Annotated in this window: 72 protein-coding genes and 1 other RNA gene (1 of these 73 cut by a window edge); 15 read left to right on the forward strand and 58 right to left on the reverse strand. The window is 36.9% G+C overall.

The features are described 5' to 3' along the window. Nucleotides 1-18 precede the first annotated feature (18 nt). A complete protein-coding gene (iolC, locus tag ACVWM0_RS05680) occupies nt 19-981 on the reverse strand; it encodes a 5-dehydro-2-deoxygluconokinase (protein ID WP_476471679.1) in 963 nt (320 codons plus the stop codon). A 67-nt stretch (nt 982-1048) separates the two neighbouring features. Further along, on the reverse strand, nt 1049-2509 hold the full coding sequence (locus ACVWM0_RS05685) for a CoA-acylating methylmalonate-semialdehyde dehydrogenase (RefSeq protein ID WP_476471680.1): 1461 nt from the start codon (nt 2507-2509) through the stop codon (nt 1049-1051). A gap of 228 nt (nt 2510-2737) precedes the next feature. Here ACVWM0_RS05685 and ACVWM0_RS05690 point away from each other — a divergent pair, with 228 nt between their 5' ends. After that, nucleotides 2738-3490 carry a DeoR/GlpR family DNA-binding transcription regulator gene (locus ACVWM0_RS05690; RefSeq protein WP_476471681.1) on the forward strand — a complete coding sequence of 251 codons (753 nt, stop codon included), beginning with the start codon at nt 2738-2740 and terminating at the stop codon, nt 3488-3490. 94 nt (nt 3491-3584) lie between these two features. Here ACVWM0_RS05690 and typA read toward each other — a convergent pair whose 3' ends face one another. The 6 genes from typA to ACVWM0_RS05720 all read right to left on the reverse strand — a co-directional run bounded on the left by typA (nt 3585) and on the right by ACVWM0_RS05720 (nt 9208). Next, entirely contained in the window at nt 3585-5423 is a 1839-nt protein-coding gene (gene typA, locus ACVWM0_RS05695; RefSeq protein ID WP_476471682.1) for a translational GTPase TypA, read from the reverse strand. Nucleotides 5424-5542: 119 nt separating this feature from the next. After that, nucleotides 5543-6319 (reverse strand): inositol monophosphatase family protein, encoded by a 777-nt coding sequence (locus ACVWM0_RS05700; protein WP_476471683.1) that lies wholly within the window; start codon nt 6317-6319, stop codon nt 5543-5545. After that, nucleotides 6316-6603: a UPF0223 family protein gene (locus ACVWM0_RS05705; protein ID WP_476471684.1), complete on the reverse strand. Its 288-nt coding sequence runs from the start codon at nt 6601-6603 to the stop codon at nt 6316-6318. The genes ACVWM0_RS05700 and ACVWM0_RS05705 overlap by 4 nt, the downstream gene beginning before the upstream one ends. 79 nt (nt 6604-6682) lie before the next feature. Next, nucleotides 6683-8131, reverse strand: coding sequence for an ATP-binding protein (locus tag ACVWM0_RS05710; RefSeq protein ID WP_476471685.1), 1449 nt, complete (start codon nt 8129-8131; stop codon nt 6683-6685). Next, nucleotides 8131-8853: a winged helix-turn-helix domain-containing protein gene (locus ACVWM0_RS05715; RefSeq protein WP_476471686.1), complete on the reverse strand. Its 723-nt coding sequence runs from the start codon at nt 8851-8853 to the stop codon at nt 8131-8133. The genes ACVWM0_RS05710 and ACVWM0_RS05715 overlap by 1 nt, the downstream gene beginning before the upstream one ends. Nucleotides 8854-8872: 19 nt before the next feature. Beyond that, nucleotides 8873-9208: an SdpI family protein gene (locus tag ACVWM0_RS05720; RefSeq protein ID WP_476471687.1), complete on the reverse strand. Its 336-nt coding sequence runs from the start codon at nt 9206-9208 to the stop codon at nt 8873-8875. Nucleotides 9209-9438: 230 nt separating this feature from the next. Here ACVWM0_RS05720 and ACVWM0_RS05725 point away from each other — a divergent pair, with 230 nt between their 5' ends. After that, complete coding sequence (locus ACVWM0_RS05725) at nt 9439-9594, forward strand: hypothetical protein (RefSeq protein ID WP_476471688.1); 156 nt, start codon at nt 9439-9441, stop codon at nt 9592-9594. A 225-nt stretch (nt 9595-9819) separates the two neighbouring features. Here the strand turns inward: ACVWM0_RS05725 and ACVWM0_RS05730 are convergent, their stop codons facing one another. Continuing rightward, entirely contained in the window at nt 9820-10038 is a 219-nt protein-coding gene (locus ACVWM0_RS05730) for a hypothetical protein (protein ID WP_476471689.1), read from the reverse strand. Between the two features lie 208 nt (nt 10039-10246). Here ACVWM0_RS05730 and ACVWM0_RS05735 point away from each other — a divergent pair, with 208 nt between their 5' ends. After that, nucleotides 10247-10531, forward strand: coding sequence for a hypothetical protein (locus ACVWM0_RS05735; protein ID WP_476471690.1), 285 nt, complete (start codon nt 10247-10249; stop codon nt 10529-10531). A gap of 9 nt (nt 10532-10540) precedes the next feature. Here the strand turns inward: ACVWM0_RS05735 and ACVWM0_RS05740 are convergent, their stop codons facing one another. Next, complete coding sequence (locus ACVWM0_RS05740; protein WP_476471691.1) at nt 10541-11386, reverse strand: DnaD domain protein; 846 nt, start codon at nt 11384-11386, stop codon at nt 10541-10543. 186 nt (nt 11387-11572) lie between these two features. Between ACVWM0_RS05740 and ACVWM0_RS05745 the strand changes: the two genes are divergently transcribed. The 4 genes from ACVWM0_RS05745 to ACVWM0_RS05760 all read left to right on the forward strand — a co-directional run bounded on the left by ACVWM0_RS05745 (nt 11573) and on the right by ACVWM0_RS05760 (nt 14174). Beyond that, entirely contained in the window at nt 11573-12208 is a 636-nt protein-coding gene (locus ACVWM0_RS05745; protein WP_476471692.1) for a hypothetical protein, read from the forward strand. A 538-nt stretch (nt 12209-12746) separates the two neighbouring features. Next, nucleotides 12747-13235 (forward strand): Ltp family lipoprotein, encoded by a 489-nt coding sequence (locus tag ACVWM0_RS05750; protein ID WP_476471693.1) that lies wholly within the window; start codon nt 12747-12749, stop codon nt 13233-13235. 74 nt (nt 13236-13309) lie between these two features. Beyond that, nucleotides 13310-13774, forward strand: coding sequence for a GNAT family N-acetyltransferase (locus ACVWM0_RS05755; protein WP_476471694.1), 465 nt, complete (start codon nt 13310-13312; stop codon nt 13772-13774). Between the two features lie 19 nt (nt 13775-13793). Continuing rightward, nucleotides 13794-14174 (forward strand): VOC family protein, encoded by a 381-nt coding sequence (locus tag ACVWM0_RS05760; RefSeq protein ID WP_476471695.1) that lies wholly within the window; start codon nt 13794-13796, stop codon nt 14172-14174. 46 nt (nt 14175-14220) lie between these two features. Here ACVWM0_RS05760 and ACVWM0_RS05765 read toward each other — a convergent pair whose 3' ends face one another. After that, a complete protein-coding gene (locus tag ACVWM0_RS05765; protein WP_476471696.1) occupies nt 14221-14406 on the reverse strand; it encodes a hypothetical protein in 186 nt (61 codons plus the stop codon). Nucleotides 14407-14729: 323 nt separating this feature from the next. Between ACVWM0_RS05765 and ACVWM0_RS05770 the strand changes: the two genes are divergently transcribed. Together ACVWM0_RS05770 and ACVWM0_RS05775 are read left to right on the forward strand one after the other, a co-directional pair. Continuing rightward, nucleotides 14730-15644, forward strand: a complete 915-nt coding sequence (locus ACVWM0_RS05770; protein WP_476471697.1) for a prenyltransferase — start codon at nt 14730-14732, stop codon at nt 15642-15644. A gap of 156 nt (nt 15645-15800) precedes the next feature. Beyond that, nucleotides 15801-16154 (forward strand): hypothetical protein, encoded by a 354-nt coding sequence (locus ACVWM0_RS05775; RefSeq protein WP_476471698.1) that lies wholly within the window; start codon nt 15801-15803, stop codon nt 16152-16154. Nucleotides 16155-16344: 190 nt separating this feature from the next. On the opposite strand, the gene ACVWM0_RS05780 is transcribed toward ACVWM0_RS05775, so the two are convergent. After that, complete coding sequence (locus ACVWM0_RS05780; protein WP_476471699.1) at nt 16345-16527, reverse strand: hypothetical protein; 183 nt, start codon at nt 16525-16527, stop codon at nt 16345-16347. A gap of 125 nt (nt 16528-16652) precedes the next feature. Here ACVWM0_RS05780 and ACVWM0_RS05785 point away from each other — a divergent pair, with 125 nt between their 5' ends. Further along, nucleotides 16653-17921: a phenylacetate--CoA ligase family protein gene (locus ACVWM0_RS05785; protein WP_476471700.1), complete on the forward strand. Its 1269-nt coding sequence runs from the start codon at nt 16653-16655 to the stop codon at nt 17919-17921. Between the two features lie 44 nt (nt 17922-17965). On the opposite strand, the gene ACVWM0_RS05790 is transcribed toward ACVWM0_RS05785, so the two are convergent. From ACVWM0_RS05790 to ACVWM0_RS05975, 38 genes are all read right to left on the reverse strand, one after another. Next, nucleotides 17966-18715, reverse strand: coding sequence for a peptidoglycan amidohydrolase family protein (locus tag ACVWM0_RS05790; protein ID WP_476471701.1), 750 nt, complete (start codon nt 18713-18715; stop codon nt 17966-17968). A gap of 12 nt (nt 18716-18727) precedes the next feature. Then, nucleotides 18728-19117 carry a phage holin family protein gene (locus ACVWM0_RS05795; RefSeq protein WP_476471702.1) on the reverse strand — a complete coding sequence of 130 codons (390 nt, stop codon included), beginning with the start codon at nt 19115-19117 and terminating at the stop codon, nt 18728-18730. An 18-nt stretch (nt 19118-19135) separates the two neighbouring features. Next, on the reverse strand, nt 19136-21610 hold the full coding sequence (locus tag ACVWM0_RS05800) for a hypothetical protein (protein ID WP_476471703.1): 2475 nt from the start codon (nt 21608-21610) through the stop codon (nt 19136-19138). Nucleotides 21611-21627: 17 nt separating this feature from the next. Beyond that, nucleotides 21628-23553: a phage tail protein gene (locus tag ACVWM0_RS05805; RefSeq protein ID WP_476471704.1), complete on the reverse strand. Its 1926-nt coding sequence runs from the start codon at nt 23551-23553 to the stop codon at nt 21628-21630. Nucleotides 23554-23567: 14 nt separating this feature from the next. Continuing rightward, on the reverse strand, nt 23568-24398 hold the full coding sequence (locus ACVWM0_RS05810) for a phage tail domain-containing protein (RefSeq protein WP_476471705.1): 831 nt from the start codon (nt 24396-24398) through the stop codon (nt 23568-23570). 10 nt (nt 24399-24408) lie between these two features. Further along, nucleotides 24409-28662 carry a phage tail tape measure protein gene (locus ACVWM0_RS05815; protein WP_476471706.1) on the reverse strand — a complete coding sequence of 1418 codons (4254 nt, stop codon included), beginning with the start codon at nt 28660-28662 and terminating at the stop codon, nt 24409-24411. Nucleotides 28663-28667: 5 nt separating this feature from the next. Beyond that, entirely contained in the window at nt 28668-28838 is a 171-nt protein-coding gene (locus ACVWM0_RS05820) for a hypothetical protein (RefSeq protein ID WP_476471707.1), read from the reverse strand. Between the two features lie 44 nt (nt 28839-28882). Next, a complete protein-coding gene (gene gpG, locus ACVWM0_RS05825; protein WP_476471708.1) occupies nt 28883-29209 on the reverse strand; it encodes a phage tail assembly chaperone G in 327 nt (108 codons plus the stop codon). 57 nt (nt 29210-29266) lie between these two features. Continuing rightward, nucleotides 29267-29836 carry a major tail protein gene (locus ACVWM0_RS05830; protein WP_476471709.1) on the reverse strand — a complete coding sequence of 190 codons (570 nt, stop codon included), beginning with the start codon at nt 29834-29836 and terminating at the stop codon, nt 29267-29269. Next, entirely contained in the window at nt 29836-30204 is a 369-nt protein-coding gene (locus ACVWM0_RS05835; RefSeq protein WP_476471710.1) for a hypothetical protein, read from the reverse strand. Before ACVWM0_RS05835 ends, ACVWM0_RS05830 begins: the two co-directional genes overlap by 1 nt. After that, entirely contained in the window at nt 30201-30575 is a 375-nt protein-coding gene (locus ACVWM0_RS05840; RefSeq protein ID WP_476471711.1) for an HK97-gp10 family putative phage morphogenesis protein, read from the reverse strand. Before ACVWM0_RS05840 ends, ACVWM0_RS05835 begins: the two co-directional genes overlap by 4 nt. Next, nucleotides 30576-30911: a phage head closure protein gene (locus ACVWM0_RS05845; protein WP_476471712.1), complete on the reverse strand. Its 336-nt coding sequence runs from the start codon at nt 30909-30911 to the stop codon at nt 30576-30578. Further along, nucleotides 30901-31251, reverse strand: a complete 351-nt coding sequence (locus tag ACVWM0_RS05850; protein ID WP_476471713.1) for a head-tail connector protein — start codon at nt 31249-31251, stop codon at nt 30901-30903. The genes ACVWM0_RS05845 and ACVWM0_RS05850 overlap by 11 nt, the downstream gene beginning before the upstream one ends. A gap of 12 nt (nt 31252-31263) precedes the next feature. Beyond that, on the reverse strand, nt 31264-32448 hold the full coding sequence (locus ACVWM0_RS05855) for a phage major capsid protein (protein ID WP_476471714.1): 1185 nt from the start codon (nt 32446-32448) through the stop codon (nt 31264-31266). Nucleotides 32449-32451: 3 nt separating this feature from the next. Then, nucleotides 32452-33132 carry a head maturation protease, ClpP-related gene (locus ACVWM0_RS05860; protein WP_476471715.1) on the reverse strand — a complete coding sequence of 227 codons (681 nt, stop codon included), beginning with the start codon at nt 33130-33132 and terminating at the stop codon, nt 32452-32454. Between the two features lie 43 nt (nt 33133-33175). Continuing rightward, nucleotides 33176-33580, reverse strand: a complete 405-nt coding sequence (locus ACVWM0_RS05865) for a hypothetical protein (protein WP_476471716.1) — start codon at nt 33578-33580, stop codon at nt 33176-33178. Between the two features lie 44 nt (nt 33581-33624). Further along, nucleotides 33625-33852 carry a hypothetical protein gene (locus ACVWM0_RS05870; protein ID WP_476471717.1) on the reverse strand — a complete coding sequence of 76 codons (228 nt, stop codon included), beginning with the start codon at nt 33850-33852 and terminating at the stop codon, nt 33625-33627. Next, a complete protein-coding gene (locus tag ACVWM0_RS05875; protein WP_476471718.1) occupies nt 33852-34049 on the reverse strand; it encodes a hypothetical protein in 198 nt (65 codons plus the stop codon). The genes ACVWM0_RS05870 and ACVWM0_RS05875 overlap by 1 nt, the downstream gene beginning before the upstream one ends. Beyond that, nucleotides 34050-35255, reverse strand: a complete 1206-nt coding sequence (locus tag ACVWM0_RS05880) for a phage portal protein (protein ID WP_476471719.1) — start codon at nt 35253-35255, stop codon at nt 34050-34052. A 14-nt stretch (nt 35256-35269) separates the two neighbouring features. Next, a complete protein-coding gene (locus tag ACVWM0_RS05885) occupies nt 35270-37102 on the reverse strand; it encodes a terminase large subunit (protein WP_476473672.1) in 1833 nt (610 codons plus the stop codon). Beyond that, nucleotides 37086-37604 carry a phage terminase small subunit P27 family gene (locus ACVWM0_RS05890; RefSeq protein WP_476471720.1) on the reverse strand — a complete coding sequence of 173 codons (519 nt, stop codon included), beginning with the start codon at nt 37602-37604 and terminating at the stop codon, nt 37086-37088. Before ACVWM0_RS05890 ends, ACVWM0_RS05885 begins: the two co-directional genes overlap by 17 nt. 170 nt (nt 37605-37774) lie before the next feature. Beyond that, nucleotides 37775-38098: an HNH endonuclease signature motif containing protein gene (locus ACVWM0_RS05895; protein WP_476471721.1), complete on the reverse strand. Its 324-nt coding sequence runs from the start codon at nt 38096-38098 to the stop codon at nt 37775-37777. Between the two features lie 56 nt (nt 38099-38154). Then, a complete protein-coding gene (locus ACVWM0_RS05900; RefSeq protein WP_476471722.1) occupies nt 38155-38859 on the reverse strand; it encodes a hypothetical protein in 705 nt (234 codons plus the stop codon). 134 nt (nt 38860-38993) lie between these two features. Continuing rightward, the gene (locus tag ACVWM0_RS05905) at nt 38994-39287 is read right to left on the reverse strand and encodes a hypothetical protein (protein WP_476471723.1); all 294 of its coding nucleotides are present in this window, start codon (nt 39285-39287) and stop codon (nt 38994-38996) included. A gap of 217 nt (nt 39288-39504) precedes the next feature. Then, nucleotides 39505-39984, reverse strand: a complete 480-nt coding sequence (locus ACVWM0_RS05910; RefSeq protein ID WP_476473673.1) for an RNA polymerase sigma factor sigma-70 region 4 domain-containing protein — start codon at nt 39982-39984, stop codon at nt 39505-39507. 30 nt (nt 39985-40014) lie between these two features. Beyond that, nucleotides 40015-40614, reverse strand: a complete 600-nt coding sequence (locus tag ACVWM0_RS05915) for a hypothetical protein (RefSeq protein WP_476471724.1) — start codon at nt 40612-40614, stop codon at nt 40015-40017. Beyond that, nucleotides 40614-41315 (reverse strand): hypothetical protein, encoded by a 702-nt coding sequence (locus ACVWM0_RS05920; protein ID WP_476471725.1) that lies wholly within the window; start codon nt 41313-41315, stop codon nt 40614-40616. Before ACVWM0_RS05920 ends, ACVWM0_RS05915 begins: the two co-directional genes overlap by 1 nt. A 26-nt stretch (nt 41316-41341) precedes the next feature. Next, on the reverse strand, nt 41342-41587 hold the full coding sequence (locus tag ACVWM0_RS05925; protein ID WP_476471726.1) for a hypothetical protein: 246 nt from the start codon (nt 41585-41587) through the stop codon (nt 41342-41344). An 11-nt stretch (nt 41588-41598) separates the two neighbouring features. After that, on the reverse strand, nt 41599-41850 hold the full coding sequence (locus tag ACVWM0_RS05930; protein WP_476471727.1) for a hypothetical protein: 252 nt from the start codon (nt 41848-41850) through the stop codon (nt 41599-41601). A gap of 11 nt (nt 41851-41861) precedes the next feature. Continuing rightward, nucleotides 41862-42290: a RusA family crossover junction endodeoxyribonuclease gene (locus ACVWM0_RS05935; protein ID WP_476471728.1), complete on the reverse strand. Its 429-nt coding sequence runs from the start codon at nt 42288-42290 to the stop codon at nt 41862-41864. Beyond that, nucleotides 42287-43162, reverse strand: a complete 876-nt coding sequence (locus ACVWM0_RS05940; RefSeq protein WP_476471729.1) for a hypothetical protein — start codon at nt 43160-43162, stop codon at nt 42287-42289. The genes ACVWM0_RS05935 and ACVWM0_RS05940 overlap by 4 nt, the downstream gene beginning before the upstream one ends. A 13-nt stretch (nt 43163-43175) precedes the next feature. After that, nucleotides 43176-43907 (reverse strand): MBL fold metallo-hydrolase, encoded by a 732-nt coding sequence (locus ACVWM0_RS05945; RefSeq protein ID WP_476471730.1) that lies wholly within the window; start codon nt 43905-43907, stop codon nt 43176-43178. Continuing rightward, on the reverse strand, nt 43904-44956 hold the full coding sequence (locus tag ACVWM0_RS05950) for a recombinase RecT (RefSeq protein WP_476471731.1): 1053 nt from the start codon (nt 44954-44956) through the stop codon (nt 43904-43906). Before ACVWM0_RS05950 ends, ACVWM0_RS05945 begins: the two co-directional genes overlap by 4 nt. After that, complete coding sequence (locus tag ACVWM0_RS05955; protein WP_476471732.1) at nt 44949-45251, reverse strand: hypothetical protein; 303 nt, start codon at nt 45249-45251, stop codon at nt 44949-44951. The genes ACVWM0_RS05950 and ACVWM0_RS05955 overlap by 8 nt, the downstream gene beginning before the upstream one ends. Further along, nucleotides 45251-47191 carry an AAA family ATPase gene (locus ACVWM0_RS05960; protein ID WP_476471733.1) on the reverse strand — a complete coding sequence of 647 codons (1941 nt, stop codon included), beginning with the start codon at nt 47189-47191 and terminating at the stop codon, nt 45251-45253. The genes ACVWM0_RS05955 and ACVWM0_RS05960 overlap by 1 nt, the downstream gene beginning before the upstream one ends. Before the next feature lies 1 nt (nt 47192). Continuing rightward, complete coding sequence (locus ACVWM0_RS05965) at nt 47193-47561, reverse strand: hypothetical protein (RefSeq protein ID WP_476471734.1); 369 nt, start codon at nt 47559-47561, stop codon at nt 47193-47195. Nucleotides 47562-47634: 73 nt separating this feature from the next. Then, the gene (locus ACVWM0_RS05970) at nt 47635-47799 is read right to left on the reverse strand and encodes a DUF7167 family protein (protein WP_476471735.1); all 165 of its coding nucleotides are present in this window, start codon (nt 47797-47799) and stop codon (nt 47635-47637) included. Further along, nucleotides 47796-47984 (reverse strand): hypothetical protein, encoded by a 189-nt coding sequence (locus ACVWM0_RS05975; RefSeq protein ID WP_476471736.1) that lies wholly within the window; start codon nt 47982-47984, stop codon nt 47796-47798. The genes ACVWM0_RS05970 and ACVWM0_RS05975 overlap by 4 nt, the downstream gene beginning before the upstream one ends. 52 nt (nt 47985-48036) lie before the next feature. Between ACVWM0_RS05975 and ACVWM0_RS05980 the strand changes: the two genes are divergently transcribed. Further along, nucleotides 48037-48588 carry a hypothetical protein gene (locus tag ACVWM0_RS05980; RefSeq protein ID WP_476471737.1) on the forward strand — a complete coding sequence of 184 codons (552 nt, stop codon included), beginning with the start codon at nt 48037-48039 and terminating at the stop codon, nt 48586-48588. 107 nt (nt 48589-48695) lie between these two features. Here the strand turns inward: ACVWM0_RS05980 and ACVWM0_RS05985 are convergent, their stop codons facing one another. The 6 genes from ACVWM0_RS05985 to ACVWM0_RS06010 all read right to left on the reverse strand — a co-directional run bounded on the left by ACVWM0_RS05985 (nt 48696) and on the right by ACVWM0_RS06010 (nt 50124). Further along, nucleotides 48696-48929 (reverse strand): hypothetical protein, encoded by a 234-nt coding sequence (locus ACVWM0_RS05985; RefSeq protein ID WP_476471738.1) that lies wholly within the window; start codon nt 48927-48929, stop codon nt 48696-48698. After that, nucleotides 48926-49240 (reverse strand): helix-turn-helix domain-containing protein, encoded by a 315-nt coding sequence (locus ACVWM0_RS05990; RefSeq protein ID WP_476471739.1) that lies wholly within the window; start codon nt 49238-49240, stop codon nt 48926-48928. Before ACVWM0_RS05990 ends, ACVWM0_RS05985 begins: the two co-directional genes overlap by 4 nt. Further along, on the reverse strand, nt 49241-49420 hold the full coding sequence (locus tag ACVWM0_RS05995; RefSeq protein WP_476471740.1) for a hypothetical protein: 180 nt from the start codon (nt 49418-49420) through the stop codon (nt 49241-49243). It lies immediately after the preceding gene. Further along, on the reverse strand, nt 49408-49590 hold the full coding sequence (locus tag ACVWM0_RS06000) for a hypothetical protein (RefSeq protein ID WP_476471741.1): 183 nt from the start codon (nt 49588-49590) through the stop codon (nt 49408-49410). The genes ACVWM0_RS05995 and ACVWM0_RS06000 overlap by 13 nt, the downstream gene beginning before the upstream one ends. A gap of 97 nt (nt 49591-49687) precedes the next feature. After that, nucleotides 49688-49909, reverse strand: a complete 222-nt coding sequence (locus ACVWM0_RS06005; protein WP_476471742.1) for a helix-turn-helix transcriptional regulator — start codon at nt 49907-49909, stop codon at nt 49688-49690. A gap of 2 nt (nt 49910-49911) precedes the next feature. Beyond that, the gene (locus ACVWM0_RS06010) at nt 49912-50124 is read right to left on the reverse strand and encodes a hypothetical protein (RefSeq protein WP_476471743.1); all 213 of its coding nucleotides are present in this window, start codon (nt 50122-50124) and stop codon (nt 49912-49914) included. A gap of 296 nt (nt 50125-50420) precedes the next feature. Between ACVWM0_RS06010 and ACVWM0_RS06015 the strand changes: the two genes are divergently transcribed. The 4 genes from ACVWM0_RS06015 (at nt 50421) to ACVWM0_RS06030 (ending at nt 53121) form a co-directional block, all read left to right on the forward strand. Continuing rightward, a complete protein-coding gene (locus tag ACVWM0_RS06015) occupies nt 50421-50732 on the forward strand; it encodes a helix-turn-helix domain-containing protein (RefSeq protein WP_476473674.1) in 312 nt (103 codons plus the stop codon). A gap of 13 nt (nt 50733-50745) precedes the next feature. Continuing rightward, nucleotides 50746-51150, forward strand: a complete 405-nt coding sequence (locus ACVWM0_RS06020; RefSeq protein ID WP_476471744.1) for an ImmA/IrrE family metallo-endopeptidase — start codon at nt 50746-50748, stop codon at nt 51148-51150. Nucleotides 51151-51243: 93 nt separating this feature from the next. Beyond that, nucleotides 51244-51861 carry a DUF4352 domain-containing protein gene (locus tag ACVWM0_RS06025; RefSeq protein ID WP_476471745.1) on the forward strand — a complete coding sequence of 206 codons (618 nt, stop codon included), beginning with the start codon at nt 51244-51246 and terminating at the stop codon, nt 51859-51861. A 117-nt stretch (nt 51862-51978) separates the two neighbouring features. Then, a complete protein-coding gene (locus ACVWM0_RS06030) occupies nt 51979-53121 on the forward strand; it encodes a tyrosine-type recombinase/integrase (protein ID WP_476471746.1) in 1143 nt (380 codons plus the stop codon). Nucleotides 53122-53254: 133 nt separating this feature from the next. On the opposite strand, the gene ssrA is transcribed toward ACVWM0_RS06030, so the two are convergent. Together ssrA and alaS are read right to left on the reverse strand one after the other, a co-directional pair. Next, nucleotides 53255-53621: a transfer-messenger RNA gene (gene ssrA / locus ACVWM0_RS06035) on the reverse strand. Between the two features lie 138 nt (nt 53622-53759). Beyond that, nucleotides 53760-55606, reverse strand: partial view of an alanine--tRNA ligase gene (gene alaS, locus ACVWM0_RS06040; protein ID WP_476471747.1) — the 3' portion only. It continues 796 nt past the right edge of the window; the window shows 1847 of its 2643 coding nt (coding positions 797-2643); the start codon falls outside the window, past its right edge — the gene reads right to left on this strand; it ends in the stop codon at nt 53760-53762.

Below are 55606 nucleotides of genomic sequence, written 5' to 3' on the forward strand. Positions count from 1 at the left end.
TGTAACCTATCAGACGATTTATTTTTGATCTTCCATCAGTTGCTCAATCTCCGCAACCGTTGGCATTGCTTCTGATGAACTGTGTTTGCTGACAACAATAGCTGCTGAAGCGCTACCATATTTAAGAGCTGCTTCAATGCCTTTTCCAGCGTTAAGAGCATATAAGAAGGCTGCTGCATAAGAATCTCCCGCACCAAATGTTTTTAGAACGTTTGATTTGTACGCTTTTGTTTGGAAGGTTTCTCCTTCTTTAGTGTAGGCATAAGAGCCTTGTACCCCGTGCTTGATTACCACTAATTCTGGGGCATGCGCGAACAAGTAAGCAACCGTGTTATCGTTGTCACCTTCTGTTACGTTCTCTAACATATTATACTCATCACGTGTTCCAATAACAATGTCTGATTGCTCAGCAACGATTTTGTAATAAACAGAGGTCTCTTCTGCGTTTTTCCAAGTGTATGGACGGTAATCTAATTCAAAGACCACTTTAACTCCATTTTCTTTGGCAACAGATACTGATTTTAAGACCGCTTCACGAGAAGGGCTTTGCGCCAATCCTGTTCCTGATACGATTAGCATGTTAGCTGATTTAATGTACTCTGGATCCACTTCACTAGGTTCTAAGTATAGATCCGCTACCTCATCACGGTACATTAAAATACTACATTCTTCTGGGCTTAAGATTTCCGTGAAAGCAAGACCCGTTTTGCGTCCTTGTGTATCTAGAACAAAATTACTTGTGTCTACCCCGACGTTTCCCATATAAGTTGTAATAAAACGGCCATGTTGATCGTCTGGTACTTTACCGATGAACCCACAGTTCAACCCTAATTTAGACGCACCAATAGCGATATTCGCCGGAGAACCTCCAACGTATTTACTAAACGTCATGGTTTCTTCCATAGGACGGTTATATTCTACTGCATTTAAATCCACACAAGCTCTTCCGATTGCGATTAAATCAAATTTTTTCTCAGTCATGACAATTCCCCTTCTTATTTACAACCAACCTAGAAAATACTCTCTAGGCTGGTGTCTGTTTTTTTAGTTAGATGTCGTCTCTTGATAAGCGTGCTGTTACTACTTTGTTACGTGTATAGAATTCCATTCCTGCTTTACCGTTCGCTGGTAAAGTACCGTAGAATGATGATTTCCATCCTGAGAATGGGAACATTGCCATCGGTGCTGGTACGCCTAGGTTAATTCCCAACATACCTGCATCAATGTTCTCACGGAAGTAGCGGATGCCTGCTGCATTGTTTGTAAATAAACATGCCCCATTCGCAAACTCCGATTGGTTGGCAATAGCCATTCCTTCTTTAAGGTCCTTAATCTTCATCACGGATAAGACAGGCGCGAACAACTCTTCTTGCCAAATCGTCATGTCTGTTGTGACACCTTCAAAGATCGTAGGCCCAACAAAGTAGCCTTCTTCATTGATTGTTTCACGGCCATCAATGGCTAGTTTAGCTCCTTCTTCTACCCCTTTTTCAATGTAGCCTAGAGTACGTGTTAAGTTGTCCTCACGAATCACAGGTCCTAAGAAGACACCATCTTCTAGGCCGTTACCCATTTTAATGTCTTTGGCTTCTTGAACCAGACGGCTCATGAATTCGTCGTAAATGCCTTCTTGAACGGTAACAACCGCAGCGGCCATACAACGCTCACCCGCTGAACCAAATGCCGCTCCAACAATGGCTGGCATAGCGTCGTCTAGGTTGGCATCATTTAAAACAATCGTGTGGTTCTTCGCTCCTGTTAAGGCTTGCACGCGTTTTAGGTTCTTAGACCCTTCACGGTAAACGTATGCCCCAACTGGTTTAGACCCTACAAAAGAGATTCCTTTGATGTGTGGGTGCTCTAAAATACCATTTACCACATCGTGAGCACCGTAAACAATGTTGAATACACCATTAGGTAAGCCTGCTTCATGTAATAACTCGACAACCTTCTCCATTAACATCGGTGTACGTTCAGATGGCTTCATAACCACTGAGTTACCTGTCACAATGGCCATTGGGAACATCCAGAAAGGAACCATCATTGGGAAGTTGAAAGGTGTGATGCCACCAATAACCCCAATTGGGTACTTGTAAGTGGTCGCTTCAACATCTGTGGCAATTGATGATAAACTATCACCCATCATCAGAGTTGGTGCCCCTGCTGCGAATTCAACGTTTTCAATCCCACGTTGCACTTCTCCGTAAGACTCCGATAAAGCCTTTCCATTTTCAATCGTTACAAGACGAGCCAACTCATCTTTGTTCTCCATTAATAATTGATGAAATTTGTATAACACACGAGCACGTCTTGGCACTGCCACTTCTTTCCACTCTAGGAAAGCTTCTTGGGCAACTTCTGCCGCTTTATCTAAATCTGCTCTTGTAGATATAGGTACCTGACACATGATTTCTTTTGTTGCAGGGTTGAATACATCCTCATATTGCGTTGTATTACTTTCTACCCACTGGCCACCAATAAAGTTTTTTAGTTTTCTCACTGTTGTCATTTCCATCCTCCGCTCATTATTTAACCAATTTAATCATTATGAAGCGTTTTAATTGGTTAACTTATAGTTAGAATTTAACACAACTTACCCAAGTTAGTCAATGGTTTTTTTGTTTTATTTTGTTTTATTTGTTGATATAGCCACAAAAAGACCATAAATGATAATCTATTGATAAATTAGCAAAGTTATGGTAAAGTTTTAGTATCATAATAAAAATGGGGTTCTGATATGAAAGAAAAAAGAATTGACCTAATCAAGGAATACATCCTCGATAAAGAGAATGTAACCTTAAAGGAATTGGAAGACCATTTCAATGTATCGATGAACACGGTTCGCCGAGATGTGGCGAAGTTAATCAAAGATCCTCGATTTGAAAAAGTCTATGGCGGCGTTAGTGTGAAGAAAAATGACCTTGTCTCTTTTGAAAACCGCAATGTTGAAAATAAAAACATTAAAAAAGTTATCTCAGAAAAAGCTGCTAGTTTAATTGAAGATGGGGATTTAATCTACATCGATTCAGGGACAACGACTAAATACATTTTAGATTATTTGAAACATGATATTTCCTTAACGATTATCACCAACAGTCTGGATGTGGTATTAAAGTCAGAAACCTTTGATAATGTCTCCGTCTTTTTAATTGGGAATATCTTCAAACGGGAAACTCGCTCATTTGTCGGTTTAACCCCTGATCACGTGATTGAGAAGTACAACATCTCTAAAGCCTTTATGGCTGCTACAGCTGTTTCTGTTAACAATGGCTTAATGAATTCAGACTTTATGGAGTATGAAATCAAAAAGAGCATCGTCTCTAAAGCTAATAAAATTTACCTGTTAACAGACGAAAGCAAATTCAGTAAGTCAACGTTACTTACCTATGCTCATCTAGAAGATTTAGATGGCATTATTACGGACAAGGAGTTTGACGAAGGCTACAAGAGCACCTTGGCTAACAACGGTGTAGATATCTTCAATGTTTAATCATTAAAAATAGGACGGTTCTGTCTTTAGAACCGCCCTATTTTTTTAGGCAAAAAAAGAGGTGCCTTTTAAGGCAACCTCTTTAACAGACACATTATTCAGCTGTTTTTTTACGTTTTGCAGCTTTTTCACGTTCTGATTTGTTTAAGATTTGTTTTCTTAAACGAACGCTTTCTGGTGTTACTTCACAGTACTCATCATCATTTAAGAATTGTAATGATTCTTCTAATGTAAGAATTTTTGGTTTTTTGATAACTGATGTTTGGTCTTTATTAGCAGAACGAACGTTAGTCATTTGTTTTGCTTTAGTAATATTAACCCCTAAGTCATTCTCGCGGCTGTTTTGACCAACGATCATTCCTTCGTATACTTCAGTACCTGGTTCAACGTACACTGTTCCACGTTCTTCGATACTCATGATTGAGTAAGTCGTTGCTTTACCTTGATCGATTGATACTAAAGCACCGTTACGACGTCCACTTACTAAACCAGAAATAACTGGTAAGTATGAATCAAAGGTGTGGTTCATGATACCATAACCACGAGTTAGAGACATGAATTCAGTTGAGTAACCGATTAAACCACGAGCTGGTGTCAAGAAGATTAAACGTACTTGACCATTTCCTGAGTTAATCATGTCTTGCATTTCACCTTTACGTTGACCCATTGATTCAATAACGCCACCCATGTATTCTTCAGGTGTGTCGATTTGAACGCGTTCAAATGGCTCACAATCAACGCCATCGATTTTACGGTAGATTACTGTTGGACGTGATACTTGTAACTCAAAGCCTTCACGACGCATATTTTCGATTAAGATTGATAAATGCAATTCCCCACGACCAGAAACAATCCATTTGTCTGGAGATTCTGTTTCTTCAACTTTTAATGACACGTCTGTTTGTAATTGACTTAGTAGACGTTCTTCGATTTTACGAGATGTTACGTATTTACCTTCTTTACCAGCAAATGGCGAGTTGTTAACTAAGAACGTCATTTGTAGTGTTGGCTCATCGATAAATAGAGTTGGTAGAGCGTCTTGGTGGTCTACAGGTGTTACTGTTTCCCCAACGAAGATGTCTTCCATACCTGAAACGGCGATTAAATCTCCCGCTTTCGCTTCTTGGATTTCCACACGGTCTAATCCTAAGAAACCTAATAATTTAGTAACACGGAATTTTTTAACTTCTCCGTCAAGTTTCATTAAGGCTACTTGGTCCCCAACTTTGATTGTTCCACGGAACACACGTCCGATACCAATACGTCCAACATAGTCACTATAATCTAATAATGATACTTGGAATTGTAATGGTTCTTCGCTGTTATCGATTGGTGCTGGGATGTGATCTAAGATAGCATCATAGATGTAATCCATTGTTTCTTCTTGGTCAGTTGGGTCATCAGATAAACTTGATGTTCCGTTAACTGCTGAAGCATAAACAACAGGGAATTCTAATTGATCGTCGTCAGCGCCTAATTCGATGAATAATTCTAATACTTCATCAATAACTTCTGCTGGACGTGCTGTTGCTTTGTCAATTTTGTTAACAACTACGATTGGTGTTAATTTTTGCTCTAACGCTTTTTTAAGTACGAAACGTGTTTGAGGCATTGTTCCTTCGTAGGCATCGACTACAAGCACAACCCCATCAACCATTTTCATAATACGTTCAACTTCTCCACCAAAATCCGCATGTCCTGGTGTATCTAAAATGTTGATGTGTTTGTCTTTGTAATTGATGGCTGTATTTTTAGCTAAGATCGTGATACCACGTTCTTTTTCAATATCCCCTGAATCCATTGCGCGTTCTTGGATTTGTGTATGACCATCTAATGTGTTTGATTGTTTCAATAATTCGTTAACTAACGTTGTTTTACCGTGGTCAACGTGGGCAATGATTGCCACATTACGTAATTCTTCTCTTAATTTCAATGTTTTTTTCTCCTTACTCTACTTAAAGCATAGACAACTTGACTGTCCTTAAAAATGCCGACTGTTTATTATAACAAAGTTTGTGCCTGAAAAAAAGTGAAAACTTTTCATTTTCACTTTTATTTAATAAATTTTTTATAAATTGTGTTAAAAGCCTGCTCTGTTGCAACAATAAACTTGGTTCTGCCACCAAGAATATCATAGGTTGAACCATCTAGATTACGACACACTAAGCCTAACGGTTCACTCAACGCAACACCTGCGGCAAAGTCCCAAGGGGCGAGATTTGAAATATAAGCAACTTGCTTCCCTCTCAGCACATCCAAAAAGTCTAAACCGGCACAACCAAACATCCTAACACCTAAACCAGAGAATGCGATTTCTTGCGTATGATCAATGTTATTCGCAAACATCCAGCCATTGACTCCTATAATACCACTTTCTAATGGTGTGTTGTCAACCATTGGCAACTCTTTTTCATTTAAAAATACGCCAACTGCCTTGCCACCATAGATAAACTCACCCTTTATCACATTATAAATAAAGCCTAAAACAGGGACATCCTCTTCAAAAATACCAATCATCACACAAAAATTCTCTTGTTGTGTGACGAAATTCATGGTACCGTCAATCGGATCAATCACCCAAATACGGCCCTTCGTACTTGTGGGATTCGTGCCGAGGCCTTCTTCTCCGATAATTTGATCTTCCGGATAGTGGGTCTTAATTTTAGCCACTAAAAAGGCTTCTGTCTCTTTATCGACATTGGTAACTAAATCACGGCGATCGGTTTTCTCCTCCACCATAATGGGAGAAGACAACGTGTCTTTGATTCTCTCCCCTGCTTCTAGCACCCAGTCATGAACCTGATTCATTAATGTGGTGTGTTGACTCATTTTTTTAAATCCTTTCTATTGAAAACCCCTGTTCCTTGTTTTCTAGCCGCTTGCATGACGCGGTATAAGGAATAACCCGTCCCTTCTTCAAAGGAATTCCCTAATTCTCGTTCTTCGCCAATGCTTTTAACAACGGCTTTAAACTCTTTATGTGCGGCTAGGATATCCTCGACCATCACTTTTTCTTCGTACGCACGCTCTACCATGGTCCACATGCCCATCACAGCAATCAACTCTTCTGTGCGCCATTCGCTATTGATTGGGTAACTATAATTTTCTGACATTTTTTATCCACCTACTTTTAATAATACATTGATTGTAACAGATTATGAGAAACGGAGGTAGTAAAAAAGGATAGTTAGACTATCCTTCCTCACTACTTTCTTCTAATTTATCTGGAAAATGCACCGCAAAGGTCGTTCCTTCACCTAATTCACTGGTAACATCAATCCGCCCCTTGTGCAAACGTACCAACTGATCCACAATCGGTAACCCCAAACCAGATTCCCCGTACTTCGTATTCTTACGAGAAGGGTCTGCCTTGTAATACCGGTCCCAAATATTCAATTGCTGTTCCTCGCTCATGCCAATTCCTGTATCCCTAATGGTCACAATACTTTCCTTGTACCCTCGCTCGATGGCAATCGTAATCCGGCCGTTTTCAGTAAACTGAATGGCATTAGTGATAATGTTGACCATGACTTGAACAAAGCGGTCGTAATCGGCCCAAACTTCAATGTTGTCCTCTGTCAAAAGAACCAGTTCGTTGTTTTTATCATGAGATTTACCTGACAACTGCTCCACTAAGGTGGCCAAAATTTTCGTTCCATTCAGTTGTTGTACCACAATACTGATTTGGTTCGTTAAGATTTTTTCGTAATCCAAGTTCTCATTCACTAAACGAATCAAACGGTTCGTCTCACTTTGCATCAATTCAATGCATTTTTGCTCTTGATCCTTTGGTATCGCCCCATAATAAATCCCTTCCAACAAGCCATTAATTGTGGTTAAAGGCGTCCGCATCTCATGTGCCACATCCGCCATAAAGTTACGGCGACGTTCTTCTTGTCGCTGAATCTCTTCTTGTGACTCTTTTAAAGACACAGCCATTTGGTTAAAATCTTCTGCCAAATCGTCTAACTCATCGTTGTTATTGACCTCTAAATGCACATCAAAATTCCCAGAAGCAATCTGAGTTGTCGCACTTCGCATGCGATTGATTCGGTTCACTTGGAATTTGGCTAAAATATAGCTAATCAATAACGCAATCAACGTAGACAATATAAAGCCTTTAAACAGATTCTGAGTCAGCTCGTTCACACTTTTGTCAATGTTACTTGCCGGTTGATAGGTTAACATCAAGCCTTGAAAATGAAAATTCGGTTCTGAAAAAAGAGGTTGCATGTGGACTGCCATGGTCATTTTCTTCCCATTGATGTCTTTACTTGCAATTGTTTTTTGTATCGGTTTCCCGTTCTTTTTAAAATTTTCTAAATCTTCTTCAGAGACAAAGCCGTCCCCTTTTTGTCCCGCAAAGCTAGGCGGGTAAGTCGCTACTCTGTCTGCATCCAGTAGAATAAAACTCACGCTCTGGTTTTGAAGCACAGCAGTGGACGTATCCAAAGAATCCGCCAAGGTCCAATTCTGGGTTCTCGAATTCTCCAACACGTTGGTTGTATAGCCTTCCAGTTGCTGATACGTTGTTTCCTTCATGGTTGTCTTGGTGATTTTCGTAAAGGTTAAGCCAAAGATAACTAAGACCGTTAAAATAATGGTAAAAAAGCCAATCATTTGTTGCAATAGGTAACGCATTATTGACCGACTCCAGAGTCATCAAATTTGTAGCCAACCCCCCACACGGTTTGAATCACTTGAGGTCCTACTTTTTCAATTTTTTGTCTTAGTTTCTTAATGTGGGCATCCACTGTTCTCTCATCACCAAAATATTGATAATCCCAGACTAATTCTAGCAATTTCTCACGAGAGAAAACTTGGCGTGGTTTTTTAGCTAATGTTAACAATAAGTCAAACTCTTTTGGCGTTAAGCCTTCGATTAATTCTTCGTCTAAATACACTTCTCGAGTACTAACATTCATTTTAAAATGAGACGTTACCACATCAAATGCCTCATCGGCTGTTTGTTGCGCCCCTCCATTTTCTTCTGCCAATACGGCACGACGGTGCAAGGCCTTGATACGAGCAATCAGCGTTAATGGACTGAAGGGTTTGGTTACGTAATCATCCGCGCCCATTTCTAACCCAATCACTTGATCGCTTTCAGAATCTCTTGCTGTCAGCATAATGATTGGAACCGTTGATGACACTTTGCGGATTTCTCGGCACACAGATACCCCGTCCATTGTAGGTAAGTTCAGATCGAGGGTAATCATTTCCCAACTCTCAGGTGCTTCTAAAAAGGCATCTAGCCCTTCTTTTCCGTCATATTTAAAGGTAACATCCCAGTTTTCATTTAAGAAAAACATCTGCATCATCTCTGCTACAGATTCATTGTCTTCTATCATTAATAATTTCATTTGTCTTTCCTCCTTGACGTTAATCATCTTGTTCGTCACTAAATGTTTGCAATGCTTTTTCAATGCTATAAAAGACCATTGTAATAGGGATAAACAATAACAATAGCTCTAAAATAAAGAACTTAGATAGCCCGGTCCATCGTAAAATATTGCCTAACACAAAGGTCCCTAATCCAACCAACAAAAAATAATTTCTTGCCTGTTTTTGTGCATACTCATAAGTCGCTTCACTATCCGTGGCACGTCCCGTTCGGTAGCCGTACTTTGATGCCATTTTTTTTGATGGCATGACCGCATACATCACACCAATAAACATTAATATTAAACCCACTGTATAAAAAATCACTTTCTCCACACCTATCCTTCAGGGGAATCCCCCTTTACTACGGTTCAATTGTATCACAAAATCCTTTCCTACTATATCCTGGAATCTCTGATAATTTATGAATATTTGTGTCTTTTTCATGAAATTTTTCAAAAAGCTTGTCATTCATTAAAAAGCATGATACATTATATATAGGAATTTTGTTACCATAACGTATATGCCTTTTCATAAGAATCATAAACATGAAAGGAGATTTTATTATGGTATTTACAAACAAAACGCTTCAATACCGTGTCACACTAGACACTGATACAAATATTTTCATCGTATTTGATGCAAACAATGAAAACATGTCAGCTCAAGGTAACACGATTGAAGAAGCAAAAGCAAAACTAAATCAACTAGTTAAGGAGTAATCAACTTGGAAGATTCATCCAGCTATTGACAAGGCGTTCTATTCAGCTAATGAAAGAATGCCTTTTTGTTATGCCTTTTGTTCATTTTACCTACTCATATATAAAAAAGACATAAAAAAAGACCAAGCAACCCGTAATTCATAGAATCGGAGAAGATCGCTTGGCCCAGTTAAACTAACCTATTCAATAATACCTTAAAATAAGACAAAAAGAAAGCACTCTCAATCAGAAAAACTCTTTTTCATTAGTTTCTGTCCTTTCTGTTGTCTTTTCTTCTATTTTATGTGACTTAGACGATGTTTTTTTCGTTTTTCGGTATTGTTTATTGTGCCCCTCAGCCAAGGTTATCGCTTCCAGGTACAAAGCTAGTTTTTCTTCCAAAGTCAGCTCTTTCCTTTCACTCATTAAGACGCTCTGAGCAAAGGCCTCTTTATCAATTCGCATGTCTTCATTCCTATCTTTTTTAATCGACCCTTTCTTATTTTAACACTTAATCATCCAAAATAGTCGTTTCTGCGTTAAAAGAAAACGATATCCCTCATTATGAGACAGACTTATTTTTTATAAAACAAAAAAACAAGAAAAAGCCTTGCACCCTTTTGTACCACTTGTGGTATGATATTAAAATAATTAAAGAAAGGTGGTCTTCCTAATGAAAAGAAAGCGCAAGCGACTCCCTTTTATCTTGTTCGTCTCAGCTCTCATTCTTATGTTTATTTTTACCAATCCCAAACGAGCCATACGTCTCAACGTTCTCTTAAAAGGCTTTCCTAAAGAAGCCTTGACCTCAAAGGTGGAATATAGCCATGATTATAAAGGCAATATAGGCGTCTATTACTTAGATCCTACACCTGTTGGCAATACAGGTCCTTTAGGGCTATTCGGAGCCAAGCAGGCCGGTCCCTTCTACATTGGTTATTTCATCGGCGCGATTTAGTCCATCTACTTAAGATGTTAATTGACGAAGTTGTTCTTGAAACATTTCTTTCTCTTTGTTAGACAGAGGTGTTTCAATGACCTCTTCGTCTTTTTTTGCCCAATCAGGTAGACTTTCTCGACGCATCCCCGGTGAGCCCCCTCTTTTTTTCTGATGCTTCCACGCTGAATCAGTCGCAGATAAGGCCTCTAACTCTTTAATTCCCTGCTGTTCCCACTTAGACAAAATGCCTTGCACATAACTTAACGTTTCTTTTTTATTTAAGACCGTTCGGCGAATCGCTTCTTTCACCATGCCTGGTTGGTGCTTTTGACTCAATGCCTGTAACTCCTCTTGCTCTAAAGGGCTCAGTTCTCGGCCGAAATTATCCGAAGCATAGATGATAATATCCTCCACCTCTTTAGTGACTTTTCCCCTATTGTTTCTTTCTTTTTCTGTGTTTTCTTTACTGTCTTTCCTTGCTATCTTAGAAGATGCCTCGGCTATAGCCTGGCTATTTTTATTCTTCTCCCACCGCTTGGATGCTCCTTTTTTGCCCGCTTCAGATAATCGCTGACTTTTCGCATCTTTCATTGCCATACGGTTCATGAAACTCTCGGAGTAAAAGCACTTACCATCCTCGGTAAAGACAAATAACCCAAAATCCTCCACAACCCCTTTAACAAGCCCTGCGTCGACACGAAAATCAAAAGCTAGCATATTATAATCCTTCATACTCATGTAATCTGGTTCGTCTCGCAACCGTTCCAAAATCATGAAATACACACCATACCCTGCCACACCATGCTTCATTCGTACCCCGATTAATTTATCTGAATTCCTGGCCGTACTATCATGACTAAAATATTGATTCATCTCTTGTCATCCTTTCGTTATATAACACCCTCTACTACTAGTAACGAAATGACTTAGCAAATTGTTAACCGTCTCAGTAACATTCTCATCAAATTATCATAAATAACGTGTTTTTATTCTTCAATAAACAAGAGGCATGATTTCATGCTATGATATTATTAACACAGTCTTAAGGAGGGGAATAGAATGGCACACAGACCCACATCAAAAAAGAGAAAAAAAAAGAAGCCTTGGTATCGGCGCCTTGATGTCTGGTTAATAGTGACTTCCTTGACCCTGAACCTTTTTCTTTTCAGAGACGCCTACGTAACAAGAGGCAAGCTAAAAGAACTTGACCAAGTAACCACACATCAAGCCCATCAGCTCAACGACCAAAAAGTAGGCGAGGCAAAAAACACCCCTGAAAAAGAAGCCTTAGAACAACACTTAAAAAAAGACGAGCCCTGGCTTATAGGCCAGCAATGGGAATTAACGGTGCACGACGTCAAAGTAACCAAGGAACGGAACGCTATCAACAAAGAAAAAGACAAGCAAATCATTGTGATTGATTACTCCTATCATAATTTAGGCTATGAACATCCTGTCCAAGACCTGTTTTTAAAACCAAGTCTTGTCTTAGATCACACAGGAGAAGTGGCAACCACGTATCCATTGACCTCTCTTAAACAGCCACAACCCACACCAAAAGGAGCGAACATCACACACGTCAAAGCAGCTTACGTATTGCCTCATGACAGTGACGCAATCACGGTTCACTTTTCTCAATACGACAATCACCAACACAAACAACAGGCTATCTATGATTTAGAAGTCACACAATAAGCCCCGAGAATTGACAATAGCCACCCTAATGTAGGGTGGCTATTTGATTAACGTATTATTTATATGTAAAGTGTGACTAGTACCATTGCTCGATTCTTCATTATTTCTCGTTTAAGCGGTGCAATCCCAACCTCTAAAGCACCCTTTGTAGCTCTAAGCTACGCCAGTGAGAATAAACTTCTACAAAATAAACCTTCATGTTGCGTATAAATATTATTAATGTTCCTTTAGTATAACACAGACACGCTAGGCATGCAAGCTATTTTAGACTCAGCCTTCTTTTTCTTAATAATTAACTCTTTTTTTCATACATTTGACAGCTGTTTTGTCTGAACAAAGTAAATATAAAGAAAATAAGATTCACTCACCCTTTAGGCAATCATTTAAAGTTGATTTTATCTATTAAAAAACCTAATAACAAAACTATTGTTATAAAATAGGTAATGTAGTATCATAAAAAGTGCGGAAACTATGTTAACTGCTATTTATAACAATAAAAGTTAACAACATACTTATAACTATTGGAGGAGAAGTTATTTTGAAAAAATATATATTTGTCTTTGCTGTATCTTTATTACTATCAGGTTGTAGTAGCTCTACTGATGACACGAAAGAAGAGGTTTCTGTATCAAAATCAAGCGAAAGTACAGTTATCGAAACAGAAATAATAACCGAGGATACTGAAAAAGAAGAAGAAATTGTAGCAAAAGAAGAAAAAGTACCTAGAGAACATGCCTCTGCTTTAAAAAAAGCGGAATCATATGCTAAAACAATGAGCATGTCAAAAGCCGCTATTTATGATCAATTAACATCTGAATACGGCGAAAAATTTTCAGAGGAAGCGGCACAGTACGCTATGGATCACCTAGAAGCTGATTTTAACGAGAATGCCTTAAAAAAAGCGGAATCATATCAAGATTCTATGTCTATGTCTCCTGAAGCTATCAGAGACCAATTAACATCTGAACACGGGGAACAATTTACTCAAGAAGAAGCCGATTACGCTCTGGAACACTTAGAAGAATAAACAAACAATCCCTCTTAAAAATTAGAGGGATTTTCTTATTATATGGTACACTGAACAAGAATGGAGATGATACCATGTTACAACTAAAACAAATGACCCCAAGTGATTACAACGATTACCTAGCCATTGCCATTCCCGATTATGCCAGTGATAAAATAAAAGCAGGCACTTGGACCAAAAAAGAAGCCCTGCACCGAGCAGAACTTTCTTACAACACCTATTTACCAGAAGGCAACCACACCCCTGATCATTACCTTTATACCATACAAACATCAGGGACTGTCATTGGCTATACGTGGATTAAATACGAAGCCTCCCCCGTTCCTTCTGCCTTTCTTTACGACATCATGCTGTTTGATACCTTTCAAAATCAAGGATATGGCACAAAAAGTATGGCTCTTATTGAAGAACAAGCAAAAGCATTAGGAGCCCACACCATGGGACTCCACGTGTTTGGCCACAATAAACGAGCCCTTCATGTCTATCAAAAATGCGGGTATGAGATTACGGATTATTCCATGACGAAACCCTTACACTAACTAACAAAGGAGCACTACTATGAAAGTTACCATGCGCTATACCATTCTATATATTAATGATCTGCAACAATCTCTCCATTTTTATCATGACATCCTAGGCTTACCCATACGATTGCAACAGGGAACCTATATTGAATTTGACACAGGGGCTACGGTATTAGCGATTAATACGCGATCATCGGTCACAGAAGAAATCGGCTTAGTTGTTCCCGAATCCTCTCATCGCTCACAAACCTTTGAACTAGGTTTTGTTGTGGGCGATGTCTCACAAACAATCGACACCCTCCGCCAGCAAAACGTCCCCATTATAAAAGAACCTGTCACCAAACCTTGGGGACAAACCGTTGCCTATGTGGCAGACCCAGACGGTCACTACATTGAAATTTGTTCAGCTATTTAGTCACCCCGCACCATAAATAGCTCGTAAAAAAAGAATGAGCCTACACTCATTCTTTTTTATTTTCTTTTTTCATTAATTCTTGGATGTTTTTCTTGAACGTCACAAGAAAGAAATAAAGTGGTATCGCCGCACCAAGTCCCCAAGCGATTTCTCCTGTCAGTAACGTGACAATAAGTAACACCAAGCACGCCGCAGCGAGTGAATAACTGCCAAATAATTCTTCTTTGTACATCTTTTTTCTCCCTTTTCAACTCATTATTTTCTTAATGATTACTATTTAGTCCTAACAAGGGCATCAACAAAGTGCCCAGATGTCTCACCTAACGAGTATACCATAGGACAACCCTTGATATTGAAGGAAAATAGCCATAACATAAAACCGACCCAGTCCTATCAAACATTCTATATCAAGTATTTTAATAACGTTATCACAATCTCTTACCAATTACCAAACACTACTATTGATAACGTTTTCCTCCATTTTTACCAAACAGATAATTTGTCTCACCCTCCTATTTTTGATAGAATGAACAAAGTTTCACGAAGGAGATTATTATGACAAACAACAAAGTAACGTTCAAACAATTTTACGAGTTATCAGAACTCTATACAGCACCACTGAATTTATTTATTATTTTACTTGGGATATCCTCGGCACACTTCCTAGCAAGTGCTACCCTTTCCCTCAACCTGACCCTTTTTATCGGGATTATTTTATGCTTTCACATTGCCGTGAATATTTTTAACCACTGGATGGATTACCAACACGCTGAAGACGACCACTACAAAACGGTGACCAATATCATCGGACGAGATCACTTATCTCTAACAAGCGTTAAATTGTATTTCTACGGCTTCATGCTACTGGCGACCCTTCTAGGAACGTATCTCGTGAGTCAGACCAATCTGATTGTTGGTCTTTTAGGTTGTCTGGGCTTTTATATTGGGTTGTTCTATTCTTATGGCAAATACCCGCTGAATTCACTGCCTATCGCGGAAATCGTTACTGCCTCAGCATCTGGGTTTGTGATTACCTTGATTGCTTTTTATCTCAGCACCCTTAACACAAACAGTAGCTATACCTTGTCCATTATGTCTTTAGCTGCTATCAGCTTGCCCCTCGTTTTAAGCATGTTTAATAACCTGCTAGCGAATAACACCTGTGATTTAGAAGAAGACATCAACAATAATCGCCATACTCTGGTGTATTATTTAGGCAAGAAAAAAGCCGTTCATCTGCTTATCGCTCTGACTGTTTTTAATTACCTGTGGCTAGGAGCTTTGGTCATCTTGCACCTAGCCCCTATCTCGATTTTGTTGTTACTTATCACCTTACCAAAAGTCATGTCAGCCTTGAGTCAGTACCGAAAAGTACAAGACAAACAAACCACCTTCCCCATCGTGTTAAAGAGCATGTCACTTATGATGGTGGTTTATCCCGTTCTTTATTTTTTAGGCAGTTATTTCTAATAAGCCAAAAACATCCCCAAAAAGTGAGCTGGCGTGCTTAACTTTTTAGGGATGTTTTTTTAAGATGATAAATTTCTTTTATGTTTTAAATGAGATAACCTATTTTTTACGTATCTTATTTATAATAAAAAGAGAACCACTAAAGGGAGTGCTTATATGATAGAGACCACCGTTCCAGACGGCCACACGCTAGTTAATACCAATCAATACCGTCGCTTTTTGCCTAAAGTCACCACAACGGAGTACATTGTAAAAACTGACATCAAAGACATGTGGGACCGCCAAATAGCGAAAGAACATCAAAAGGAAATCAAACAGAACACACCTAAAAAAACAAAACAACAGAAACGACCTAACTATTATAAGAAAAAGAAAAAAAACGTGTCTCACGAAGACTATCAAGAACGCCTCAAAAAACGTTATCATCAAAGACATTGGAAGAATATGGATTACGGAGACGTCACAAAAGCTGGTCCTGTAACAACGACAAAAAGAGAAGCAAAAGATTAAATACCTTAGATTGACTACGCTTTTGACTACCCCAACTCTCGTTTTTACCCAAATTCAGCCAAAAAAAAAACCACAAACCTTGGTTTAACAAGGTTTGTGGTTTTTGATGTTACCCTATGGAGGCGGCGGGAGTCTCTTTTTATCATATATACCAATGGTTAAAGCGTTTTGACTCCCCCTTTGACCACATCTAAACAAGATGATTATATTTCTCATAAATAGGTATCAAATCAGTTACTTCCTGTTCACCACAAACATACCTCCCCATAGCTATTTTATAAGCTTCTTTGTATTCAGTTACATCTATCTCGTCATGTATTGATAATTCTGCTTTTAATTCTGACATCTTGGAAACTAATTCTTCTATCTCCATAAGCTCTCCACTCTCGATAACAGTAATATACGATATAATCAAACATTTAATTGTTAAAATATAAAAGAAACAGACATGGAATAAAATGATATAATGTAGGTACATATACGCTTAGGAGTGAAATAATGAATATAAGGAAGACTGGCTTTAATACAATATCTAAAATAAAAAAGACCCCTGTTAATAATTTTATTAATGAATTTAATTTAGATAACAATGAAAAAGAAATACTAATGAAAAAAAGATTAAACAATATATTAAACTTTGCTAACCAAAATACAGAATTTTATAAAAATTATAAAAATTTTGATGATTTTCCAATAATTGATAAATCTATACTAAGAAGTCATTATGATTGTTTTATCTCTAAAAAAGCAGACCTAAATAATTCTATAAAAATGACAACAAGTGGAAGTACAGGGCAACCAATGACTTTTCATTTATCAAGAGAGAAAAAATTTAGACAAAATGCTGAAGTTATATTCTATAATAGATGGGGTTCTTTAGATGTAGGTGACTGTCATGGTTACGTTCGTGTTACTGATGCGAAATCTTCTTTAAAATTATTTATTCAAAATGAATATTTAATGAACCCAAAAGAATTAACAACTGATTGGTTAGCTGATCAAGTTGAACTTTTAAAAAAGAAAAAAATAAAAAGTCTAATAGGTTACCCTTCAGCTATCAGTGCTATTGCCTACGCTTCTATAGAAAAAGGTAACAAGCCTGAGGATTTCTTTTTAAAAGGAATCATTACTTCTTCTGAAACTTTACAAGAAAAAGATGCTGAAGCTATTTATAAAGCTTTTGGAGTTAAGCCTATAAGTAGATATTCTACTGAGGAATTTGGAGTACTAGCTACCTCATGTCCTAAATGTTGTAAATACCATGTGAATGATACAGGTTATAAAATTGAAATATTAGAAATTGGTAGTAGTGAATCTGTAAAACCGGGACAAGTTGGAAGAGTAGTTGTTACTGATTTATTCTCAGATTATATGCCTCTAATACGCTTTGATACAGGTGACCTAGCTACCCTATCTAAAGATGTTAATTCTTGTGAATTTTACAATACGGGTATTACTTTAGAAAACATAGTTGGTAGACAAATTGAAACTATTTATAATATTAACCGAAAACCTGTCTCAGCATTTGCTATAAATGGGGCACTTAGAGATTTCGAGACTATCAAGCAATACCAATTTATTCAAAATGATTACAATGACAATATTCTATATGTCGTGACAACTGACGGTTTCTCTGATGAAGATGAAGATATAATTTTAAAAAGATTCACCGATATTTTAGGTTCAACACCTAAATTAAAGCAGATTGAAGAAATAGCTCCTCTAAAATCTGGAAAACGACCTTATATTATAAGTAAAATTAAATAAACAACAAAAAAAGCCTATCCCGATTAAGAGATAGGCTTTCATATTTAATAACAAGGTCCCCAAGATTCAGTTTTAATTTTTCCATTTGATTTACCAATCGCTACGAAACCGTACTTACCGTTAGCTCTTGGTTGTCTCACCCAAACATAGCCACCCTTATGAGTAAACTGATCATACTTAACTTCTTGACCAGGCTTAATCCACCCTAAAACTTTTCCGTCCACCGCTTTGTCTAAGATAGCAATGTTAGCATTACCTGCATTTGATTTAAAGGTTCCCTTCTCAGCGTACCAACCAACTTTATCCGGTTTAGCTGTTGCTGGTACGTCAATCGGTTTGCTTGTATCGATATTATCATTACGGTAAGCATACCATCCCATATAATAAGGACAGGTAGTTGCTTCATTATCAATATAAACACCATTCATACTAGGGTTTTTGTAAGTACAGTGAATGATTTGAGTATTATTGATAAACTCAACCACATGACCTGCCGCACCACCTGACGCTCCTTTTTTCCCAAAGATGACAATATCACCACGCTTAGCTGTCCAATTTTTGTTATCTGCAATTAGCTTATATCCATTTTGAACTAACCAAGCATGCATTGAATCAGTGTTGTATAGCCACGCGGGTCTACTTGCCCCTGCCTTTTCAACCGAACGAACTATTGTACCTGAACAGTCACCTGTTCCATCTGAACCGTCTCTAGCACCTGTCATTGAATATCTAATACCTTTCTTCCTTAATCCATCCATGAATCCAATCGATGTTTCAATGTTAATTTTTACCATGTGATCACTCTCCTATTTTTTATTTGGCCCTTCATCTAGCTGACCTTTTAATTTTGTTAACGTGCCTTTCACCCATTCAGGCAATGGTAATCCTAACTGACCCCAATTCTCTGTGATAGAAATTGCATAAACCACAATAAAGAACCAGATAAACAAATTAGAAAAACTATCCAATCCTGCGATATTTAGATACGGTATCGCAGTCAAAACTAAAAGGACTACTAGTAGATGTTTAATCAGTCCTAGAAGTCCTTTTGTGCTATTACTATCTTTAATGACGAAACCTTTTACGATTCCTGTTGTTATATCGAATACTACCGACCATATAAAGATATGAACCCAGTAATTACTCATCAAATTCTGAAACTCTCTTAATAAATCCGCGCTACTTATAATCACCATTTTTACCACCTTTTCTTATTATTGATTAAAAATTGTCTTTATATCTAATGAGAAAATACCGTTTTCTTTTTTTACAGATAATAGTAAATTGTTAATATTCCCCTTATTTTCATCTCCTCTATTTCCTAATATTTTAATTTGGTTAATAGGATTAGCAAAACCGATTAAAGCTCCGTCTGAAACTCTTTGAGGATATAATTCAGCAGATTCAAGTCTAAAACCAAAAGTAGAATTCGATGTAGGCTCTAAAATAGCAACTGTATGCATCTTCTCGTCTTCAATTGAGTAAAATAAAACGTCTAAAAGTTTAGTTGTTGCACCGTCATAACGATTTAAAATTAAAATACCGTGTGGGTCTTCAAAATAAATATTTGCATAAGTTGGTGGAAAACCTGTTAAGTCATGTAGTGTTTCAATATTAGAAAAATTAACGCTTTTATCGGATTTTCGCTTAGCTCTAAAGAAGCCATGATTTGAATCGTCATTAGCCCAGTAAATATCATTCTCCAAAAAAATAAAATTTAGCACTCGTGCATAACGTCTATTTCCTTCAAAAACTACTTGCCATGTTTTTCCGTTATCACGAGATTCTAAAATCTTAGATGCAGAATCATCATCACCAGTTGATGAATACACACAACCTGAAAATGAGTCATAATTTATTGTGTGGAAATGCTTCATCCCAACATTATTATCTCCACTCAGCGTATAACTTTGTGTTACTTCCCAGTTTTTAGGATTGTCAAAAGGTTTGGTAACTGTCCAAATATTAGCTGTTAAATGTGATGGTCTCGTGTACTCTGCAAATATAAAAGTATCACTATTATCAATATAATCTACCCCACATGATTGCAACCAAGCTGTCGGTTTTAAATCGCCTAATATTATTTCTTTAGGATTTTTCCAATCGTTAGTCCTATAAACTATAGGATTCTGTCTAACGTTGTCCAATCCTTGTCCAGTCCCCAATAAATCGCCACGCCAGACACAAATAATGTCACCTTCTTTAGTAACATGTGCATGATATTGCTCTGGTGTTGAAATTTTATCCCAAGTGATTTCACTATTCCAATCGCATAAATATTTTAAATTATTAGGACTTCCGTTTGCATAATAAATCGGAAATGGTGCTACTGGTAGATAATAAAGCCAGCCAATAGGACGTGGCACTTCATCGCTTCTAGTATTAGTTGTTTTAACAGACCATAAAATTGGCGAAATTTCTTCCTGATTTTCTATACCAGTTTGAATATCTTCTTTTTCTATAACATTATTTTCTGTAGCGTTTTCTGTAAACTTCATTGTTTGTATGACATCCACTTTTTCGATTTCATTCACGTTTCCAACTAAACCGATGTATAAAAACACATCTTCTTTATTAAAGAATTTATAAGTCATGTTGCCTGAAACATTTGATTCTGATATTTTCAAATTCATAGTACCAGCATCTTCTATGCCTGCCCTGTCAGATGTTGCGATTATAAATCTATCGTGTTTTCCAAAAGTATTGATTAATATTTCGCTATTTTTAGATATGGCTATTATTTTAGCTCTTTCTTGATCAACATTTACAATAATATTAGATTCATTATTGAACCATATTTTATCCAGTTTCTTTAATGTTTGTTTTTCTGAAAAGTTCGTAGTCATATCATTATCTATTTCAACGATTTCTATATTTACATTATCAGTAATAGCACTAGATATAGCATTTTGATAACCGACAACTAGATAATTATGATCTAAATTATTTTCAAAATAAAACTCATAGTTATTTTTAATATTGGCATAATTAGCGGTGAAACTATAGAATATTTCACCTTTACTACCAGAATTTAAATCGTTAGTCGAAAAAATTGTCATTCTATTCATATTACCTTCTAATTTTATTCTATAGTGTTTACCTTTTTCCATCTTTGAAAAAGTACTTCTCAAACCCTTTTCAGAATATATTAACTTAGTCGAAATATTTATCCAAACGCTACTTTTTGTTGCCTCAATCTTTTTTTTATGAACACTCATAAAATTTTGATGAGTAAAGTTAATATTTTTTTCAGGTATTTTTCTAGCTTCTACATTCTCATCTTTTATTAATTTTTTTGTTATTGAGCTTTCTTTAATAACTCTTTCGTCGACAGAATTATCATTTAGATGTTTATTCAGAACATTTTTATCTTTTATCTTTCTTTCATGGATTGCTTCGTCCTCAATTTTAGAACCATCAATTGCGTAGTTTTTGATTTTTTCACGACTAATCGCATCTTGTTGAATAACTCGCTCATTTATAGACAAGTCTTGTAAATTTCTATTTCTAATAGCTCTCTCTTGTAATTCTCTTTCGCCAATCGAATTCTCCTTTAAAACAGGATTAGTTTTAGCATCTTTTATATCTTTACTTAACGATGCATTTTCTTCATACAACTCTTTAAAGTTCTCATTCGTATCATCTAATTGTCGCCTATTCCAGTTAGTTTTTAATATACGTCTTGCCACATTCCATCACTCCTTACTTATTTAAAACTAAAGTTGTACCACTCGTTCGCTGTCCCGTCGCTATTGTAGCTCGTGGCTATTGCTACGTTCTTACCGTAAAGTTGATTCGTTACTTTGACTATCTCTTTAACTGGATAGTACATATTGTTATCAATTAGATACAGATATTCTGTACCAAAAGCAATGCCAGTGTGGCCACCATCAGCTTTTAAAGAAGGATAATTAGTATCTTTCATTTGAGTTGTTGTGAAGTTAAGAAACCTTTTTGAGTCTCCTGTCATACCTATTCCATCTAAAAAATAAGCGGGTAAACCTATATCGATTCCCTTATATCCTAGATAACGTCCCCTGGGGTCCATAGATAACATTGACGTAAAGTAATCGTCATCAGCACTTTTTCTGTATGACCAAGTAATGAAGTCCCCTTTTGTTTCAAGTTGCATCGATATGCCACGAATGTCGTCGTTACCTCTCTTAGAACTCTCGCCCATGTTTCCAATTTTTCTTTTACCATGCCAGAATTCCATACCGTTTTCATTGATTTTTGCGGATAAAAGATTGTTTCTATAAAATTCCAGTCGATTGCTAAATAATTTTAAGTTAGTAGAACTACTATTAAATCCTACAGTAATCGCATTGGCTGCTAAGTGATCCGCAGTAATTGAGTTTGCCATAATAGCGTCTGCTAAAAGTCCGCGTCCTGTTAGAGCATTTTTAAATGTTTGGCCACCGTCATCGCTAATCCCGATACCTGCTGCATTAAGTATGACGATTAAGTTAGGGTTCTTCTTATCAATGGCTATCAAGCTACCATCTTCTCCAACAGCTAACTGCGTTTGAACAGATTTTAAAAGCTTCGTAACAATTTGAATCTCATCACTCATCGCTTGAAACGGCAGTTTCTTCTTCCCCTCTAAAATATCAGTGATTTCCTTAATGGCATTGTTTAACTTGCCTTGATACCTCGCAACCATCCCTTCAGAACCAAACGTAAAGTTTAAACCAGTAATATCACCTTTCCAGTTCCTGGTAATCTCTCTTGCGACAACTCTCACTGTTTCATCCATTTGAATGTTTTCGTCAATCAAAAAAACCGTATCACCTAAATTACTTTGGGCATACGGATAATTTCTATTTCTTAAATCAATGAGATTGGCTGTGACCGATATCTTGATGGAATTATCTACTAATGACTTTAGATTTTCGTCCATTGTCGCAGCCTTAGTTATATTGGCATTTTTGATTGGTGGGGCTTCACGCTTACCTAAAATCCTAGCGAGTGGACTGGTGTATTCGCGTTTTAACTTAGCGTTTTCCCATCCTTGTTCATCTTCTCTAAAGTCTCCATATCCCCTAGCATAGGTCCAGTAGTCTTGGCCATCAACTTCTTTGACGATGTTAGAAGCGTTCAATCTGTGACGGTACATAATATCTGTTTCAGAGCCAATTCGCTCTCTAATCGTGACAGATGGCCCTGTGAATTCAAACTCTGCACCAATCCTTTTTAATACTCGTTGAAACATGGAAAGGCAAGTATCACCATCACCAAAACCTTCAATTTTTATATTGTTCCAGGCACCAATCATGCGATATGAATAGTCTGTAGGTTTAAAAATGATACGGAATAATTCTTCCACGGCGTATGATCCCTCATACCGTTCGTACACACGCGTTCTATTCAAATCGTCGTACAATTTAGGAATAGCTCGTATGTTTTTAACTGGATACTGTCCCATAGATTGCTCTTCACAGTAAACGATTTTATAAACTTCCTCATTATCATCTACTAGCTCCCAGAATTCTGCTAAGTCAGATAAAAAGACTCTATTCACCTTGTTAGGCAACACTTCAATAGAGATATCCATGTTTCCGTTTATCTCGTCACTTACTGTGTAACTAGCCATCATTGGGTATTCATTGCCACTTAAATCTCTTACATACATTCAACCACCCCCCTCTACATATATAAATATTTGAAATCAAAACTAACAACCGCACTGCTTGCTCCTGTAATGGCAAACGTGTTCCATCCAGGACTTAAATAAATAAACTCCTTCGTGGTGTCTTTGGCCGACATAAGTGAATTTCGCTTGATCACTGGACCATCAAATAACCACGTTTCAGTTGATACAGGCGTCCGTTTGATTCTGATTCTGCTTCCATTCGCCTTATTGGTTAAGGTAAATATACCTGTCGCTCCACTGATATTCTTAATCTCTATCTTCAACATTGTTTCAAAGGGATGGACATCAACGTTACCGGCATTAAATACTCTGAAATTGGTGCTATGGTGTGTGTAGCGTAGTTCGCTATCATCAACTGTTTCAAGTCCCATACCGAATCCCCACAACGAACCAAGTTCAACTCCTCTACTTTCAATCACTTGTGTAGAGGCTACGGATTCAGCAACTCCTTCAAACGCATTGAAAACAACTTCAAACACACCATAAACGTTATCTTGATTTATAAAAAATGGCTCGTCCAATCGAACAAGCCACTGCCTTCCTTGTTGTCTTCCTTCTATTAAATAAAAAGGTTCTGTAGAGCCTAACATAGCGAATATCTCATCTCTTAGTAACCCAAACGTTTCACGCATAGATGATTCTATTAGAAATTTACACTCAATCTCACGAGGCCCATACGTACTCCCCACATCAATTGCTCCACGCATACCATCAACTGTGGCGTACTTACTTAATACATTAGGAGAACTGATGTCGATACTCACTGTTTTAATGTCGGCGTCATTCAAATTGAACGTCTGCCCGTTTAACTTTTTAAATATCATTCTTGTCCTCCTAATTAAATACGTTGATTAAATCATTCACAGCGTTCACTCGATTATTTGAATGAGCTAATACTTTGCTGTCTAAAATAATATCCGTATCCTTATTTAAAATACCTTTCAGTAACTTCACTTGTGATTCCCCGTTCTCTTCTAAGAGTGGTCTGAATCGTGCTAATTCATAAACTAATTGTCCAATCAACTCATTAAGACTACTATCAGTTGATTGCGTAGGAACTTCTTTAAACGAGTCGTTAATGTTTTTCATTTGTTGGACATTCGTTGTACTACTAGGAACACCCACACCGCCTGCATAGTTAGGAAACATATTTCTCGTTTGTCGTGCCGGCAATACTTTGGATCCTTTTGGTAAAGGAAGAAATACATTACGTCCTTCAGGAATAAAGCTTTGTCCTGTTGGTAAAGTAACCATCTCTTTATAAAGTGGCCCTTTTTGGTCATTGACCATTGCCATCCCACCTGGGTGATGGTCTGTTCCTTTTTCAAACCCTAACCAACTCCCCACAACATTAAGCGACTTTGTAATAACATCAGGCAAACGCCAAAAATCATTTACTGAACTTGTTGCTTGACCAGCATTAGAAGAGGCGTTATCAACTGCTGTTAAATATTTAGTAGACGGATTGTTTCTATTGAATGAGTCTAAAGACCGCTCACCACTACTTGCAGAATTTGATACGTTTGTTGAGTTACCCGTTAATAGCTTTTGTTTAGGATTATTGTTTGAGTATTTATTCAAACTACCTTCACCCGTTCGTGCGGCTTGATCTACATTTGAACTATTACCTTGCAATAATTTCATTTTAGGATTATTAGCATCGTAAAGGTTTAAACTACTTTCTGCATTAAACAACTTTTGAACAACGTCTTCATTTGAAGCGAGTAACCCTTTCATTTCAGGCGTTAACGCTTCGTACTGCTCTAATGCTACTCGTGTGTCATCAAAGGTCATTTCGGCATGGCCATCTGCAATTAAGGTTTTTAAGACAGGCGTTAAATTATTATACTCATCTAACGAACCCTTGCTATCAATAAGTGACTGAATAAGTTGAACATTATCTGCTTTTAATAGTTTGTCATCTATCTCATACTCATTCCAACGACCCGATTCTTGAATTGCTTGAAATATCATCTCTTTAGCGTTAGAGGTTAAGTCGGCGTTATGTAGAATGAACTTCATTTGATTCCATCCATCTTTCGTTTCAATGGATTTCTTTATTTCTTCAGGTGCATTCGATTTAACTTCCGCTTTTTTATCATCCCATATTAAACTCTTCCAGGAATTATTAGCGTCTCGAACATCCTCCGACATCTCATCTGTACTCTTTGCGATTAAATCATTTGATTCCGCCATATCAATGCCTGCTTCACGCATTAACCTAGCTTTATCTTTGTAATCAATTCCTAGTTGACCCAATCTGACACGAATCATATCAGAACTTTCCCCATTGGCCTCGGCAAGCTTAATCATGTTGATGGCCATCTGATCTGTTGAGGCTTGTTGTAAAGCTTCTAGTTTCTTCAATTCTGCTTCATACTCCGGTGAGCCTTCACCTAAAGCTGTTGCTAATGCCTGTTTAGCTTCTATGAATTGCGTGTTTCTATCTGTATTGAATTTCGTTAGGTCTTTCATCGCTTTTTCGCGCTGCTTACTAGTCATATCATCAATGTCACCATTCAAAGCAGCTAATACTGTTTTCTCTTCTTCTGCTGATAATTCCATTAATCGTACTTTTTCAGCGTTCATTGTTCGAGTATTATTGATAATAATTTGCTTTTCATCATCAGTAAACTTAGTGACATCACCATTATGTTTTTCGTAAATACTCACGACTTGTTCTGACGCTTGTTGCGCAATCTCTACTGATTTTTTATTAGCTTCTATTTGTTTCTGAGACGCTTCATTCACGCTCTTTTGCATCTCAATAGGTAGTTTAGCAATTGATTCTTCGATTTTTTTATTGGCTTCTTCTCCAGCTTTACCAATATCCTCAGCCATTCCTTGGAAAGATTCGGTAATATTGTCCACTGAAGTTGCAACTCCGACATCTAAATCTTGAATCGCTCTTTGCCCACCGTCGCTAAACTCTCTGTACTTGCTTAATGATTTGTCAGCTTCTTTTCCGATATCAGAGCCCCATTGTGCGGTCCTTCTATTAGATTCACCTACTGTTTGGTCATATGCCCACCATGCAGCAGCTCCCACAGCTAAAATACCAACGGCACCTAAAACATACGGATTCAACCCTCCTAGCGCTGATGTGAAACCACCAATACCACTAGCACCTGTTGCGGTACCTGCGGATGTCCCAACGGTAGCAATAGACGTTCCAACACCTTCGATAGCTGCTCTTTCGGCTTTATTAGCCGCAAGATCTACAATACTTTTACCCATTCCACCAAGCGCGGTTGACGTTTTACCAGTGATTGATATAATCCCACCTAAACCTTTAGCGGCTGGTCCTAATGCAGCTGCAAACAGCCCCCACTTAACAATGTTTCGTTGAGTGTCTTCATCAAGCTCCGAAAAGGCTGTTGCCATGTTACCTAGTGATTTTATTAATGGTTTAGCTGCATCGAGTCCATCTCTTAAAGCGTCAACAAGCGGACCACCAAATTCAATAGCTGCATCCGTTGCTTCATTTTTCAGCATTTTCAATTTAGAAGCTGTTGTTTCGTAACGTTTATCTGCTTCTTCAGTCAGTGCCGTGTTTTCTGCCCACGCCTTGTTTCCTGTTTTAATAGCATCCTCGAATACACCTGAAGCTCCTGCCGCACGTAATAAACTATCACGCAAACGAACTTCTGTAATATCCATGTCGTCTAATACTTTAATAGCAGACGAACCTTGTTCTTCAGCATTCGCTAACCCTTCAACGAATTTCATAATAGCTGCTGCCGGGTCATCTTTAAACATTTGGCTAAATTGTTCATCTGTTAATCCAGCAACTTCTGCAAAGTTATTAAGTGATACCGCTGAATTATCAGCTTCTTTATAAAGGGTTCGTAACTCTGTACTGGTATAACCCATTTGACCCGCTACACCCTTTAATTCCTTACCACCAATTCTCACGGCGTTTGATACTTGATCCATGGAAAGCCCAGCGTTTTCTGCTTGTGCTGCTAAACCATCAAAGGCGGTTCCTCCTGATTCCGTCGCAAGTTGCATTTGAATCATTACCTTACTAAAAGCAGAACCACCTGCTTCAGCCTCAACCCCAACGGAACTTAAAGCCGCGGCGAATCCCATTATTTCTGCTTCTGACATACCTATTTGAGAACCCGCACCAGCAAGGCGTAGACCCATGTTTGTTATTTCTGCTTCCGTTGTAGCGAAATTATTACCTAAATCTACAATCACAGAACCTAATCTGTCAAAGTCTTGTTGAGACATCTGTGTGATATTCGCAAATCTAGCTAGAGCTGTTGCAGCTTCTTCTGCTGACATGTTAGTTGATTCGCCCATGTCAATCATCGTCTTAGTAAAGGCGGTAACGTTCTCTGTTTGAATTCCAAGCTGACCAGCGGCTTCTGCGACTCCAGCTATTTCAGAATGCGTTGCTGGTAATTCTTTAGCTAGTCCACGTAATCCATCTTCTAAATCCTTATAGCTATAAGTGACGTTACCATTAGAATCAACTACTTCATCGTTTGTTTTCTTAACGCCTGCGAACGCTGATTCCCAAGAAATTGCTGCAGCCGTCACAGTCCCCATCCCTAAGGTTAAAGGAGCCGTGACATACTTGGTCATGCTTCCGCCAAAACTTGATAAGCCATCGCCTATTTTTGTTAGCTTCTGGCCATTATCGATTAATGAATCAGAATGCTTGTTGATAGCACCTGTTACACCTTCTGTTTCCACTTTATAACGGGCGATTTCACCGGCTGTTGTTTTCAACTGCGCTTCATAACCACTTAGTTTAGCTTGTGCTTCGTTGTATTTTTGAGCCGCTTTAGCAGTCGTTGACGTTGCTTTACCTTCAGCATCTAACGTCTTTTCATAGGCTGTCTTAAGATGTGCTAATTCTTTCTCTTGTGCTGAGATAACCTTTGTTAAGCCTTCTTGTTTATACGTCAACGCATCTATTTTCTTACCGCCATTATCTAAAACGCGAAACCCTGTTTCCATTTCTTTGACAGATGTTTTTACAGCTCTTGTAGCTCCTGTTAAGCTATCAGAAAAAGCAGATGTTTCTAATCCTAGTTTTATGACCATTTGACCTAACGGAGCGCCGTTTTGAACCATTTATTTTAACCTCCTTTCACCGTTTTTAGGAACTCGTGCATTGGCATGACTTCTTTTTTCTGTTTCTTCTTCTGTGTTTTTTTGTTCTCGGCTTGAACCGTCATCATATCCATCAACGTCGCGTCATCTGTATCAAGAACATCATTAACAGTCCAACTAGGAAACGCCGTGATCACATGTTTAATAAATTCAAGTTGAGAGTCATAATACTCTTGCCAACTTATGACTCCTTTTTTTCATCGTCACCAATTTTTGATGGTCTTGGGAATGCCATGACGTCGTAATAAATAATCTCAGCAATCTTATTAGCGTCTTTGGTATCTAGGCCATCTAGTAACAAATCTTTTGTGACGTCTTTGTCATCGAATAAAGAAGCAACAAATTCTGCCTGATATTCTGCTAGTTCCATTGAGCGCTCTTGTTCGTCCTCAATCTTCAATAGTTCTATTTCTCGGCGTGAGTATTCGAATCGTTTACGATACGGCACCATATCCTGCATAAATTTTTTGTATTTACCATTGGACATTCTTAGTTCTAACTGAATCATCTGTTTTCCTCCTAAAAAAATAAGGCCAGTCCATGACTAGCCCTATCCTTTGATTTTTTATGCTGCACCGAAACATTCTTTTTCTAATGCGGTATAACTTTCTTCACTATCGGCAATACCAACCACATGATTACCATCTTCAAACTTCTTAGTGATTGGTGTATAAACGTACTCACCAGGTTCAGGTGTAAAGTCGCCATCATTTAAGGTTTCTGATTTGTAACCATCACGGCCAAACGAACCAACGTACATACCAAACCCGATTTTTTCACCTTGTAAATCTTCAGATTCGAACAACACTGCGCAATATGGTGGCTCTGTTTCATCACCGATATGAATAACGCCATTGGTTGATTTAGTAAATCCTAAAATTTCTTGTTCGCACTCCATTGGTAAATCTAAGAAACCTAAGTTAGCAGCCACGTTACCAACACCTTTACGTAAAGTGAAATAAGGAACGTTACTACCATAAATTTTAACCACTTCTTTAGATAAACCCGTGATATCAAACGAGGTACCAGCACCTTTACTCATATCGCCTTGAATCGTCCATTTCTTGCCTTCTACTGGTTTTAACTCTTTATCTAAAACTTGAATAATACATCTTTTATAACCTACTGTTTGCATTAATTTTTCCTCCTCGTTGTGGTGTATTGTCTTGTTAAGACATGTACGTTTTCTAATTTTTCATGTGGTCTATCGTCGCCATAAATCTGACGATAACCGTTTTTTTCTAATAATCGATCTAACTCATCAATAAAACTTTCAATATCCGTTACGTTAACATCCACAAAAGACATAACCTGGACATGATATTTACGGCCATGATACCGATTCGAACCATAGCCAATGTTTTTATTTAATACTGTCTCGACTTTACAAATAGGTAACTCTTTTAACTTCTGATAATCGGGTGGTATTTTATAAGGGAAAGATAAAACACCTGTCATATTTTCTTCGATGATATCAACGGCAACTTCAACAATTGGATTCATAGTTTCAACCCTGCTTTCAAATCATTCATGTAAGACCTCATGATATTTTCAGCTTCCTGTTCTACGGTCTTCTCAATGAAGTGCTGTCCTGTTTGAAACTCTGACCCCATGTTAACAACGTGGGCTCTAAAATAAGCTCCTCTACCATAACCAATCATTAAATGGCCATCTTCCCTTACAGCCCCAACCGTTACAGTTTGTGACAGCAACGTTTTCCCAACATAATCAACTGGTGTATTAGCTGCTAAGGCTTCTCCTAACTTAAAGCCGGCTGTTTTACCTGCTTTACGCCTGATTGGCCCTTCAACATCAGCAATACTTTGAGCGACATTCTTCTCAACATCTCCCCAATCAACTTCAACATTTGACATCTAATCACTCCTTTTGATAAATAGAATAAGAAATGCTTCATTTTCAACATCAGGATTCATTTTTATAATGTCGTACTCAACCTCTTTAATGATGACTTTAAAATCATTTTTAGGGGTTAATCGTTGCTGTTGCCTAATGACAATAGTTGTTGAGTCTTCAAAGAGCGTCCCGACTTCATCTTTTACGGTATCAACGTACTTTTGTTTGTAAGCAAACCAAACGGGCTTACTCTCAACGAAATTTAGTATTTTTTGACCATTCGGACCTTTTTTATCACCGTCTTTATATTTAAAAGTAAGCCGTCTATTTAATTTACCTGTTCGACTAACTGCCATCTGGTTCACCTTCTTCAAAAGATAGATAGCGTGCTTTAAGTTGTAAGATAATACTCGTAAACCCTAAATCAACTTCTCTTAAACTCCCAGTAGCATTCGCACTCTCAACTGTTGAAGAACGAGTATTGTAATAGTGGTCAGCTTGCATAATTAAAGCAACGTTAAGTAATTCATCTGTTTCCGTGCCTTTTTGGGTATAAAAAGAGGGCTTATCGAATCCGATTGCCCCCTTGATATATCCTGTTGCTGCCATGACTGCTCGTTTAACACCCTGTTCATCGTCGGAATCAATTCTCATCTCTTCCATGATTTCTTCTAAATCGTCAATAGGATGTAGCATTGACTATCACCTCTATTCTCCTGGTGTTACTGGTTTTTCATCTGCAATGGCTTCAAATTGGATTAACACCGCTGCTTCATCATCTACTAATTGAGTATCGAAACGGTCAATCACACGCACTTTAGTTGTATCTGTTTCAAAAGCACCGCCACCAATGTTAGTAGCAAGTAATGACATTTGTTCGCGGTCATAAAGTGTTACAGCTTCTTCGAGTGACCCTAAATATAAAGGCATTTTCTTTCCTTTATTTTTCAAGAATCGGTCTGAAATACGAGCAATTGGTAAACCTAAGAAAATAAACCCTGTTGCTGAAGTCACGTCTTTTTGCAAAGCATAAGAACCATCTGCTTTTTTAATTTTATCTAGAACGTCATAGCCTGATTGATTTGTTAAGAACATAGACATATCAGAAATAGCTGGATCAAGTGTTACGTTTTTAGCTGTTTTAATATCATCCATCGTTTTAGCGTCTGCTTTGTGTTTAAGACCATCTAATGTTTTTAAAATTGCTTCGTTACGAGTAACAACCACTTTCTTAGATACCCAATCAGATAACCACGCTAAAATGTTTTCAGCAGAATCTTTTAATAATGAGTTCGTTACTGTATTGATACCAGCATAACGTGCGATTAAGTATTTGATGATGTAAAGTTGTGGATCATCATTATCAGGAATTTTACCCGACTCATCATCTAGTTTAGTTAAAGGCTTCATATCAGCCATTTTTTCATACACTCGTGACCCGTTATTTGTTGTGACGCGTTCCACTCTTACGAACTCTTGCAATGAATTAAAGCGACGTACTAATGTGTTAATGGTTGTTCGAATATCACCAGGGATTGTTAAGCCAATAGCATTACCACTATCATCAGTATCAGAATTTAACTCATTCATGATTTGTGGGTTACCAACCATCATAGCTTTAAAATCGCCAATGAATTTATCTTTTAATTCTAATTCGCCTTGATCTAGCGGCTTCACTTTTTCTAAGTTAGCAATTTGTTCTGCTTCCACATTTGTTACTTGTTCTTTTAATCCATCACGTTTTGCACGTGCTGTCTTAACTTGATTCTGTAAAGACAATACATCTTCCTCTGATTTTGTATCATCGATTAGTGCTGCGTTTAATTTTGCATTTAGGTCTCCAACTTTGTTACCAGCTTCAACCCAGGCATTTTTTAATTCTTCTAAATTCATATTTTATTCTCCTTTTAATAAGTTTATTTTTTTTTGTGTTAAAGATAAGATATCTTTCGGTTCTTCAATCTGTTTCTCAGATTTGATAATCAATTCTTTCAGCTTGTTGACTGAAGCTTTTGGAATGATGTTAGAAGTGCTATTAGTAATTGTTATCTTTTCATCAAACATCACTTCATTAGCAAACCCGTTTTCTACCGCTTCTTGCGCATTGAACCATTTATCCTGTTTCATTAAATTAGCAATTTCTTCTCTTGCTAATCCTGTTTTAGCTTCATAAGCATTAATAATTGACTCATCAATACCAGCTAATAATTGAGTCAATTGTTGATATTCCTCTTTATTACCTGAAGCCACGATTGAAGCATTATGAATCATAATATGAGCGGTTGGCGAAATTCTTACGTTGCTACAACCCACAGCAATAACGGATGCGGCACTTGCAGCTAAACCAAATACTTCCGCCACCGTGTTACCATTGTGTCCACGTAGCATTGTATAAATCTCACTAGCAGCAATGACATCTCCACCACTAGAGTTAATTTCTAGCGTTATTTCTTCAGAATGATTATCTGCTAGTACATCACGTATCTTTTTAGGTGACACACATTCGATTCCAAACCAATCGTATAGCCACGCCGTATCATCATCCACGACATCTCCTCTTACTGAAATTCTTGGCATATTTTGTCACCTCCCTTCAATGCAAAATAAAAAAGCCTAGTGATTAGACTTTAGCTTTTATCTCGAAATATTCTTTTAACTCCTCTTTTAATTCTTCCAACGTTTCAGACTCTTCAATAAACATAGCGACATCGTCTCTTGTTAAATATTTTCTCAAAGTATTTTCTTCTACTTCATTTGCTATCCAAATTGGATGTGTACCAGCTTTACTGTATGTTGATTGTGGTAATAGCTCCAACAACGCTTCATACCTTTCTGATAAATCAATACATTCACCAGCAAAATAAATAAAGTCTTCATCATTTAATTTTTCTTCATATTTTTCATCATAGTTTTTTCTAATCATTTCTTTATGAATAGCTTTCCACTCTTCGCTACTAAACCTACTTCTAGTTACATAAGGTCCGTAAACTATTTCTTTGCCATTAACTTGAACTTTATACGCCATTTTAATATCACCTCATAATTTTATTTAAAATAAAAAAGCAATCGTTAGATTACTCTGTATTCTTTAATCACAATCGATTTATCATTAATAAAACGTAACTCACTATCAAAATTCTGTTCGTAGTAACGTTTCTTGGTTGATAGATAGGCGTTGGAATTGCCCACTGATTCTAGTTGTGGTTCTTTAGGGTTTTCAATAGATACTTCCATCCCTTTACCGTTCGCAATCGCATTATCAATAAACTTTAAAAAGTTTTCTTTTCTTGTTTGCACTAATTGCCCCTCCGATACTTTTCAGTCAAGGCAAAAGTCCGTTCGTATTCATCTCTGAATGCCAAATGTTCCATTGGTGATAAGTAATTTTTATCAAGCATTCGCTCTAATTGCCGACAACGTGACATCAAAGCACCCCAAACAATGTCTTTATCTGATTTTTTACAAACACCTTCTTGATTAATAATCACATCCATCTAGTCCACTCCTGTTCCTTTGTTTGATTTACGCAACGAGGGATCCATTCCTATTGAGTATAAGTCCCCTGATATATGATAGTCGTTCATACCGTCTAAATCAGACGGCTCCTGGTCTTCTAACAAACGAACCTCATTAGCTGAATACGCACCCGAACGCCTCATAATCTGATAAAAAGCCCCTCTCGTTTGAGTGTCAGCTCTTAAGAGACCCGCAACATTAAACTTATAACGATAGCCCTTCATTTTTTGTCCAGGCTCTAATGTTTTCTTGTTTAATTCTTCTTCGTATTGCGTAACTGTTGATAATAAATTATAGGTTAAAAACTCCATATTCAGCTGTTCTTGGGAGTTATAACTAACACCCTTGCCACTACTCACAAAATGTTCCGGAACGTTGTAGACCATAGCAATTTTACTTTTAGTGATACTATCTATATCTAGCAACTTAGCATCGATTAAATCACGTTTGATTCTATCAACTTCTGTTCCATTTTCTTCTACAATCAGTCCGCCATTTTCCCGGTAAAAATTGGCAATTTGTTTCACTGCTTTCTTTTTATCCTCTTCATTCATGTTAGTAGCGAATTTTACTTTGATACCTTCATTTGTTCCGTTTAACTGCTTCAATGATATCTTTCTAACCTCTTCATCAAAGGCTAGAGAATTATTGAGAATATCAAGCGGATTAGAACCTAAAACCCCGCCACCTAAACGAATATGCTTAAAGTGAAGAATTTCCATGTAGTGAACATAGATTGCCTTACCTTCTTTGCCTTGAATCTGATAATACAATTCACCACCATCTAAAATAACGGGATGACAAACACCTGGCTTCAATAGTGACATGTTAATAATTTTCCCACTGTTGTTTTTAAATAATTGAACGTAGGCATTACCAGTCAAATTACGTAACGTTTCAATGTCTCTAAAAAAATCAAACCGCGTTAAATAATTTGGGCCCTCTTTCATAATGTTAAAGGCGCTGCAATCAGTAGGCTGTTTGTAATCCTTGTCAATCATCTTCAAAGGGAGTGAAGCAAACGTGTTCGATACCTTACCAACAACTGAAAAGGCTGCTTCTGATATCTCCTCACTACCTACTAAATAATCAACCAGCTTAGGATCATTAAAAGATATTTCTTCTCGTTTACTATTTTCTTGTGAACCTGTAAAAAAATTCTTAATGCTTGTTAAAAATCCCAATTTTTATCACATCCTTACATATTTAATAAATCATTCACTGAATAGTACGTCAGCTCACCACTGCTAACTGGTTTGGAAAGAATATCGACAACATCAACATGACAGTTTAAAGCAGCAGCAACACCATCGATTTTACGACTCTTAGATTGTTTCGATGGCATGTAGTTTGAGTTTCTATCTTTGACTAGCTTCACATTGGATAAATACCAAACAAAAAGACGAGAGTTATTAAAAATAACTTTCCCGTCTAACAATAATTCTTTGAAGTTTTGCATTGGTCCGCCCAACGTTAAGAAGCCTTGTCGAGTTTCTTTCGTAACAAAGCCATAATTTTTTAGAGCATTGTTTAAGAATAACGCTTTTGCCTTATCGTAATTAATCTGAATGATTTGATATATATCAGACATTTCAACAAACCAGTCATACACATATTCAAACTTCACGTAATCACCAGGTATAATCGTTAAATCACCGTCTCGTTCCCATTGCTGAATCCGTTCCTGATTTCCATCTCGTTCATATCTTGCTTGTGGAATCCAAGTGTGCTGCAAAATAAAAACGTCGCCATTATCTAGAGGAAATTCTAGAACGGCAGACGTAAAGTCTTCTGTTTCTGATAAGTCAAAACCACCAATACATTTTCTACCAGCAAGTGTTTCTATATCAATGATTTTGTTATTCTTTTTAATCGTCGGCATATCAACGAATGATAATTCATCAATATCCGAAAATAGATTAAACTGTTTCGTTATCCAATCGGCTAATTCTTTTGGACTCGTTCTATCCTTTTTGTAATCTGTGATAAGGTTGACGACATCCATTAAACAAAGGTTAGGGTTAGCTTTCATCCACATCATTGGATTATCTGCCTCTTCTACTTTATCTAATTGCGCCAAGTAATAAAACATACGCTCGTCCAAGTCGTCCTCTAAGTGCTCTAAACAATCCACACCACTTTCATACATCTCCATCAGTGGACCATCTAAGACTGTCCCTGCGGTGGTAATGTACATGATTAATGGTTGCCTTCTCATACCCCTTGAACGTTTCATAACGTTGATAAGGCCATAATCTTTAAAATCATGTACCTCATCAAAACAACCAAAATGTAAGTTCTCACCATCTTTTGATTTTTCCGCAGACATGGCTTCCATCTTACAATTCATTTTAGGATAAAGGACTTCCCTAGACATTGCTTTTAATTTTTTAGAAAGGAAGGGAGACGCTTTAATCATTGCCTTTGATTCTTCAAATAAGATATTGGATTGTTTTTGTGAGTTGGCCAAGATATAAATATTGGCACCGTGTTCCCCATCTTCTCCTAGCATATAATTGGCTAGTCCTGAAACAATTGTTGTCTTACCATTTTTACGTGATACAAAATCCAGAGCTTCACGATATTTTCTAATACCACTATCTCTATGCACCCAACCATAAATGCTACCTATCACAAAATGCTGATTGGGTTGTGCAACGATTTGCCTAGCTTCACCTTTTGACGGCTTACACTTTTTCTCAATGAACCGAATAGCCCGATGCGCTTTCTCTTCATCAAATATCCAGGGGAAATCATCTGTTCCTTGTCTCTCTAGATCCCTCATGTGCCTTTTAGCTGCTTGAATGATTAATTTACTTGCTGGTATCATTGGGGCCCATGGCGTCCAAGTGGATTGGTCCTCTAACTCCCCAAAATCAATAACACGTTCAGCATACCAAGTTGTTAGTAGTTCTGGGTACGGCTCTAATAGATAACCACCCCAGGAAGCCATGCCTTCTTTAAAGTCTTCCCACCAAGAGATTAACTCCGTGTAATTCATGTCGATAACTGGTTTAGTAGTTGTCGTCATCTTCATCACTAGATGCCTCTTCTTCAGCTAATTTTATGGCTAACTTAGCTCGAGCAGATGGTGATAGTCCTAAATCAGAACCAAAGGAACGCATATTACGAGAACACGTATCCATTTGTTTGGATAGTGGGTTTCCGTAAAGTTCAGGTGACAATGTAATATCGGTCCCTTTCTTCACTTGCTCCTTATACGCTTTCTTGTGATCACGCTTCATCTTTTTATACTGCTTTATCAGATGAACGTATTCAGCGTACCAACTACAATACAACGCAATTGCAAACGTATCTGGATTCTCAATCAATTCAATAGATAATAATTCGTCCTTGATAAAATCAAAGGTTTCTTTCCCAACCTTATCCAACCAAGATGGCGCTATGATTTCATCACTCTTCATCTTCAAACGCTCTTCCATTTCAGCGCGTTTTTTTAGCTCATCAACATTCCGTTTGTTTGGATTGCCTTGCAACAACTGCAACTTAGCACTCTTTGCTGGTCTAGCCATAATATCAACTCCTTTCTTTAAAAAATCTCAAAAGCGACTACTTAAAAACTTTCAAAAGCGGTAATTCTGTGAAGGAAGGACTGCACCGTTCTCCTGAACGTTGATACATCAACCTTTGCATGAGGGGGGTATATCTCAGTTTTTCTTGTTTTCTGATTTCATAAATCGGCTTATTTCTCGTTGTTTGCATAGAACTTGACGGTAGAACGGGTTGTTTTGCGTTGTTTCTGTCCACCTGATCGTTCCGGATGTTCTTTGTTATGGCAAGCAGGACAGATACATTCAAGGTTATCTTCATCGTAGAACTGATTGATATCATCACGTGCTTCTATCTTGTGATGAATGATGTTCCCACGTTTGATAATGCCACGACGCTTGCACTCTTGACACATGCCGTAGTCACGACTGATGATGACTACTCTAACCTTCTTCCATCTTGAGGTCTTGTATAGCTTATCGATATCATCACGTGGTCTTGCATACTTTCTAGTCACGACTGTCATCCTTTCTGGTTTTTGGCATAATAAAAACACCTAAGTTAATTAGGTGTTTAGTCTTCACTATAACAATCTATATCTTTTACCCCGAATGTATAAGTATTGGAAGATTCATTTATTTTGTATATTTCCTTGTTTATATCAGTTTTATTTCCAATAATCGAATTTTCTTTATTATAATCAAACCTCTTAGTTTCTCTGTCCCATTTATAATTTAGTTTAATTTGCTCTCTTCTAATAGTTGTCAGATAAATATCTATTGTGTCATAAGGAAAATCAATAGGATCATCAATAGCTCCACTTACAGTTGCAGCTATTGCAGTATCTGTAATTAATATATCTTCCCCAGATTTTAACTTAATTTTATTAATTCCTATATCTTCCTTATTATTAATAACCACCTTTACCCCAAAAACAGTATATTCGTTCACGTTAATAATGTTAATTGCTGGAATTGAATATGTAAAATCAGGCTCATTAGGTGTACCATCAGTATAGTCATCAATAATATTGTTTATTACCTCAACAATGTTTTCTTTTTGATTCGTTGATTTCGCAGAAAATAATACTTCCGTTTGTTTACCACAGCCCATAAAACCAAATTTAACTATAAAAAAAGGTCTAACTTTACTATACTCAAGTTCATAATCAACTTGTTTTTGCTTTTTTGATTGCCAAACAATCATTATTAATGCTACTCCTGATAATATAGCTCCAACCCACTCAGCCACTGTTCCCAAATTATCTCCATTTAACATTTACTTCATCTCTCCTTTTGTCCTTATAAAAGAATCATACCGAACAAAAGAAGAAATGTGAATAAGAAAAATTAACAAGTAAGATTATATGATACAAAAAAATAAAAACACCCACGATTGTGAGTGTCAGGTTGTTATCCAAAAATTGATAACGTACTTTCTACTTCTGATACTTTTTTATCAAACTTGGGACCATTTTCATAGTTAGGTGCCCCTACAGGGTATTCTGTAAACTCAAACGATACTTCAATTTCTTCGTCACAATTAGGACAATTTACAATTAAAGTTCCATCGTAACCTTCTTCCGCTCCCATCCCTCTATCATCATCTGTCCATGTATTTTGGATATCAAAATCAGAACCGTTCACCACAATCTTTTCGTTGCAGTCTTTGTTACTACACTTAAAACTAGCTTTTCCTGAAATCATCTAAGCACCTCCTTTCGTTATCATTACTCTAATGATAACAGAAACCCTACCATTTAAGATAGAGGAAAGGAGTATTTTGTCTTATAAACAAAACACCCGACAACCTTTTCTTGGGAGAGATAGTTGTCGGGTGAAAAGTTAAATTACTACACTAATAGAATAACCTATCTAAAGCAATAGTTGAATACCGTCTATGACCATACATTTATGATACATTTCAAAATAAAGATAATTGATTATCATCAAGTATTCCTGTTTCATAATACTCAACCTCATTTATTTTGTTCTGACGATCATCACGCCTTGATTCGTATTCATCTACAAACTTTAAAGTATTACGTATGTCTGAATGTTTCTTTCTTATATATGATGCGCTATAGCCTGTTATCTCAGCTATGTCTTCTAGAGTGAGGTTATCAATGTACTTGAGTTTTACAATTTGGTTCTCAACACCTGCAAAAGAATCGACTAACGTTATAAGTTCTTTTTTCTGATGACTTAATCTGTCTAGTTCGTTTAACATTTTATCTATGTTTTCTTCTAAAGAAGAAGACCTTGAATTATTTTCTAGCTTAACGTTCGCCAGGTCTCCATTAATCCAACGATCGAGTTCCAACTTGCTTTTGTTTAAATTCCACTTGATATATAATATCTGTTCATCAAGTTCTTGATAATCCTTTAACCATTGAAACCTCAAAACACCACCCCTCATTCCTCCTAGATTAACTTACTTCGCTGGGACTCTTATAAAAACCTGACTAACTAGTTCCGCGACCGTTCCGCCATAATCTTCTGCCACTTGGTTCGCAACATCTGCCTTCTGAAAGTTAGTAGCTTCCATTGGGTTTAAACTCAAACAAGCCTTCTCGGAATCAAAATCAACATCAATAAATCCCTTACCTACCCGAACACATCTTTTAACTTCTTCATTAATCATTTCAATGTTACTTTCCATACTTTGACACTCCTTATTCACTGAAGCCACTAGGTCTTCCACTTTTTTACCTAACTGAGATTCACGTTCCTTCTTTTTACCATCCCTGATTGCAATAGCTCGACAACTTTTACATACTTTATCTTTCTTCTGATTCTTCAAATTTCTAAAGTTATCCATATCTTGCATTGCCCCACATTGAGAACAACGTTTTTCAATGATCTTACGCTTACTTATCAACTCAGCGTTCTCCTTCCGTATCATCTCCCTGCTACTGCCATTGGAAACAACATAGCTGCTTTCTTTAATGTGTACGATCTCACCTGTGAAGATAATATTTTCATTTCTTAATGTAACTCCTCGAATGATATCCCCTGCTTCCATAGTGTCCACTAATATGGAGCTGCTTCATCAGCAGCGGTTTCCGGTTCTTCACGATCAACTTCAATTTGTTCCTGTTCATTTGTGACCATCGTATCGCCTTCTTGCTCTACAACTTCATTCGATTCGTCATTACTGATTGTAGAGATTATTTTCCCGGTTATCTCTCCTGCTTCTTTTTTAGTATTCCACGCATGAGCAAAAGGTGCCAACTGTGTTCTAGCATGCTCTAATTCCGTTAATAACGTTGTTTCTGACATTTCGAAATAATCAGCTATTTCAGACAAACTCACTTCATCTTCCAGCTGGCTTAGTACTTCTCTAGGGTTAATCTCTCCTGGGAACTTGATGTTAGGAGCGTTCAAGATATAATCATCAATCACATCTTTTTCAATAGAAAAACTCTTATTAAAGATATCTACATTACCCTTACCATCAACATCAAGCTGTACCTGTTCCTCTTTGACCAGGTTAACAGTACCATCTGATTCCACTTCATATCTTAATGTTGCTGCATTCGTTGATTTATCAAAAGGTATGATGAAGCTGTATGTTTCAGGAATGATTAAGACACTGACTGTTTTGTTTGAAAACTTTCTTAACTCATCATATTTCCCGTTTAAGCTATCGTTCTTAACTTCCAAAGTGATTTTCGTTAGATCCTCACTTGCGATATTAATACTTTTTACTGTTGGTCTAAATTCTACTGTCATTTATTTTTCCTACTTTCTGTTTTTAATTAATCGCAACTATTCGACGTTTCCCACTTTAACGAATACTCATCTTCTTCTGTGTTAATTACGGGATTAACTCTATAAAGACCATATCCACCAGGGTGATATCCTACCTTGGTACTCACATCACCTACAAAATCTTCCTCATTTTGTTCTGTTATAAATCTACCTGTCTTAACGTTTGCAGTATGGTTTATAAAACCGCCTTTTTCTTCACTTTTATAAGCTAATATTTCAATATCTTGTGTCATCTTTTTCACTCCTAGAATTTATTTAAATCTGTTACATTAACATGATTAATCAACAGTTCTTTACCTTGTTGTCCTGCTTCAAATGCTTCTACTATTAAATCTAAGATATTATTAACTCCTTTAAAATCACGTCCAATATTCGCATCTTCAGGTTCCCCGTCTAAAAAGCTCATTTTTACTTGACCATCGACTTCAATTTTCAATCCTTGTCTAAAATCGAATTTTCCAGTTTCATCTGTAAAAGTTATTTGTTTAATTTTCATCTTTCGTCCTCCTAAAATAATGTCTCCTGCTGACTTTCCAACGGACTAATAATAACTTCTGCCCTAGGATTACTTGAATAAAATTTTTCAGTAATCAACTTAACGACTTGGCCATCATCTTCCCAAACGATTCCTTTAAGTGCATCAAGTATTCCTTTAGCGTAGTTGTCAGCGTCAGGTTTAGTGATTGGGCGTAACTCTTTGTTTTCGGCCTGTTCTTTTTTTATTTTCGAGAAACTTTTCAACGTTTCTTTATAGATATATATTTCTACAGCTAAAGGTCCTTGCAATAATTTTTCCGGCTTATTCCTTGCGGCAACCATAGCTACCTTTTTTTTATAAGCTGCACTTTTCGGAGGATCATATGCCCTCATGAATGGTTTAGTTGTAAATTTTGGTCTCCCTTGTGGAACAGGTTGACCAGGTATAATAATTTTCATTTCTCTCTCCCCAATTCTGCTAATTGTCTTTGAAATTCCGCTTGTTCTTCTTCTGTTAGCGGTGTTTCAGTTACTGGTGCTTCTTCCGCCCAGTTTGGTAGTGATTCTTTTCGACTTGAGTTAAATTTATTATTTTTCGGCTTCTGCTTCATTTGGACAGACATTTTATCAAAGTTCTTTCTAAGACTCGTTGGGGATAGAATAACACCTGACCAAAAGTCGTGGTTACTCGACCAAAGAATCATATCTTGAACTTCCTTCCCACTTCTATCGTCTATCTCAATTGTTAATCTAATAGTGTTAGCCCAGGTATTTAAATCCGGTTCTTTTATGTTTTGTCTTTCCCTTATTTTCTTTAGTAAAAGGATGGCCAACTTTTTATTAGGATCATCGTCGTCATAGACTCGTTTTTTACGAGTTGTGACATTAATATCTTTATTCTTATCATTCTTATCATTCTTATCATTCTTGTATGTTGTCAGTTGATTGTCAGTTGATTGACGGTTGCTTGTCACTTGTTTGTCACTCGTCTGGTATTCAGACCAATTAAGTATTGATATGACGCTGTATTTTGTACTTGATTTGATTGACAACATTCCCTCAGTTTCAAATTTCTTCAACCATCTCCATAGAGTTCTGTGTGAAATCTGTTTGTCACGTGTGACTCCTTCATTGAACTCTTTTGCTATAGCGTAGGCTCCCGTGACGAATTGACCGCTTGACAGCACTACTTCCTGACCGTTGAATAAAAACTTCCTTCCCTCATGACTAGCTTTCATTAAACAGAGCGTCCAGAGCTTAAACATATCTGAATTGGTCCATACGAATGAACTAGTCACTTTTCTATAAAGTTTTATATAGCCTATATTCATTCGTCTTCACCACCTAAGCTATATAAACTGGAACGCCAACAAGCTTTTGTGTTTCTTCCTGGAATAACTTTTGATTACTGTTACTATCAGAAAGATGTAATAACCACACTTCTTGTAAAGACGTACTCTTATTTGCGCTGATAAACTCTAATGACCTTTCATAATCAAAATGACTCTCAATGATTCTTGTTCGCAGCCGTTGATTAAGTTCGTCACTTGATACACGCTGGTTCATGATCTCGTTAGAGTAGTTCATTTCAACCATCATGTGTGTTACATTCGGAAACTTGTACTTCACATAATAACTATCAGTAACAAAGACCAGTCTGTCACCTGCTGCCGTATCGATAAGAAATCCACACGGTTCTCTCACATCATGTTGTGTTTCAAATGGCGTAACATACCAGGTCCCGATGACTGTCGTTTCTTTATAAACCAACTGATTGAAGCGATATTTGTCTGTCTGTTCTAATCTCAACGCACTATCATCAAACATAGCCTCATTCGTTCCTGTTGTTGCATAAACATCAATCGATGTTTCATCCACTAACCTTTTTATATATTTGCAATGGTCTCTGTGTTCGTGAGAAATGAGACATCCAGCGACTCTTGATAAATCATGTTTCATATCTCTAAAAATAGTCTTCATTGAAACCCCCATCTCAATGATTAGCTGAGAATAACCATCATCAATTAGATAGCCATTCCCACTACTACCAGAACCAAAGACATTTATCTTAATCAATATGGATCACCTGTTTCTGTTTGTTCTGGTACATCTGTAAAAATGCCGTCATGAATTTCACCATTTTGATCAACATTTTTTGGTCTACTCTCATGTGATTCTACCGGTTCTTTAGGTTCTAAAACTTCTGAATTAGCATTCTCATTAATTTCTTCAATAATCTCTGCTTCCTTACGTTTAGATTGTCTTGCTTGAAAATCATCATCTACATTATCGACAACTTGCTTAATGTAAGCATTAGAGAAATCTTTAGGTATCTTTTTAACTATTCTATTTCTCATCTTTCTCACAATCATTGATTCCCTGCTCTGTGGCTCTTTCCACGCCGGACTGATATTACCTAATTTTTGCATTTCTTCATTATCTAGAATCTCGTCTATCGAATGAGATTCAGAATACTCTTTTATTTTGATTTTTTTACTCTCTTTTTCCTTATCCCACATTAAATTATTGTACATATGCGCTAAAAGATTAGCTTTTACGTCTTCACGTTCCGATATGTAAAATTCTACTTGGCCATCATTAAACTCTACAGGATAAACAACTCTAATGACTTTACCAGAACCTTTAGGGCTCCAACTCGGTGGGGTTACGGTAAGACCTGAATAACCTGGATAAGTAAACCCATCATCTTCTCTCACTTCCCAGTGACGATGGACCTGCTTCACGTTTCTCCCAAAACGGTTAAGAATAGCATCGTTACCATCTCCCTCAATCCCCATCTCAATAATTTGAATTGATTGGCCGTTTTTAACTTTTTGATTACGCTTGATAAAATAAACTTCTCTGGGTGTCGCTGTAGCATTTAATTGTAACGCTGCTACTTGCATTAATGTTTGAGTCAAATTACTCTGATCAACTTCTTGAATTCCCAATCCTTCTTTAACTAATAGCTCATTGATAGATGAGATAGAGTTAATCACACACGTTCTTTGATACTCCGTCATATGAATACCGTTCCCGTGTAATTGTGTTTCGATTTGTGGCATATATGTATCATTAATTTTAGCTAATTGTGATTTAAAAACTGCTGGTGTTTGATTAGTCATTATCTGTTATCCCCTTTTTAATAAAATCTTTTAAATCTTTTTCTTTTTCATTAATCTGCTTTTTTAAAGCATTTAACGTTAATGTTTTAGTAACTTCTAATATATTTTTTACACTTTCATCAGAATTGTCAGATGTTAAATTAAATGAGCAAAACTTTAAATCGTTCGCTGGTGTAGTGTAAAATTGCAAATTTTCCATTCTTTCAACCACAATGATTTTATTTTTTAATTGTTCAATTTCGATTGTTCTATTAATAACTCCGTCATTAAATTTTTTTACTTTCCCTAAATCCATTAACCATCAACCTCCACTCTAAATTCTTCATCTTTAGCAAATAACTGGATCAACTGGCCATCAAACGAAATTGGTAATGTAATGGACTCAGCATTATCTAAGAAAACAGGCATCGAGATATTCAACCCTTTTGATAGACCTGAAACAATATCTAGGTCACAACGTCCACGTTCTCCAGTACTCATGCCAGCGGAATAATCGACACCGTTAAATGTCGCCTCACATACTTCATCAAGTCCGCCATTTTTCTGAATATTAAAGAGCTTGAATCTTACTAATTCAAAATGGTTATTAATGCTTTCTTCTAAATATTTCACTTTTTTACGTGTAAATTCATCGATTAAGAAGAGTTGTCTCTCAACTTCCATGTTCTGTTGTTTCAATGCAGAATCCTCTGACCTTAATTCAGCCATACGCGCTTCAATTGGAATCACTTGATCAAACTTAAAGACAGATTCGATAATTATTTTAACCTCTTCTTTTGCTGCATCTCTTTCTCTAATTGCTTCTTGGACTATTTGTGTAGAATCAGCTTTAGCATTTAATATTTGTTGTTGTAGAGCTTCAATGTCTTTTTTTATCTTCAGATACACATCGGTATCTTCAAATTGGCCACCTTCAGCCTGTACCTTATTAAGCTCTTCATTTATTAACTTGTGTTGCTGTAACAAGTCTTCTAATTTACGTTCCACTGCTTCAAAAGCTTCTTGTGTTTCTTTGATAGATGCATTACATGTAGTAATTTTAGAAGCTATCGTTTTACCTGAAGCTATATTTCCCTCTAATGCCTGGGAACGTTCTTTATTAAATCTTGCTATCATTGATTCTATTTGTTCTTCTGGCAACCCCTGTCCACACATTGCACATTCTTTTTTATGTTCATCAAACGTTTGCGCTTTGATTTTATTGTACTCAACAAGCATGACGTCCTTTTGTCTCTCTAGTTGCTCTTTCTCTTGAATCAATTCACGTAATGTCATCTTTAAGTCAGTATGCTCTGTTCTTATCTTAGAACCAGTATCTTGTAACGCATTACTATCTTTACGTAATGACTCACTAGCCAAGTTAGCTGTTGCTAAAAATCTATTACGTTCTTCTGATAACTTAAGATTTAACTGCGCTACACGCTCTTTATAGTCAAGCGTCGCATTTCCATTTTCGGCAGCGACAACCCTCATCTCTGATTGCTCTAACTTCTGCTGTGCTTCTTCCAGTTTTGCTTCCAACAATCCTTTATCAAGCTCGCTGAGATTCAATCGGTCTATCATGTCTTGGTTTTCTTGGATGCGCCCAGGTAACGACTTGATATTATCTTGTAGCTCTTTCTTACGACTAGCTAAGATTTTCTTCATGTCTTCAATGCTCTTATCTTCTAGCACAGATTCTAACTCTAAGAGTTCAGGATCCATGGAAATAATTTCAGCATCTGTTAAACCAGTTAGTCCGATTAATACATCTCTTCTGTCTTTCCAGTTCATTCGCATAAAAAAACTAGCGTCCGTCATCATTTGAAGAGTTGTCTCGAGATTAATTTTTTCAATGAAGGCTTTCCATTCTTTTTCTTTTTGTGGAACGCCGTTAATAAAATAATCTGTAGAATCATTACCACGTGTTTTTTCTAATTCCCCACGCTTTGACGCCCATTTTTCCTTTTGCACTCGTTTCATTGTTACCAATTCACCATCAATAACTAGTTCAGCTTCAACTGTCGGTTCTAACCCTAGAATTTCATTCATCTCGTTATCTTTTGGTTTAGGGTTTAACTTCGTTCCTTTCGTGTCTTTACCAAACAACAACCATAAGAAACCATCTGCTAAAGTTGTTTTCCCACTACCGTTCGGACCAGAAACTTTTGCTGAATGACCGTCTAAAGCCAATTTAAAATCCTTCAATCCTTTAAAGTGTTTGTAATGGATTCTATTTATTACTACTTTGGACATCTTATTCACCTGCGCTTTCTCTTCTATCAAACAAAGCTTTTAGAAAATTTGCTAATATCTCACCAGGTTCAAACTCTTTGTCATCTTCGTCGACTTTTTCTTTTTTTTCACGACAATTAGGACAATCACACTTTTCATCATTCAAAATAAGCTTTGTACCTAATAATCGCAGCTTATTAGCATCTCTACCTGTCACTTCTTCAATGTCGTAATCTAGCATAACTAATGCTTGAGAGAGATTTTTAATACTACCCACAAAACTTGTTCCAATGTGATTCGCTTCTTTAGAGAATGTTTTCATTAATAACGTTACACCCTCTTCTTCACATGTTTCAGTTAATTCCTTTACTAACGCTTCGATTTTTTCCATGATATATTCCTCTTTCCGTGCTACAATGAACACAATTAATAGTTTTATTTGACTGATTTAGCTTGCCGGCGGATCAGTCTTTTTTTGTTTCTTCAGAATAAACATCGATGTACCCGATAACCAATGAGTACCCTTCTTCTTGAATTTCTTCATCGGTTGCATCGTCTGGCATTTCAAATTCCTCTTCATGCTTCATGCCACCAAAACCCGTTTCTAAAACAGCTTTAAACTTTCTCACTCTTCCTCACTCCTAAAATCATCAAATTTAGCTAATAAACGATCAATTAATATTTTATGATTTCCCGGTAAATTCCCACTTATTTCAGATGGTTCTAATCCGTAATGTCTAAAACAAAATCCATTGAACCAATCAACAACTGTAGTCAACTCATCTTCTGTAAATTCTATTTCTAACTTCTTCACTCTTTCTCACCACCTTTTAATTTGATATACTCTTGTAAAGGAGTTGTTTGTTATGTACGAAAAAATAAAACCTGGATTCAAATTTTTCTTTTCAGTTTTCGTAGTCTCTTGGCTTGGTTCCTATTCATATGACACATTAAAAGTAGCTAAAAAAACTGATAATGTTTTTGAATCACTTAGTAAAATACCTAGTAATTTAGTCGATAGTTCAATCGAAAACGTTATGAACAATAATGCTTTAAATAATTTTGGTTTCATCATATCCATATTTTTTATTTGTTCTATTATTATGTATGTATTAGATTTAAAAACAGTTTTAAAGAATAAAACTGCAAATAAGAAATTTCTTAAAGTTTTTTGGAATATTTCTTTAATTATTTTTTCAATTTATTGTGTAGTCTTAAGTTTATTTACTTTAAGTTTTAATACTCTGATTAATTCTCATTTACAAAATAATATAGAGATAATCCGACCTTATATTACTGAAAAAGAATACATCCTTTTTAAATCTGATTTTTTCCAAATTGATAATTATGATGACTACAGTGCTCTCAATTCAAAAATTAATAAACTTTCTAAAGAGAATAACTTAAAAACGAAGTAAATATAGCGCAGTCCAAACTGCTAAAATCCCAACAACTAATTTAAGAGCTAACTTAAGTAAATATTTAAGTTGGTTCTTTTTCACAACTATCATCCTCTCTAAAACCTTCATAAATTTGTTGCTTTTGGTAACTCAAGCCCGATATATTCAGCTTTATCAAACCAATCGTCAAACTCTGGATTAGTTCCTGTAAATTCATTTGAATTTTTGATTGCTTTAGTTCTCGTTTGATATATCAAGAACCCCATCTCATTTAAAGCGTGTAAAAATCTAAACGTGTTTCCTTTTTTGTACCAACCGCGTTTAAAATCCTTCTGAAGTTCTTTTGGTGTTCTTTTCACTCTTCCTCACCACCTCTAAAATCCTTATAAATCAACTTCTCAATTGGTATATTACCCAATCTTGATATTTGCTCTAGTCTGACAGCGCTTGGTATGTTGACTCCGTGTTCCCAATTTGAAACAGTCCCCTTGTTAGCAACTGGTAATAACTGAGCTCCAAATTCTGCTAAGGTCATTCCCTTGCTGAGCCTAATAGATTTTATCTTCTGACCAATAACTTCATTTGATTCATTCGCATTCAACTTGCAATTAATCTCAGTAAGCAGCGATTTGATTTCTTTAAGTTCCTGGAGAACGTAACGTTCATTCACTTAAACCACCCTTTCGCACTTGTCATTCCGTTCTCTATACAACTGACCTAATTGAGTAGCCACATACTGGCCATCATCAGTACTGTAGTAAACATATTTAGATGTGGTCTTGGTACTCCAGACTTGAATGTTGTGATCAAAGAAATAATTTTCAGTTGGTGTCATTACTACTGCTTCCACTTCGGCACCTTCTCCCCTAACGTCTCAACGATACCGACTGTAATAAATAAGAATGCCATCGATAAGAACAACAACCACCAGTGACTAGAATCAAAAACTGTCATCGTTAACGTCACTGCAATAATAAATACCCAACAATGTGACAAAATGCTTAATGCTTTTTTACTCACGTTCATCCCTCCTAAAACTTCTTCCAACCGTCAACGTTCCAACTGACGCGACAACACTAATAACAATAATGATTAACCAATCCATGATTATCCCCCTTCAAACTTTGTAATTAGATATGAAGGAATCAACATCCCTTATATCGTATTGAGGACGACTTTTTTCATCCATGATTATCTGCTTCATTCCTTTTTTCACCCATTCATTGATAGTGCCTGGTGACTTACCTGTATACTGACAAACCTCTTTTTGGGTTAAATATCTCCTAGGGACATAATTTAAAAGTTTAGAATCTAATTCAGATACTTTTATAACTTCCATTCCTACCCCTCCTTATTTACTGGCTCCCGTAGCTTGTAATCTCTTATTATAGTTAAGATGAACAAGTTCACCGCTGGACCTTTATCTTTCCCCTTAAGCGCTCTCTGTACCCACACGCGACTTTTACCATAAGCACTAGCTAAGTCCTGTTCAGATACTTTGTTTTCTTCCATGAACTTTCTAACTAGCTCTCTGCCATTATCAATTTCCGACATGTCACAACCTCCTATATCTTTATAATAGTAAGTTAAAATGATAGTAAAATCGCTATTTCACTTGACGATAATTAGCGTTAATGCTATTATGAAGTCGTAGAGAAATAAGCCTATAAAACCATTGATATTACTAAAACCGTCGCCAAACTGTTTTATATTATGGTGTTTTTAGTTTGCTTTTTTTCTATCAAATTAACTTACATACACAGTATAATAGCGTTTAAGCTAATTGTCAAACTTATTTTAGCTTAAAAGTTATTTAAATTCAGTGTATGTCAATGAAAGGTTTGATAACATTGACTTTAACAGACAAAATAAAAATGTTAGCTGATAGCAAAAAAACTAATTTTGCTGAAATCGAAAGGAACATTGGTCTTTCTAACGGACAAATTAGAAGATGGGACTCTTCTTCTCCTAAAGTTGAAAATGTCCAAAAAGTAGCAGATTACTTCGATGTGTCTGTCGATTATTTATTAGGACGAGAAGAAAAGACTTCTTTAGCTGAGAAACATGGTGTTTTCGCGTTTGATGGTGAGCCTGTTAGTGATGAAGAAGTAGAGTTTTTAAAATCTGTTTTAGCTGCTAAAAGAGCTTCAGAGAACAAGTAAAGTGAGTGATTGAATGTATGAAGTGAATGATCGTTTATTGAAGATTGTAAGTGATTTGGGTTTGGATTTGGTATTTACGGATATGGATAGAAGTGGAATGTACTTTGCTGACGAGAAAGCTATTATTCTAAGTAACAAGCTTATAGAAGATAACTCTGAATTTGAAATATCTCATGAGCTTGGCCACTGTATTAAAAAGCACGAGGACTACGCTGCTTACTATAACGCGACTAGCTCTAGTCGTAACAAGCTTGAACGTGAAGCTAATGAGATAGCTATCCAAATTCTTTTAGAAGTTTATCTTAATGAGTATGATATGGAAAAAGAGGAATTAAACGTGGTGAAGTTTATGGAATATTATAAGATATCTAGTCACCTAGAAGATTGCGTAAAAGAATCCATGTTAAATTTTGGATAAAAAAAGCCATACTCTCCCCTACAAGTTTGAGTAATGGCTAATAGAAATAAGATGTATCTCCAATAAAAGTATATCATATTGGGGGAGTTTATATTGAAAAACAAAGTTGGTAAAAAGGGAGTTTATAAGAATTGGTGGTTTTGGGCGTTAACTGTTTCCATTGTTCTGAATATTTTCTGTTTCATGGCTATAGCCGGGTTCAATAAAGAGAATGAAGAATTGTCCCAAAAATTAGCTGATGCCAATGTAACAGGACAAAACGATACATCTAAGGGGATAAATGATCCTGATGATTTATTAACCGACGAGCAAGAAGAAGAAATTATGAAAGAAGCTAAAAAAAAGGAAGAGGAACAAAAAGAACCTGAAGATAATGTTTTTTCTATCGGAGAAGTAGCCGAGTATGACGGTGGTTTAAAAGTAACTGTAGACTCTATCTCACCTTCTGACGAAACACCTAATGGTGAAATATCAGGTAATTTTATCAAAATTGATTTTACTATAGATAATCAGACAGATGATGTCGTAAAATTTAATTCTCATAGTTTAGCTGTATACGATGGTGAACGAAATAAAGCTGAACTAGATTCAAAAAATTTCTATTCTGAAAACATCGATAAAGGTATGAAAGCTAGTGGCTCTGCCTACTTTGATGCTAAAGAAAAAGGTCCATATACAGTCATTATAGGTGCTGGAACTTGGACTGAATAATAAAAAATAAGCACTCCCTCTAACTTGCCGGTCTGAGGAGTGCTTAACCAAAAAATCACCTAGTGAATAGGCTTCTTTTCTATACCCTATTTTACTAGAAATAGGAGGTAAATACAAATGGCAGTAATAAAGAAGTACACCAAACAAGATGGTACTGAAGCTTATATGTTTAAAGCTTATCTAGGAAGACATCCAGAAACAGGTAAAGAGATGCGCACAACGAGAAGAGGCTTCCAGACGCTTAAAGAAGCTAAGTTAGAGTTAGCACGATTAGAATTAAGTGGTTTAGATTCGTTAATTGCCAAAGAGTTCTTAGAAAAAACGTATACTTATGAAGATCTATATTGGAGTTGGTACGAAGAATACAAAACAACAGTAAAAGATTCTACTTTAATGAAAACAGAACGCATGTTTAAGAATCATATACTCCCTGCCTTTGGCCATTATGATATCACCCAAATTACACCTATGATGTGCCAGGAACAAATGAATATATGGCATTTGAAGTTAGCCAAAGCGCGTGAAGTGATGAATTATGCTGGTACTGTCTTTAATTATGCTATGAGGTTGCAACTTATAACAATTAACCCTACTAAGCTAATTAGAAAGCCTGTACGCAAACAAGAAATAAAAGAAGATAAAGATTTAAACTTTTATGATAAAGAGGAATTAAAAGAATTTTTAACAGTGGCAGAATCTCTACCTAATCAACGTGCGTATATGTTTTATCGCTTGTTAGCTTTTACAGGTATGAGAAAAGGAGAAGCTCTAGCGTTGAAATGGTCAGACATTGATTTTAAGAACAAGACTCTTTACATCAACAAGGCGGTTAGCCGACGTGAAACGGGTCTATATATTCAAACACCTAAGACGCCTGCTTCTATCAGACGAATATCTTTAGATGATAAGACATTAGAGTTAATGAAAGACTTTAAGAAAGAATCGCAATCAAAAAAAGGAGATCTTATCTTTAGAAATCCTGATGGAAAAATATTATCAGTAGCTAAACCTCGTAAATGGCTACTTCACATTCAAGACACAATAGATAAACAACGTGACGTGCCCATGAAAAGAATTACCACACACGGATTTCGACACACTCATGCGTCTCTACTTTTCGAATCAGGCGCATCGATAAAAGACGTTCAATCAAGATTAGGTCATTCTGATGTTCAGACAACGATGGATGTTTATACCCATGTATCAAAAGCAGCCAAAGAACAATTGGCTGAAAGATTCAATAATTTCATCAATTTTTAGTCATAATTTGCATGCTTTGACTCCGTGTTTGACTCCGTCTTTGTTCAAACTAGCGAAAACTACCGAAAATAAAAAGAGCCAAAACATTGATTTAACAACGTTTTAGCTCTTAGTGAAAACTACCGAAAACTACGAATGGAGGCGGCGGGAGTCGAACCCGCGTCCAAATATATTGCTACTTAAACTTCTACGCTTATAGATGTACTATTTGAATTTCGCTTCACCTTCTGCCGTACAACAGGCCTTAGATGTCGCTAGTCTGATAAGCTCTTTTACACATTACAGACGGAAATGTATAATGTATCCCACTTAGTTTGAGACCCTTACTCGAGCACATGGGCGATGCCGAGAGGATCTTCACCCGCTGTTTTTAGGCAGCTAGAGCGAAAGTATTGTTTTCGTTTTTAGCAGTTATATTTAACTGTGAACGTTTTTACGTAGACGTAACCTACGAAACGCAATTCAAGCTCAATTATACCTGTCGAATCCGTAACGCCCCCGGAATTCCAACGTTATTAATTATAACACAACTTTTAAAATAACACCAAACAAAAAGAAACTTCTCCCAAAATATCTCCCAGATCGTATTAATCAAGAGAAAAAAAAGAGACTGACCTTAGTCAATCTCTTGGTGTTTCTTATTGCTCGTTTAACCAATTACCTACTGCACTGATCGCCTCTGGTAAGCCTGCTGGGTTTTTACCACCAGCTTGGGCCATATCAGGACGTCCACCACCGCCGCCACCTACAAGGGGTGCGATTGCTTTGATTAAGTCTCCGGCTTTTAGACCTTTGTTGTTCATCTCTTTGGTCATCCCTGCTAATAAACTTACTTTATCTCCTTGGGCTGTTCCTAAGACTAACACATCTGATAATTCTTTTTGTTTCCATTGGTCAGCTAACTGACGCAATTGGTTCATGTCCTTCACGTTGACTTGTGCTGCGATGTAGCTCACATCTCCCGCTGTTTGGACGTTTTCAAAAATATCAGCCGCTTCAGCGTTTGCTAATTTCGCTAACAATTGATCGTTTTCTTTTTGAATTTCTTTTAATTGCTCTTGCAATTGTTCTACACGGCTCACCGCATCTTTTAATTGAGGAGCTTTTACAAGAGAGGCAATCGCTTTTAGGCGTGACTCTTCTTCGTGTAATACTTCAAAGGCTTCTTGACTTGTGATGGCTTCAATACGACGCACACCTGCACCAATGCCTGATTCAGACGTGATTTTGAAGATACCAATCTCAGAGGTATTCACTACGTGTACCCCACCACATAACTCGATAGAGTAATCGCCAATGTTAACCACACGGACTAAGTCTCCGTATTTTTCTCCGAATAAAGCCATAGCGCCCATGCCTTTAGCTGTTGCTACGTCTGTTTCAACGGTCACAACAGGTAAGCTTGCCCAGATTTTTTCATTTACTTTGCGTTCCATCTCAGCTAATTCAGCTGATGTCACTTGTTCAAAGTGAGTGAAGTCAAAACGTAAGTGGTTAGGTGTCACAAGAGAGCCTGCTTGGTTCGCGTGTTCCCCGATAACATCTTTGATTGCTTGGTGAAGCAAATGAGTCGCAGTATGATTACGTACAATTTTAGCACGTAATGTAACGTCTACCACTAATTCATAAGACGCTCCCACAGATAATTCTCCTAGAACTTCTACTAAATGAAGGGATTGTCCTTTTGGTGCTTTTTGTACGTTGGTTACTTTCGCTACCACGTCACCTGCTGCATTTTTGATGATGCCTTTGTCTGCTACTTGTCCACCCATTTCAGCGTAGAATGGTGTTTCAGCAAAGATTAATTGAGCCTCACCCTCAGTAGTCGCCTCAACTAAAGCATCCCCTTGAATGATTGCGCCAAGTGTTGAGGTATGGCTTGTTTCTGTGTACCCAACAAAAGCACTCTCTACAGTTAAGTCCGTTAATAAAGCCGATTGAACGTTCATTGATTCTTCTTTGACACGAGCAGAGCGGGCACGGTTTCTTTGGGCTTCCATTTCTTCTTCAAACCCTGCATGGTCTACTTTAAGCCCTTCGTCTTCTGCCATCTCTTCTGTTAATTCCACTGGGAAACCATATGTGTCATATAATTTAAAGATGTCTTTACCAGGAATCGTGTCTTTACCTGATGCTTTTAAGTCTTTGATTAAATCTGTGATAATTTGTAACCCATCACTAATCGTTTCGTGGAAACGCTCTTCCTCAGACTTGATAATTTTTTGGATAAAGTCTTGTTTTTCTAAGACTTCTGGGTAGTAACTTTCCATAATGCCACCTACCACAGGAACCAATTCATATAAGAAAGCTTTTTTGATGCCTAATTTGTTTCCATGCATAACAGCACGACGAATCAAACGGCGTAACACATAGCCACGTCCTTCATTAGATGGCAATGCCCCGTCACCAATAGCAAAGGAAACCGCTCTAATGTGGTCTGCAATGACTTTGAATGACGTGTTAATAGCCGCAGAATCACCATAGT

The organism is Vagococcus sp. 211 (assembly GCF_056322705.1).

Excerpts from the sequence above, each read along its gene's own strand:
- ACVWM0_RS05960 (WP_476471733.1), bottom strand. The coding sequence starts at position 47,191 with ATGTCCAAAGTAGTAATAAATAGAATCCATTACAAACACTTTAAAGGA.
- iolC (WP_476471679.1), bottom strand. The coding sequence starts at position 981 with ATGACTGAGAAAAAATTTGATTTAATCGCAATCGGAAGAGCTTGTGTG.
- ACVWM0_RS05885 (WP_476473672.1), bottom strand. The coding sequence starts at position 37,102 with ATGACGACAACTACTAAACCAGTTATCGACATGAATTACACGGAGTTA.
- ACVWM0_RS05705 (WP_476471684.1), bottom strand. The coding sequence starts at position 6,603 with ATGTCAGAAAATTATAGTTACCCAATCAATAGCGAATGGCGCACAGAA.
- ACVWM0_RS05710 (WP_476471685.1), bottom strand. The coding sequence starts at position 8,131 with ATGCGTTACCTATTGCAACAAATGATTGGCTTTTTTACCATTATTTTA.
- ACVWM0_RS05725 (WP_476471688.1), top strand. The coding sequence starts at position 9,439 with ATGGTATTTACAAACAAAACGCTTCAATACCGTGTCACACTAGACACT.
- ACVWM0_RS05920 (WP_476471725.1), bottom strand. The coding sequence starts at position 41,315 with ATGACAGTAGAATTTAGACCAACAGTAAAAAGTATTAATATCGCAAGT.
- ACVWM0_RS05760 (WP_476471695.1), top strand. The coding sequence starts at position 13,794 with ATGAAAGTTACCATGCGCTATACCATTCTATATATTAATGATCTGCAA.
- ACVWM0_RS05785 (WP_476471700.1), top strand. The coding sequence starts at position 16,653 with ATGAATATAAGGAAGACTGGCTTTAATACAATATCTAAAATAAAAAAG.
- ACVWM0_RS05865 (WP_476471716.1), bottom strand. The coding sequence starts at position 33,580 with ATGGCGTATAAAGTTCAAGTTAATGGCAAAGAAATAGTTTACGGACCT.
- ACVWM0_RS05850 (WP_476471713.1), bottom strand. The coding sequence starts at position 31,251 with ATGCTACATCCTATTGACGATTTAGAAGAAATCATGGAAGAGATGAGA.
- ACVWM0_RS05955 (WP_476471732.1), bottom strand. The coding sequence starts at position 45,251 with ATGGATTTAGGGAAAGTAAAAAAATTTAATGACGGAGTTATTAATAGA.
- ACVWM0_RS05805 (WP_476471704.1), bottom strand. The coding sequence starts at position 23,553 with ATGTATGTAAGAGATTTAAGTGGCAATGAATACCCAATGATGGCTAGT.
- ACVWM0_RS05840 (WP_476471711.1), bottom strand. The coding sequence starts at position 30,575 with ATGTCAAATGTTGAAGTTGATTGGGGAGATGTTGAGAAGAATGTCGCT.
- ACVWM0_RS06005 (WP_476471742.1), bottom strand. The coding sequence starts at position 49,909 with ATGGAAGTTATAAAAGTATCTGAATTAGATTCTAAACTTTTAAATTAT.
- ACVWM0_RS05735 (WP_476471690.1), top strand. The coding sequence starts at position 10,247 with ATGAAAAGAAAGCGCAAGCGACTCCCTTTTATCTTGTTCGTCTCAGCT.
- ACVWM0_RS05745 (WP_476471692.1), top strand. The coding sequence starts at position 11,573 with ATGGCACACAGACCCACATCAAAAAAGAGAAAAAAAAAGAAGCCTTGG.
- ACVWM0_RS05980 (WP_476471737.1), top strand. The coding sequence starts at position 48,037 with ATGTACGAAAAAATAAAACCTGGATTCAAATTTTTCTTTTCAGTTTTC.
- ACVWM0_RS05875 (WP_476471718.1), bottom strand. The coding sequence starts at position 34,049 with ATGGATGTGATTATTAATCAAGAAGGTGTTTGTAAAAAATCAGATAAA.
- ACVWM0_RS05855 (WP_476471714.1), bottom strand. The coding sequence starts at position 32,448 with ATGAATTTAGAAGAATTAAAAAATGCCTGGGTTGAAGCTGGTAACAAA.
- ACVWM0_RS05845 (WP_476471712.1), bottom strand. The coding sequence starts at position 30,911 with ATGGCAGTTAGTCGAACAGGTAAATTAAATAGACGGCTTACTTTTAAA.
- ACVWM0_RS05730 (WP_476471689.1), bottom strand. The coding sequence starts at position 10,038 with ATGCGAATTGATAAAGAGGCCTTTGCTCAGAGCGTCTTAATGAGTGAA.
- ACVWM0_RS05755 (WP_476471694.1), top strand. The coding sequence starts at position 13,310 with ATGTTACAACTAAAACAAATGACCCCAAGTGATTACAACGATTACCTA.
- ACVWM0_RS05770 (WP_476471697.1), top strand. The coding sequence starts at position 14,730 with ATGACAAACAACAAAGTAACGTTCAAACAATTTTACGAGTTATCAGAA.
- ACVWM0_RS05900 (WP_476471722.1), bottom strand. The coding sequence starts at position 38,859 with ATGTTAAATGGAGATAATTTGGGAACAGTGGCTGAGTGGGTTGGAGCT.
- ACVWM0_RS05715 (WP_476471686.1), bottom strand. The coding sequence starts at position 8,853 with ATGAAATTATTAATGATAGAAGACAATGAATCTGTAGCAGAGATGATG.
- ACVWM0_RS05890 (WP_476471720.1), bottom strand. The coding sequence starts at position 37,604 with ATGGCTAGACCAGCAAAGAGTGCTAAGTTGCAGTTGTTGCAAGGCAAT.
- ACVWM0_RS05925 (WP_476471726.1), bottom strand. The coding sequence starts at position 41,587 with ATGACACAAGATATTGAAATATTAGCTTATAAAAGTGAAGAAAAAGGC.
- ACVWM0_RS05765 (WP_476471696.1), bottom strand. The coding sequence starts at position 14,406 with ATGTACAAAGAAGAATTATTTGGCAGTTATTCACTCGCTGCGGCGTGC.
- ACVWM0_RS05685 (WP_476471680.1), bottom strand. The coding sequence starts at position 2,509 with ATGACAACAGTGAGAAAACTAAAAAACTTTATTGGTGGCCAGTGGGTA.
- ACVWM0_RS05815 (WP_476471706.1), bottom strand. The coding sequence starts at position 28,662 with ATGGTTCAAAACGGCGCTCCGTTAGGTCAAATGGTCATAAAACTAGGA.
- ACVWM0_RS06020 (WP_476471744.1), top strand. The coding sequence starts at position 50,746 with ATGTATGAAGTGAATGATCGTTTATTGAAGATTGTAAGTGATTTGGGT.
- ACVWM0_RS05830 (WP_476471709.1), bottom strand. The coding sequence starts at position 29,836 with ATGCAAACAGTAGGTTATAAAAGATGTATTATTCAAGTTTTAGATAAA.
- ACVWM0_RS06010 (WP_476471743.1), bottom strand. The coding sequence starts at position 50,124 with ATGTCGGAAATTGATAATGGCAGAGAGCTAGTTAGAAAGTTCATGGAA.
- ACVWM0_RS05940 (WP_476471729.1), bottom strand. The coding sequence starts at position 43,162 with ATGAATATAGGCTATATAAAACTTTATAGAAAAGTGACTAGTTCATTC.
- ACVWM0_RS05930 (WP_476471727.1), bottom strand. The coding sequence starts at position 41,850 with ATGAAAATTAAACAAATAACTTTTACAGATGAAACTGGAAAATTCGAT.
- ACVWM0_RS05775 (WP_476471698.1), top strand. The coding sequence starts at position 15,801 with ATGATAGAGACCACCGTTCCAGACGGCCACACGCTAGTTAATACCAAT.
- ACVWM0_RS05860 (WP_476471715.1), bottom strand. The coding sequence starts at position 33,132 with ATGCCAAGAATTTCAGTAAGAGGAGATGTCGTGGATGATGATACGGCG.
- ACVWM0_RS06030 (WP_476471746.1), top strand. The coding sequence starts at position 51,979 with ATGGCAGTAATAAAGAAGTACACCAAACAAGATGGTACTGAAGCTTAT.
- ACVWM0_RS05905 (WP_476471723.1), bottom strand. The coding sequence starts at position 39,287 with ATGATTTCAGGAAAAGCTAGTTTTAAGTGTAGTAACAAAGACTGCAAC.
- ACVWM0_RS05935 (WP_476471728.1), bottom strand. The coding sequence starts at position 42,290 with ATGAAAATTATTATACCTGGTCAACCTGTTCCACAAGGGAGACCAAAA.
- ACVWM0_RS05780 (WP_476471699.1), bottom strand. The coding sequence starts at position 16,527 with ATGGAGATAGAAGAATTAGTTTCCAAGATGTCAGAATTAAAAGCAGAA.
- ACVWM0_RS05690 (WP_476471681.1), top strand. The coding sequence starts at position 2,738 with ATGAAAGAAAAAAGAATTGACCTAATCAAGGAATACATCCTCGATAAA.
- ACVWM0_RS05795 (WP_476471702.1), bottom strand. The coding sequence starts at position 19,117 with ATGGTGATTATAAGTAGCGCGGATTTATTAAGAGAGTTTCAGAATTTG.
- ACVWM0_RS05965 (WP_476471734.1), bottom strand. The coding sequence starts at position 47,561 with ATGGAAAAAATCGAAGCGTTAGTAAAGGAATTAACTGAAACATGTGAA.
- ACVWM0_RS05790 (WP_476471701.1), bottom strand. The coding sequence starts at position 18,715 with ATGGTAAAAATTAACATTGAAACATCGATTGGATTCATGGATGGATTA.
- gpG (WP_476471708.1), bottom strand. The coding sequence starts at position 29,209 with ATGATTCAGTTAGAACTAAGAATGTCCAATGGTAAATACAAAAAATTT.
- ACVWM0_RS05835 (WP_476471710.1), bottom strand. The coding sequence starts at position 30,204 with ATGAATCCAATTGTTGAAGTTGCCGTTGATATCATCGAAGAAAATATG.
- ACVWM0_RS05810 (WP_476471705.1), bottom strand. The coding sequence starts at position 24,398 with ATGATATTTAAAAAGTTAAACGGGCAGACGTTCAATTTGAATGACGCC.
- ACVWM0_RS05740 (WP_476471691.1), bottom strand. The coding sequence starts at position 11,386 with ATGAATCAATATTTTAGTCATGATAGTACGGCCAGGAATTCAGATAAA.
- ACVWM0_RS05950 (WP_476471731.1), bottom strand. The coding sequence starts at position 44,956 with ATGACTAATCAAACACCAGCAGTTTTTAAATCACAATTAGCTAAAATT.
- ACVWM0_RS05700 (WP_476471683.1), bottom strand. The coding sequence starts at position 6,319 with ATGAGTCAACACACCACATTAATGAATCAGGTTCATGACTGGGTGCTA.